Genomic DNA, 55,622 nt, shown 5'->3' on the forward strand with positions numbered 1-55,622 from the left:
GGGCGGCGATGCGTTCCGACGGCCGGGGGCGCGAGGGGCGGGGGGCAGGGTGGCGGCGCGGGGGCGGGGGGGCAAAGCGGTCTTGCAGGGCAACGCGGCGCGCGGGGTCCAGCGGGGCCTTGCGCAGCGCGGCCAGCAGGGCACGCTCGCCCTCGCGGTCGGCGGCCAGCGCCACGGCCTCGGCCCAGCCTTCCCAGATCGCGGGTTCGCCGGGGTTCAGGCGGGCGGCGGCGGCGAAATGGGCGGCGGCGCGGCTGGGGCGCCAGCCCGCAAGGTTCAGCTGCCCCGCCTTGAACTGCACCTCGGGCAGGTCGGGGCGCGCGGCCAGAATCGCCTCCAGCCCTGCCAGCGCCTCTGCGGGGCGGCCTGCGGCGGCCTCGGCCATGGCGGCGGCGTAGCGGCGTTTCAGTTGGGCGGCATCCATCGGCATATCCTGTGCGGCATCGGCGCCAGACCTTAGCGCCCGCCCCGGCGGATGTCGAGTTGACCCCGGACATGGAAAGAGCGGGCCAGTGGCCCGCTCTTCCATCGTCTTGCTGATCGGGTGATCAGAACGACATCGCCACACCGAGCGACCAGGTTTCGAAGCTGCGGTCCACACCGTCGGCGTCCGAGTCAGCGTAGCCAGCGTGCACTTTGGCACCGCCGCCCAGATCGTAGGACGCCGCAATGCCCCAGCCTTCGATTTCGGGGCCGTTGTCGATGTCATAGATGCCGTAGTTGGCGCCGATGGCATACGGGCCGGTTTCGTAGCCAGCCGAAATCTGGGTTTGGGTAAAGTCGAGCAGGGTCACGCCGCCAACTTCGCTCTGCCAGTCAGAGTAAGCGATGCCCGCTTTGAAGCCGTTGTTGAAATCAGCGGTGGCGCTGACGGCGACGACGTCAACATCGGCGATGCCATCAAGGGTGTAGGAAGTGTCCGAGGTGACACCGGCGAAGTCAGCGATATTGCCCGGCAGCCACGAGGATACGATAGCGGTGGCACCATCCTTGCTGTTGCCCAGTTCAAACGACTGGTAGGCCAAGCCCAGACCCAGACCGATGCCGCCCATGTCGGTGTTGTATTTCACACCGACGGCATAGCCGGCGTCACGCTCGCCGGTGTCGTCCATTTCGGCCGACACGGCAAAGGCGAAATCGCCCATGGCATAGTCGTAGCGCAGGATCTGGTTGTCATAGGCGCCGTCACCAAAGGCACCCAGGTAACCGGCGTGCATGGTTTCGTCATCGCCGATGGTGCCGGGGTTGCCGGTGGTTTCGGTGATCGCCCAGTCCATCGCGCCGTCGATTTCGCCCAGCGTCAGGGTGCCGTAGGCGCCCGAGATGAAGGCGGCTTCGTTGTCGAGAACAATGTTGCCGTTCTCGTTGCCCTCGTCTTCTTTCGAGAAGTCGAAGCTGACGCCGAACGACAGGCCGGTGTCGGTTTCGCCGGTGGCCTCGACCGACAGGGTCAGGTCGTTGTGGAACTGGGTTTCGCCATCGGTGGCGAAGTTGATGTTGTCGTTGCCGCCGCCGACGATGCCCATTTCGGCCGAGCCGGACAGTTTGATTTCAGCAGCCGCGATGCCCGCGGTCATGACCAGAGCGGTCGAAGCAAGAAGAATCTTTTTCATCGTTTTCCCTCGTTGTCTTAGGGTTGGCCCCAACTCGGGGAACTCCGATTTGGGTATGGGTCTATTTCACCCCACAGGCCGGGCATTGCAACCGCGTCGCGGCCCGCAGGCGGCAAAGACGGCAGGCATGGTGCAGCTTTGCCACAGTCGCGCGCCGGGTGCGCCGGCCGCAGCGCCCGCGCAACCTGCGCAAGACCGGGGGAAACACCTTGCCCTGCCGGGCGCGCCTGCGCTAGACATTCGCAAACCAAATACGGGGGCCAACCGCATGACTGTCAAACGCCTGTCGCGCGCCGCGCTGCTATTGGCCCTTGCGGCCACGACGTCGGCCTGTGGTGGCGGCTGGTTCGGCGGGGGCGACCCGGCCAGCGACGCCGCCAAGCGCGAGGCCGCCCGCGACCAGCGCGCCGCCCAGGCCAAGTTTGAACCGCAGGGCAAACGCGGATCGTCGTTCTTTGACCTGTTCAACAATTCGTCCGACCCCAACATCACGGTCGAGGTGAACAAATACCTCTGGCAGGCCTCGCTTGAGGTGCTGAATTTCCTGCCGGTGCAATCGGTTGACCCGTTCTCGGGCGTCATCATCACGGGCTATGGCACGCCGCCGGGCGGGGGCCGGGCCTATCGCGCCATCGTGCATGTGACCGACCCGGCGCTGGATGCGCGCAGCCTGAAGGTCGCGCTGGAAAGCCGCGGCGGGGCGGTATCGCCCGACACCGTGCGCGCCGTCGAAGACGCGATCCTGACCCGCGCGCGGCAATTGCGCATCCGCGATTCGAAGCTGTAGGGCCTAGCCCCGCGCCGCGGCCCGGCCTGCATGAAGGCCGGTGGCAAGGCAGGCGGTCAGCAGGTAGCCGCCCGTCGGCGCCTCCCAATCCAGCATTTCGCCGGCGGCAAACACGCCGGGCAGCGCGCGCAACGCCAGATCATCGGTCAGGGCGGCGCGGGCAATGCCGCCCGCCGATGAAATCGCCTCGGCAATCGGGCGCGGGCCAAGGTGGCGCACCGGCAGCGCCTTGATCAGCCGCGCCAGACGGTCGGGCGCGGTGGGCAGCGGGCGGCCCCATTCCTGCACCAGCGCCAGGCGGACCGGGTCAAGATGCAGGGATTTGCGCAGCCAGTTGGCCAGCGTCTCCTTGCCGCGGGGGCGGGTCAGGCGGCCCGACACCTCGGTCAGGCTGCGGTCGGGGCACAGGTCCAGCGTCAGCGCGGCCCCGTCGCGCACCGCGGCCGCGACGGCATAGACCCCGCCCCCCTCGACCCCGCGCGCGGTCAAGGCAAACTCTCCCCGGCTGACCTGATCGCCCGCGTGCAGCGCGCAGCCCTTGACCGGCTGGCCCAGATACGGCGCCATATGCGCCGACCAGGCGACGGTCAGCCCCATGTTGGCCGGGCGGAACGGGGCGATTTCAACCCCGCGCGCGGCCAGCCACGGCACCCATGCGGCATCAGACCCAAGCCGCGGCCAGCTTGCGCCCCCCAGCGCCAGAACGGTGACGGCCGGGGTCAGGCTGCGCGGCCCCTGAGGCGTGTCAAAGGCAAAGGCCGCGCCCTGAAACCCGGCCCAGCGCCAGCGGGTGTTGAGCGTGACGCCAAGCCCCGCCAGCCGCACCAGCCAGGCGCGCAACAGCGGCGATGCCTTCATCTCGACCGGAAACACCCGCCCGGTGGTGCCTGTGAACAGATCGACCCCCAGCCCCGCCGCCCAGTCGCGCACCTGATCGGGGCCGAAACCCGCCAGAATCGGTGCCAGCCAGTCGCAACGATAGGCCGCGGCAAAGGCGGGCAGCGGCTCATCCTTGGTCAGGTTCAGCCCCGACCGGCCCGCCATCAGAAACTTGCGCGCGGGGCTGGGCTTGGCCTCGGCGACCGTCACGCGCCGACCGGCGCGGGCCAGCGCCTCGGCGGCCATCAGGCCGGCGGGGCCTGCGCCAATCACCAAGGCGTCGATTTCGGGCTGCGCGGTCATGGCCCTCTCCGGTCTTTGTGGTGGCGATTCTGTGCCACGTCGGGGCCGGGCTGGCAAGCGGGGCTATTTGCGCGTCATCATCGCCAGCCGGATCAGCGCACGTTCCATCACCGCCATCGCGGGCGCCCGCGAGGAGGACCGCAGCGCCAGATCGGTTTCCACCAACTGGCGCAACGCATCCTCCAGGCGGTGCATTCCCCAGCCCTGCGCCTGCCGCAGCATCCGGTCGCGCCGCGGGCCAAAGATCGGCGGGCGCATCCGGGCGATGCCCTCGGCGGGGCCACCGGGCGCAGAGGCGGCGGCATGCAGCGCGCGGAAATGGCGCAGCGCGGAAATGGCCAGCGTGACCGGGTTGACCCCCTGCCCCTCCAGCCGCCGCATCATCGGGCCCAGTTCGGCCGCGCGGCCCTCGGCCACGATATTCAGCACATCGTCTACCTCGGCCTCGATCGTGGCGGGGGCGCAGGCCAGCACATCGACAGGCGTCAGCGGCGTGGGATCTCCCCATTTGTAGAGCGCGATCTTTTCGACCGTCTGGCGAAAATCGCCGGGGTCAAGGTCACGGCCCAGCGCCAACAGGTCGGCCATCGCAGCGCGGTCGATGGTGGCCAGCCCCGCGCGTTTCAGCTCTGCCTCGATCTCGTCGGGGGTGGGCGGGTCGTCATAAATCCCGGCGGCATAGGCGTTGGGGTGATCCTCGAACGCCTTGCGCAGCGCCGATTTGGCAGTCAGGCTTCCGGCGGTGACCACCACCACCGCATCGCCTGCCCGCCAATCGGCCAGAGCAGCCTTGACGGCGGGCGCGGCGGTGTCGGTGGCATCTTCCACAAAGGCCACGCGCAGGCCGGGGAAAAACCCCTGCGCCTTCATCGCATCCATCAGCGCCGCCGGCTCCTTGCGCAGATCAGTGGCCGCAAGCCGGGTCAGCCGCATTTCCGCCTCGCCCTCGGGGCCGATCAGCGCCGCGATCACCTCTTGCCGCTTCAACGCCACCCGCATCGCATCGGCGCCAAAGATCAACAGGCCCGCGCGGTCAGGATCGGGGCGCGCAAAATACCGGCTGGCAGCAGCGCCAGTCAGCTTCATCGCGGCAGCGAGCCTGCGCCCGCCAAAAGCCGCGTCACGATCTGATCGGCCAGAACCCGCATAAGGCGCGCATGCGCGTCTTCCTCGGCGGCGCGGGTGGCCACGCTTGATCCGCTGGCCGACCACGAGGTGAAGCTGGTCACCTCGCCGGTCAGCAACACCGCATCAGTGCCCGCGTCCTGCAACCGATAGCTGACATCTCCGGTCAGCGCATAGCGGGTGGTGGTATTGTCGGGCGTGATGGCCTGCCCGGTGGCATTCGTGGTGATGTCGTAGGCCAGCCGATAGGCCGCGGCCTGCGGTGGGCCCAGCCGTTCCGACAGCCGCCGCGTCAGGGCAAAGTCATCGCGCGTGGCGGGCGCGTCGGGGGCAACCCGGCCCAACAGGACCGAGGCACCGCCCCCCGGCCCGTAGGCCGGGGTAAAACCGCAACCCGCAAGGGCGGCAGCGGCAATCAGGAAGGTGCGACGGTCAGACAACCACATTGACGATGCGCCCCGGCACGACGATCAGCTTTTTCGGCGCCTGCCCGGCAAGCACCTTGGCCACAGTCTCGTCTGCCAGAACGATCTTTTCAACCTCGCTCGCAGGCATGTCTTTCGGCACCGTCACCTCGGACCGGCGCTTGCCGTTGATCTGGATCGGCAGCGTCACGCTGTCTTCGACCAGCAGGGCGGGGTCAGCCTTGGGCCAGGCGGCCTGCACCACAAAACCCGCCCCCCCCATCAGCGCCCAGACATCCTCGGCCAGATGCGGCACCATCGGGCCCATCAGTTGTGCAAGGGTCCGCATCGCCTCGCGCCGGGCCGCATTCGAGGCGGCCGATTTCGACAGCGTATTGGTCAGCTCGTAAATCTTCGCAACGGCCTTGTTGAAGGCAAAGCTGTCGATCGACCGGGTGATCTCGTCCACCGCCTTGTGCGTGGCCTTGATCAGCGCCAGATCATCGGCGCCGCCAGCCTCGCCCCCGGCGCCCTCGGCGATCTCGGTGGCTATCCGCCAGACGCGGGCCAGAAACTTGTTCGCGGCCTCGGCGCCCGACGCCGTCCATTCCACGTCACGTTCCGGTGGGCTGTCCGACATCACGAACCAGCGCGCGGTATCGGCGCCGAAATCGCGGATGATGTTCATCGGATCGACGACGTTCTTTTTCGATTTCGACATCTTGGCCGAAGGTATGATCTCGACCGCTTCGCCTGTAGCCCTGAGCGTGCCGTTCTCCACGTCTTCGGGCAGGTGATAGACGGGCCGCCCCTGCGCATCGCGCGTCATGTAAATCTCGTGCGTCACCATCCCTTGCGTGAACAGCGCATTGAACGGCTCGGCGGCCTTGGCGGGCAGGTGGCCGGTCTTCACCATCGCGCGGGCGAAGAAACGGGAATAGAGCAGGTGCAAAATCGCATGTTCGATGCCGCCGATATACTGATCGACGTTCATCCAGTAATCCGCATCCTCGGCCACAGTCGGCGTGGTGGCGCGCGGCGCTGTAAAGCGGGCGTAATACCAGCTTGAATCGACAAAAGTATCCATCGTGTCGGTTTCACGCCGGGCCGCGCCGCCGCATTGCGGGCAGGCGCAATTGCGCCATGTCGGGTGCCGGTCCAGCGGGTTGCCCGCTTGCTCAAAGGTCACATCCTCGGGCAGGCGAACGGGCAGATTTTCCTTGCGCTCGGGCACCACGCCGCAATCGGGGCAATGCACCACCGGAATCGGGCAGCCCCAATACCGCTGACGGCTCAGCCCCCAGTCGCGCAGGCGATAGTTGGTGACGCCGCGCCCGATGCCGTTGGCCTCGCACAAGGTGATGGCAGCAGCCACCGCCGCCTCACCCGTCTGCACCGCCTCGCCCGCAAACCCGCGGACATAGCGCACGCGTTCCGATTTCATCGGCACAAAGGCTTCGCTCAGCGGCTGCGGGTCGGTCTCTGCCTCAAAGACGGCGTTGATCGGCAAGCCATATTTCGTCGCGAATTCAAAGTCGCGCGCGTCATGCGCCGGGCAACCGAAAATCGCGCCGGTGCCGTAATCCATCAGAATGAAATTGGCGATGTAAACCGGCAGATCCCAGCCTTCGTCCAGCGGGTGCCGCACCCGGATGCCAGTGTCCATGCCGCGTTTTTCGGCTTTTTCCAGCGCCTCTTCGGTGGTGCCGATGCGGCGGCATTCGGCCACAAACTCGGCCACCTTCGGGTCATGCCGTTCCAGATGACGGGCAAGCGGATGATCGGGGCTGATCGCGGCAAAGCTGGCGCCCAGCAATGTGTCGGGGCGCGTGGTATACACCTCCAGCCGGTCAAAGCCCTCCGGGGCGCCAATGGTGCCAAATGCGAATTGCAGCCCGCGGCTCTGGCCGATCCAGTTGGCCTGCATCGTGCGCACCTTCTCGGGCCAGTCCTGCAACCCGTCCAGCGCCGCCAGCAACTCGCCCGCGTAATCCGAGATGCGGAAGAACCACTGCACCAGTTCGCGCCGTTCCACCACCGCGCCCGACCGCCAGCCCTTGCCGTCGATCACCTGCTCGTTGGCCAGAACGGTCATGTCTACCGGGTCCCAGTTGACCATGGCCGATTTGCGATAGACCAGCCCGGCTTCCAGCATATCCAGGAACATTGCCTGCTGCTGACCGTAATATTCCGGGTCGCAGGTGGCAAACTCGCGGCTCCAGTCGATCGACAGGCCCAAGGGCTTCATCTGGCCGCGCATGTCGGCGATGTTGCCATAGGTCCAGTCTTTCGGATGACCGCCACGCTCCATCGCAGCGTTTTCGGCGGGCATCCCGAAGGCGTCCCAGCCCATAGGGTGCAGCACCGAATAGCCGCAGCTCATCTTGTAGCGCGCGACCACGTCGCCCATCGTGTAGTTGCGCACATGGCCCATGTGGATGCGCCCCGAAGGATAGGGAAACATCTCCAGCACATAATATTTCGGCTTTGCCGGGTCGCGCCGCGCGGTGAACACGCCCGCCGCGTCCCAGGCCTGTTGCCATTTCGCTTCGCTCTGGCTGGGTTCGTAACGCGACATGTCGGGCCCTCATGCGGAATTCTGCGCCTGTTGACTACACCGCCCAGCCCGCCAAGGTCCAGAGATCAGCCCGCGCGCCCCTTCATCTTGGCAAAAATATCCCCGCCGGAGGCTTCCGCAGCCAGCCGCCGCGCGGGCCTCAGGCGGTGCGCGCCATCAGCGGGCGTTCGCGCACCGGCAGATGGACAATGGCCGAAAACGCGCCAACCCCCACGCCGACCCACCACACCAGCGTGTAGTCGCCGTAAATGTCATACAGCTTGCCACCCAGCCAAACCCCCAGAAACGACCCGATCTGATGGCTGAGAAACACAAATCCATACAGCGTGCCCATGTAGCGCAGCCCATAGATATGCGCCACCAGCCCCGAGGTCAGCGGCACCGTAGCCAACCACAAGGCCCCCATGGCAAGCGAGAACAGCATCACCGACAGCGGCGTGATCGGCAGCAGGATGAACACCGCCGCAACCACCGTGCGCGCGGCATAGATCCAGGCCAGCAGATATTTTTTCGACCAGCGGTTACCCAGCCAGCCCGCGGTGATGGTGCCCGCGATATTGGCCAGCCCAATCAGTGAAATGGCGATGGCCCCCAACGCCGAGGTGCTGGAAATGCCCAGAGCGGCCAAAGGCCCGGTCGGGTCGATGGCGCCGCACATTTCGGTCACCATCGCGGGGAAGTGCGCGGTGATGAAGGCCAGTTGATAACCGCAGGAAAAGAAGCCCAGAAAGATCAGCGTGTAGGACGGGTCTTTGAACGCGCGGATCAGCACGGTTCCCATGCTTTCTTCCAGCTCGGCCCGGCTGGCGCGGGCGGGCGCGCGCAGCATCGGCAGCGCGAACAGGCTGGCCAGAACAACCCCCGCAAAGATCAGGAACACCGTCTGCCAGGGAAAGACGGCCAGCAGCGCCTCGGCCACCGGTGCGCCAAAGACCTGCCCGGCCGATCCCGCGGCGGTGGCGATCCCCAGGGCGAGCGAGCGGTTCTTGTCGGATGCCGCGCGCCCCACCACCGCCAGAATCACCCCGAACCCGGTGCCCGCGATGCCGAACCCCACGAGGACTTCCAAAAGCTGATGCTGCAAGGGCGAGGTCGCATAGGCCGACAGGATCAGCCCGGCGGCATACATCAGCGCGCCCGCCACGATGGCGCGGCGGTCGCCAAACCGTTCGGCGAGCGCGCCAAAGATCGGCTGACCGATACCCCAGGCCAGGTTCTGAATCGCGATGGCCAGCGAAAACTCGGCCCGCGGCCAGCCGAATTCGGTGGCGATGGGGATCTGGAACACGCCAAAGCTGGCCCGCACGGCAAAGCCCAGCATCAGGATGATGGCGCCCCCGATCAGCACGGGGGTAAACAGCGTGGTGCGGGTCATCGGGCCTCCGGATCTTCGGCGGTCAGAGTTGCGGCGAAACGCCGCGGCGTCAATGACTCAGGCGAAACCCGGCGCCAGCCGCAACTCTCCGGTCACGATGCCGCGCCAGTTTTTCTGCGGCCCGGTCAGGTAACGGGCCACCACCGGGTGCCCGGCCTCCAGCGCGCCCAACTTCACCAGCAGAGCCGTGATCGCCGCCTCGGACGCGCGGGTGGCGCCATCGACGATCTTCAACGCGATGCCGCGGCGGGTTTCGGGCAGGATCGCGACAAACACCGCTTCGGCCCCGGTCTTGACCGCAACGCGCCCGCCCATGGCGCGCATCAGGTCGGTGCAGGCCCGGCCCTCGCCCGCGACCAGTTCGGGAAAGGCCGCCATCGCCCGCGTCAGTCGCGCGGCAGCACGGGCGCGGGCATCGCCCCCCGCGTCGGCGCCGGCAAAAAACGCCATCGCCCGCGCCAGCCCCGCCACCGTGGTGGCAAAGTTCGGGGCCGAACAGCCGTCGATCCCGAAACCGGGGCTGGCCTCGTCGGTCACCTCCTCAAAGGCGGCCTTGACCGCGCGCTGCACCGGGTGGGCAAGGTCCACATATTCCGGCCCGGCCTTCAGATGCCGGGTCAGCGTCAGAAAGCCTGCATGCTTGCCCGAACAGTTGTTGTGAATCTGGCAGGGCGCGGTATCGGAACAGATCAGCCCTTTGCGCGCCTCGGGGTCGTTGGGCATATGCGCGCCGCAGCGCAGATCAGGCTCGGCCAGCCCCAGATCGTCCAGCCAGGCCGCCACCGCCTGCGTATGGATCGCAGCCCCCTGATGGCTGGCGCAGGCCAGCGCCAGTTGCGCCTGCGTCAGCCCGGCGGCATCAGCGGCGCCGCTTTCCACCAGCGGCAGCGCCTGGATCATCTTGCACGACGAACGCGGAAAGATCACCGCCGCCGGGTCGCCCCAGGCGGCCTCGATCCCGCCGGGGCCGCAGATCACCGCATGACCCAGATGCGCGCTTTCCAGAAGGCCGCCCCGCCACAGTTCCACCATCGGCACCGCTGTCATGCCCGCCTCCCATGTGCGATTTCCCGCCGACAGGGGTTTTACCGATCGGCAATTTTACGTTATCTGTGGGATATCGAGTTGAATTGCCATACGCCAATGGAAAAGGTGCGCCACAAGCACCGCCACGGCGGGGCAGAGGCAAAGGGCAGCTTGGAGGCTGTGGAACAATGAAAAATGTGACGCTGCGCGGCATCGCCGCCGCCATGATCTCCCTTGGCATTGTAGCGGGTAGCCCGATGGCCGCGCAGGAAAGCAGCAACCGGGTCGCCGCCAAAACCGATTGGAGCGTGTTCGTCGAAGAACAGCCCAAGAAGGAATGCTGGGGCGTGTCACAGCCGAAAGAGACGGTGAACACCCGCGACGGCAAGCCGGTGGCGGTGAAGCGGGGCCAGATCCTGCTGTTCATCACCTATCGCCCCGGTCAGGCGGGCGAGGTGTCGTTTGCCGGCGGTTACCCGTTTGCAGAAGGCTCTACCGTTGATCTGGATGTGAACGGCGCCAAGTTCAGCCTGTTCACCAACGGCGAAAACGCCTGGGCAGGCTCGCCCGAGGAAGATGCCAAGATCATCGCCGCGCTGAAGGCCGGCTCGGCGGCCATCGTCTCGGCCCGATCGGGGCGCGGGACGCAGACCAAGGACACCTTCTCGCTGCTGGGCTTTACCGCCGCGATGGAAGAAGCCGCGGCGCGCTGCAAGTGATTACCGCTGCGCGGTCCAAAGGCCCCGGCCCCCGCCGGGGCCTTTGGCGTTGGCCTGTTTCGTTTTCGGCCGCGATGCCCTATATCGACGCTTTGCCCCGTTCGAGATGATGATGACCCAAGCGACCGCCCCGATCACGCAAGACGTGCTGACCCTGCCCCGCAAGCTGCCCGAGGGCGGGCGCCAGAATATCATCGGCCTGACGCGTGACCAGTTGCGCGCGGCCCTGATCGCGGCGGGCACGCCAGAGCGGCAGGTCAAGATGCGGGTGGGGCAGATCTGGCAATGGGTCTATCACTTTGGCCTGCGCGATTTCGCGGCGATGACCAATCTGGCCAAGGACTATCGTGCCTTTCTGGCCGAGCATTTCACCATCGAACTGCCCGAGATCGTGACGCGGCAGGTTTCGGCCGATGGCACGCGCAAATACCTCCTGCGGATCGCGGGCGGGCATGAGGTGGAAACCGTCTACATCCCCGAGGAAAACCGCGGCACGCTGTGCATTTCCAGCCAGGTGGGCTGCACACTGACCTGTTCGTTCTGCCACACTGGCACGCAAAAGCTGGTGCGCAACCTGACCGCGGGCGAAATCGTGGGGCAGGTGATGGTGGCGCGCGACGATCTGGGCGAATGGCCGGTGCCGGGTGCCCCCAAGGACGAAACGCGACTGGTTTCGAATGTCGTGCTGATGGGCATGGGCGAGCCGCTGTATAATTTCGAAAATGTCCGCGATGCGATGCAGGTGGTGATGGATGGCGAGGGGCTGAGCCTGTCGCGCCGCCGCATCACCCTGTCTACCAGCGGCATCGTGCCGGAAATCGCGCGCACGGCCGAAGAGATCGGCTGCCTGCTGGCGGTGTCGTTCCATGCCACCACCGACGCGGTGCGCGACCGTCTGGTGCCGGTGAACAAGAAATGGAACATCGCCACGTTGCTGGAAACGCTGCGAGACTATCCGCGGCTGTCGAATTCCGAACGGATCACGTTTGAGTATGTGATGCTGAAGGGTGTGAACGACAGTGACGAAGACGCCAAGCGTCTGGTCAAGCTGATCCGCGGGATTCCGGCCAAGATCAACCTCATTCCCTTCAACGAATGGCCCGGCGCGCCCTATCAACGGTCGGACTGGGAGCGGATCGAGGCGTTTGCCGACATCATCTACAAGGCGGGCTATGCCAGCCCGATCCGCACCCCGCGCGGCGAGGATATCATGGCCGCCTGCGGGCAGTTGAAATCGGCCACCGAACGCGCCCGCAAAAGCCGGGCCGAGATTGCCGCCGACAGCGGCCTGCCCGGCTGACCGCCTACCGCCGGAGCGGACCGCCTAGCACCCCGGCTTCCAGCCTTCGATGATCGCCATCGCCTCCTCGGCGGTTTCGACAAAGCTGATCAGGTCCAGATCCTTGGGGTCGATGGTGCCGGCCTCGGCCAGCGCCTGCCAGTTGATGAGGTTATCCCAGAAGGCGCGACCGAACAGGATGAAGGGCACCCGCTTCATCCGCCCGGTCTGGATCAGGGTCAGGCTTTCAAACATCTCGTCCAGCGTGCCAAAACCGCCGGGAAAGATGCAGATCGCCCGTGCGCGCATCAAGAAGTGCATCTTGCGGATAGCGAAATAGTGGAAGTTGAAGCACAGGTCCGGCGTCACCCAGGGGTTCGGCGCCTGTTCATGCGGCAGCACGATATTCAGCCCGACCGAGTGCCCCCCCACCTCATGCGCGCCGCGGTTGCCCGCCTCCATGATGCCGGGGCCACCGCCGGTGACCACCACCATCTCGCGGCCATAGGTTTCAAGGCTTTTTACGGTGATCATCCGAGCCAGCTTGCGCGCCTCTTCATACCACGGCGCCAGGGCCTCGGCCCCGCCCGCAGCCCCCGGCGCCGGAATCCGGGCCGAGCCCATCAGCACGACGGTCGAATTCACCCCGCGTTCGTCCAGCACCATCTGCGGCTTCAACAACTCCAGTTGCAGCCGCACCGCGCGCAGTTCGGGCCGCATCAGGAAATCTGTATCGGTGAACGCCAGCCGGTAAGCGGGCGCGCGGGTCTGCGCGGTGTCGGGAATGCTGCGCGCGGCGGCAGCATCCTGAACACTGTCGCGGAACGGGTGGCTGCGAGCCTCGTCTTTCATGGGGTTCCTCGGGCGGATTGCGTGACCTTTGGCTTCCCACTATAGGCTGAAGCCGTCAACCAAAGATCAATCCGCGTTAACCCCACGAGGTCCACATGACGAACGCCGCCCTGGAATCAGCCATCGAAGCCGCGTGGGATACGCGCGACACGATCACCCCCGCGACCAAGGGCGAGGCGCGCGATGCGATCGAGGCAACGCTGGCCGCACTGGACAGTGGCACGCTGCGGGTGGCCGAACGGCAGGCCGATGGCCGCTGGCATGTGAACCAATGGGCGAAAAAGGCGGTTTTGCTGGGCTTTCGCCTGAAAGACATGGAGATGCACGCGGGCGGCCCGCAGGGCGGCGGCTGGTGGGACAAGGTTGACAGCAAGTTTGCCGGTTGGGGCGAGGCCGATTGGCGCGCCGCAGGCTTTCGTGCAGTGCCCAACTGCATCGTGCGCAAATCGGCCTATATCGCCAAGGGCGCGGTTTTGATGCCCAGCTTTGTCAACCTTGGCGCCTATGTCGATGAAGGCACCATGGTCGATACCTGGGTGACGGTCGGCTCTTGCGCCCAGATCGGCAAGAACGTGCACCTGTCGGGTGGTGTGGGCATCGGTGGTGTGCTGGAGCCGATGCAGGCAGGCCCTACGATCATCGAGGACAACTGCTTCATCGGTGCCCGCTCCGAGGTGGTCGAGGGCTGCATCATCCGCGAAGGCTCGGTTCTGGGGATGGGCGTGTTCATCGGCCAGTCCACCAAGATCGTGGACCGGGAAACCGGCGCGGTGATGTATGGCGAGGTGCCAGCCGGGTCGGTCGTGGTCGCAGGCTCGATGCCGTCGAAAAACGGCATCAACCTGTATTGCGCCGTGATCGTGAAAAAGGTCGATGCCAAGACCCGCAGCAAGACCAGCATCAACGAATTGCTGCGGGATTGAGGCGACGGTGCGCCCAGGGGCGCACCCCACCCACCCCGGACCAGAGGGCAAAGGCGCATGACCGACGAAAAACCCAAACGCCCGCAGCAGGTGTTCACCCTTGTGGTCGAGGTTGGTCGCAAGGCCGGCGACGGGCTGCCCAAGGGGGCCACCGGCGCCGGGCTGTTGATCTATGCCTCGGGCGTGGATGAAGACGAGGCCGTGCGCGAGACCGTGGCGATCCTCAAACAGGCCGATCTGGCCCCGCTGGACGTTACCGGCTACGGCACCCTGACCGAACGGCAGGCACAGGGGCACCAGATCGCCCCCGAAGAACGCGCGCTGATGGACAGGGCGCTGGCCGAAAATTCGGTCGTCGTCGCGCAGATGGAGCCGTTCTTCGGCGAAGACCGGCCCGAATTGCTGCCGCCCCTGCAAGAATGATTGGCCAGCCGCACAGCCCGCGCTAAGCTGGACAAAAAGCACAAGAGGCGGGCAAAGGCATGAAACACACGATCAGAACACTTGTCATTTCGGCGCTTGTCCTGCCGGGGCTGGCGGCCTGCGCCGGCCCTGCCGGGCAACGCACACCCATGGTTGATACCGGCATGAGCATTGACCCGATCCCCGCCGCCACCCCCGAGGCGCAGCGCAGCCTTGACCTTTGGATCACGGGTTTTCGCCCTCGCGCACTGACCGCAGGCATAACGCCCACCACCTTTGATCGCGCCATGACCGGCATCCGCTATAACCCCAAGGTGATCGAGCGCGACCGGAACCAGAGCGAATTCACCAAGGCGATCTGGGAATATCTGGATACCGCCGTGTCGGACACGCGGATCGACAATGGCCGCCGCGCGCTGGCCGAACATGGCGCGGTGCTGCGCCAGATCGAGGCGCGCTATGGAGTCGAAAAAGAGGTGGTGGCAGCCGTATGGGGCATGGAAAGCTCCTACGGCAGTTTCCGCGGCAAGACGCAGGTGCTGCCCGCACTGGCAACGCTGGCCCATGACGGGCGGCGCGGGGCGTTCTTTGAACAGCAATTGATCGCGGCGCTGAAGATCGTGCAGGCAGGAGACGTGGCGCCCGAGGCAATGACCGGAAGCTGGGCCGGGGCGATGGGGCACACCCAGTTCATCCCGACCTCGTATCTCAGCTTTGCGGTCGATTTCACCGGCGACGGGCGGCGCGATATCTGGTCAGACAACCCCGCCGATGCGCTGGCCTCGACCGCGGCCTATCTGGCGCGCTCGGGCTGGGTAAAAGGCCAGCCCTGGGGGGTGGAGGTGCAGCTTCCCCAAGGCTTCGATTTCACTGAGGCGGGCAAGAAGGTAAAGAAATCGGCGGCCGACTGGGCAGCACTCGGAGTGCGCGGCGTGGATGGCGGGCGGGTGCCCGATCATGGCACAGCCTCGATCCTGCTGCCGGCGGGCGCGCGCGGCCCGGCCTTCATGATCTTCGGCAATTTCACCGCAATCTCGCGCTATAATTCGGCCGATTCCTATGTGATCGGCGTGGGCCACCTGTCGGACCGGCTGGCGGGCCGGGGACCGATCCGCAGCCCTTGGCCGCGTGGCGACCGGGCGCTGAATTTGGCCGAGCGTCAGGAATTGCAACAGCGCCTGACCGGGGCGGGGTTCGACACGCAGGGCACCGATGGCAAGATCGGCCCCAACACCGTGGCAGCCATCGAGGCGTTCCAGCGCGCGCGCGGGCTGACCGCCGATGGCTACCCCTCGGCCGCGCTGCTGGCGATGCTGCGCTGACCACCGGGCCGCCCGCAGGTTGCGCCTGCGGAAGCCTCCGGCGGGGATATTTACACCAAGCTGAAAGACAGCGATCACGACTTGGGCACACCTATCCCCCGCGGGGCGTTCCGAAGGTTCCGGCGGGCGCGCAGTCAGGCCAGATGGCTGCGGAAGGCGCCCACGACCTGTTCATAGACCGCGCGCTTGAACGGCACGATCGCGGCGACCATCTCGTCGGCGCCGATCCAGCGCCAGCGCGAAAATTCGGGGTGGGGCGTGGCGATGTTCACCTGATCATCGCGGCCCAGATAGCGCATCAGGAACCACATCTGGCGCTGGCCGCGATAGCGCCCCTTCCAGACCTTGCCCAGAAGTTCGGGTGGCAGGTCATAGGTCAGCCAGTCGGGCGTCTGGGCCACCGGGGCCACCAGATCGGCGGTGATCCCGGTTTCCTCCCATAATTCGCGCAGGGCGGCGGTATCGGGGGTTTCACCCGCGTCGATACCGCCCTGGGGCATCTGCCAGGCGGGGCTGTCGCTGTCCAGTCGCTGCCCGGCAAAGATCAGGCCCGCAGGGTTCATCAGAACCACCCCGACACAGGGGCGGTAGGGCAGAGCGGCAAGCTGTTCGGGGGTCATGGTCGGCCTGTGCTGGAGCCGGGGGCCATGCCCCCGGTCGGTTCACTTGTCGGAGGCGATGGCCGTCAGGCCTTTGAGAATGTCGATGGCATAGGCCAGTTGATAATCCTCTTCGCGCAGCTTCGCGGCCTCTTCGGCGCGGGCCTGTTCTTCCTGGAACAGCCGCTTTTCATCCTCGGTCATCGAATCGTTGCCCAGCGCACCGCGCAGATCGGCCTCGGACCGGTCCATCGTTGCCGCAGAGGCAGCCTTGTCGGTGTCTTCGGCGGGTTCAGGCTTGCGCGGCGGTTGCTGCACCACGATGTCGGGCGCAATTCCCAGCGCCTGAATCGAGCGGCCCGAGGGCGTGTAGTAGCGCGCCGTGGTCAGGCGCATGGCGCCGTCGCCCTTGACCGGGATCACGGTTTGGACCGAGCCCTTGCCGAACGACTTGGTGCCCACCACGATGGCGCGGCGATGGTCCTGCAAGGCCCCCGTCACGATTTCCGAGGCCGAAGCGGAGCCGCCGTTGATCAGCACCACGATCGGCTTGCCCTGTGCCAGATCACCGGGAGTGGCGTTGAACCGCTCGCTCTCCTCGGCAGAGCGGCCGCGGGTCGAGACGATCTCGCCCGCGTCCAAGAAGGCGTCCGATACTTCGATCGCCTGGTTCAACAACCCGCCGGGGTTGTTGCGCAGGTCAATGACAAAGCCGTTGACCTTGTCCATCCCGCCCGCCTCCGCCACGGCGGTCTTAAGGCTTTCATCAAGATTGGCATAGGTCTGGTCGTTGAAGGTGGTGACGCGCAGCACCACGGTCTGGCCTTCGGTGCGCCCCTTCACCGCTGTCAGCTTGATCGTGTCGCGGATGATCGACACGTCGAAGGGTTCAGGAGTGCCCTCGCGGACCACGGTGATGATGATCTCGGAGCCGACCGGCCCGCGCATCTTTTCCACCGCCTGATCCAGCGTCAGGCCCAGCACCGATTCACCATCGACATGGGTGATGAAATCGCCCGCCTCGATGCCCGCCAGATCAGCCGGTGTGCCATCCATCGGAGAGACGACTTTCACAAAGCCTTCTTCCTGCGTGACCTCGATACCGAGACCGCCAAAACTGCCGCGGGTCTGCACCCGCATGTCGTCGTAATCTTCGGGCGGCAGGTAGCTGGAATGCGGATCCAGCGAGGTCAGCATCCCGTTGATCGCGGCCTCGATCAACTCGGCGTCGTCGACCTGTTCGACATAGTCGGCGCGGATGCGTTCAAAAATGTCACCAAACAGGTCAAGCTGTTCATAGACCGAGGCGGTTTTGCGCACCTCTTGCGCAATCAGGGGACCAGCGATCTGCGTTGACAACAGCAGCCCTGCAAGGGTGCCACCCAGCGCGGCGAATACGAATTTTCTCATCGTCTATCCCTGATTGTCCTGCGTCTCGGCGAACCACTCGGCCGGGTCCACGGGATCCTTGTCCACTCGAAGCTCAATATAAAGCGTTTCCGTTCGCCCCGCGCCACCACCTTGTTGTGCCGCAGTGACAAAACCCGCGCCAAATTCCTGCGCCGCAGGTTCGGTTCCGCCCATCAACCCCAACGGCGCGCCTGCGGTCAGCACATCGCCGGTTTCACCATAAACCGTGCCAAGCCCGGCCAGAACCAGAAGATAGCCCTTGGCAGGCTCGACGATCATCACATTGTCGTAGTCCAGCAGCGGGCCGCGATAGCGGATCGTCGCGGGCCAGGGCGTGGTGACAAGGGCCGCGGGTGCGGTGGCAATCACCAGGCCGGGGCGGCGAATGCCAGCCGCATCGGCCTCATTCATGCGCCGCAGGATCGTGCCCGACACCGGCAAGGGCAGCCTGCCCTTGCCGCCCGCAAAATCCTCCATTGGCGGGCCGATGTCGCTATCCAGATCGGCAAGGCCGGTGGCAAAGCCCTCCAGCGTATCGGCACTTTGCAGCAGTGCGCGCAGTTCCTCGGGGTCTTCCAGATAGCGGCGCGGCAGGCCCACACGTTCGGCCACCGCCTCGCTCAGCGCGGTGCGGGCGGCCTGAACCGAAGTCAGCCCGGCCTCCAGCGTATCGGCGGCGGCGGTTTGCAAGGCGCGCAAATCGGCCACCTCTTGCAGATCGGTGCGCATCTTTTCGGCCTCGGCCTGAAGCGCGGGCGTGACCGAAGACAAGATCATCCCCGACCGGGCCGAGCCTTCGGCGCCCGACGGATGCAGCAGCAAAAGCGGCCCGTCAGAGCGTTCCATGGTGGACATCACGGCCAGCAGCCGCCCGATCTGGTCGCGGCGAGCATCGTAGGCGGCGGCGATTTCGTCTTCGCGGATGGCGGCGCGGCGCAGCCCGTCACGCAGCGCCGACAGGCCCGTTTCATAGGCGCGAATTGTCTGCGTCAGGGCGGCCACCCGGTCACGGGACTTTGTGGCCCCTTCCAGCGCGGCCACGGCGGCGCGCAGATCATCAGCCGCGGCCAGCGCGGTTTCGGCCGCACCTTGCGCCACGACCGGCCCGGCCAGCGCCAGCGTCAGCAGGGCGGCGCGCAGGATCATCGTTCGATCAGCGTGGTGCCGGTCATCTCGGGCGGCACCGGCAGGCCCATCAGGTCCAGCAGCGTGGGCGCCAGATCGGCGAGCCGCCCCTTGCGCAGCCGAACCCCTGCGGGGCCACCGATCAGCGCCACGGGCACCGGGTTCGTGGTATGCGCGGTGTGCGGGCCGCCGGTGACCGGATCGATCATGGTTTCGCAATTGCCATGATCGGCGGTCAGGATCATGGCGCCGCCCGCCCGCTCCAGCACCGGAAGAACGCGGGCCAGATCGCGGTCGATTTCCTCGCAGGCGGCAATGGCGGCGGCCAGATCCCCGGTGTGGCCCACCATGTCGGGGTTGGCATAGTTTACCACGATCAGGTCATAGCCATGTTCGATCGCGGCTATGAAGCGTTCGGTCACCTCGGGCGCCGACATTTCGGGTTGCAGGTCATAGGTCGCAACCTTGGGCGATTTGGGCATGAAGCGGTCTTCGCCCGGCTCGGGGGCCTCTTTGCCGCCGTTCAGGAAGAAAGTCACATGGGGGTATTTCTCGGTCTCGGCCAGCCGGTATTGCGTCAGCCCCTGCTTGGCCACCCATTCACCCAAGGTATTCACGATGGTTTGCTTGGGGTAGGCCGCGGTCATGAAGGCATCATGCGCCTTTGAGTAATCGACCATGCCCAGCATCGCGGCCCAGACCGGGCGTGCGCTGACATCAAAGCCCGTAAAGGCCGGGTCGCCCAGCGCCGACAGTATCTCGCGTGCCCGGTCGGCGCGGAAGTTCAGGCAAAAGAACCCGTCGCCATCTTGCGCACCCTTGTAGCCGTCGATCACGGTCGGGGCGATGAATTCATCCGTCTCACCGCGCGCATAGGCGGCGGCGACGGCGGCGGCGGCATCGGGGGCCTGTTCGCCCTCGGCCGCGACCATGGCGGCAAAGGCGCGCGCGACACGGTCCCAGCGGGTGTCGCGGTCCATCGCCCAATAGCGACCGATCACGGTTGCCACCCGCACCCCCTGCGGCAGGCCCGCCATGAGATCGGCCACAAAGCCCGCCGAAGACGACGGCGGCACATCGCGCCCGTCGGTGATCACATGCAGCGCGACCGGCACCCCGGCGCCCGCGATCAGGCGGCAGGCGGCCACCACATGGCTGATGTGGCCATGCACGCCGCCATCCGACACCACGCCCATCAGATGCGCGGTCCCACCTGTTGCCCTGAGTTTTTCCACAAAGGCCAGAATCGCCGCATTGTGGCCAAAGCTGCCATCCTCGATCGCCAGATCAATCGCACCCAGATCCATCGCCACCACGCGGCCCGCGCCGATATTGGTGTGGCCCACCTCGGAATTGCCCATCTGCCCGGTGGGCAGGCCCACATCGCGGCCATGGGTCAGCAGGGTGGCATGGGGGCAGGTCGCCATGATCCGGTCGAAGGTCGGGGTATTGGCCAACCGGGGGGCGTTGCCTTCCGGCTCGGCGCGTTCGCCCCAACCGTCGAGAATGCACAGGACAACAGGTTTCGGGCGGGTCATCGGGGCCTCCGGTGTGCTTTGGCCCCTATCTACGCTGCGGGGCAGCGCGGGGCAACCGGGACCGCGGCGGCGGCTGGGCGCAAATCTGCGCTCAGCCGCGGTGGTAGGGAGTTCCCGCCACGATCTGCGCGGCGCGATACAACTGTTCTGCCAACATTACCCGCACCAGCATGTGCGGCCAGACCATCTTGCCGAACGACAGCGAAAAATCGGCGCGCTCGCGCAAGCCGGGCGCGATACCGTCGGCGCCGCCGATCACGAAGGCCAGATCCTGCCGCCCCGCATCGCGCCAGCCCGCCAGCCGCGCGGCAAAGTCAGGCGAAGACACCACCGCGCCGCGTTCATCCAGACAGCACAGCACCGCACCGGCAGGCACCGCGCGGGTCAGCAGCGCGGCCTCGGCCTCCATCCCGGCGTTTTTCTTGTCTTCCACTTCGACCACGGAGGCCGGGCCAAGGCCATGCGCCCGCCCGGTCTTGCCGAATCGATCCAGATAATCCGACACCAGCGCCGCCTCGGGCCCGGCGCGCAGCCGACCCACGGCGCAGATCGCCACCCGCATCAGGCCCGACCGGCCCCAAACCCCGCGGCGCCCGGCATCCACATCTTTTCAAGCTGATAGAACTCGCGCACCTCGGGGCGGAAGATATGCACGATCACGTCGGCAGTATCGACCAGAACCCAGTCGCCCTGATCCTTGCCCTCGACCTTGCAGACGCGGCCAAACTCTTCCTTCAGCCGATCCATCAACTTTTCAGCAATGGCACCCACTTGCCGCGATGACCGCCCCGAGCAGACGACCATGTAATCGGCCACAGACGACCGCCCGCGCAGGTCGATCGTGACCACATCTTCGGCCTTGTCATCGTCAAGCGAGGCGAGAATCCGGGCAAGCAGGGTTTCGCTTGTCACATCGGTTTCGGCGGCCGGACCCTGGGGAGTCATCGGCGCCACCTTGGCAGCTGCGGATGCGGCTGCGGGAATAGTCTGAGACAGGACATTGTCCTCCGGTGTTGCGCGCCGCAAGGCCCCGGCGCGGGGCATGACGCGAACATAACATCGGCGCCGCGAAATCTCAAGAAACCTGCCCGACAGGCGTGGCGGGCCACAAGACACCGCTCAGGGCAGCGCAAACAGCACCTCGTTGCGCCGGTTCCAGGGCAACGTCAACGGCGGATCGTAGAACTGATATTCCGGCGCACCCTGAGGCTTCAGCCCGGCCGCGGCGGCGATTCCGCGCAACCTGTCGGCGGCCTCGACCAGCACCTTGTCGCCGGGCATGCCCGAAAATTGCAAGACCAGAACGCGCCGCTCGGGCAGGTCCAGAAACCGGATATGCGGATCGCGCGCCTTGGGCAGGGTATCGCGGGTATAGGTTGCGGGCATGGTAAAGCGGATCGTCCACAACCCCTCGGCCCCGGCCTGGGCAACCGGCGTGGTCATCGCGATTTTCTCGCCGCGCGCCTGCCCCACCGGGGTTGTCATGTCGATCCTGGCAGAGCCGTCGTTCTTGCCAAAGATATAGCCCGCCAGAATCCGAAAGCCGCGGTTGGCGGCGCCCTGCCGGGTGCCGCGCACCGTCACCTCGGCGACCAGCGCGGGGGCATAGACACGCACCTCGGCGGTGCCGATCCGCCGCTCGACCTTATAGGCGGGGGTTTCATAGCCACGATAGGTTTCTGCCCCCGCAGCCGGTGCCAGCAGAAAAGCCGTTGCCAGTATCGTCATCAGCTTGCGCATCGCATCCTCCGGGAAAGCCACCCGCTCTATATTGTGATGCCCGTATTGCCAGACCAGAGATTCGCGCTTATTTACCGCGCCATGATGCGCTTTTTCGACATGGCCGACCATGCCCGCCTGCCTTGGCGGTTCGCCTGCGAAAGCCGGTCAATCCTCGCGCGACTGTGACGCGGCACGGGCGCGGTTTGCGCCCCCGCTCGCCTGCCCCATTCAGCCATCTGTGAGAGAGAGCCATGACCGCTCCGAAGACCCTCTATGACAAGATCTGGGATGCCCATGTCGTCGATACGTCCGACGATGGCACCTGCCTGCTGTATATCGACCGACATCTGGTCCACGAAGTCACCAGCCCACAGGCGTTCGAGGGGCTGCGCTTGGCCGGTCGCAAAGTGCGCGCCCCGGAAAAGACCATCGCCGTGCCCGACCACAACGTGCCCACGACATGGGACCGCGAAAAGGGCATCGACAACGAGGAAAGCCGGATCCAGGTCGATGCGCTGGACCGCAACGCCCGTGACTTCGGCATCAACTATTATCCGGTGTCCGACATCCGTCAGGGCATCGTGCATATCGTCGGCCCCGAACAGGGCTGGACGCTGCCGGGCATGACGGTGGTCTGCGGCGATAGCCACACCGCCACCCACGGCGCCTTTGGCGCGCTGGCGCACGGGATCGGCACATCAGAGGTGGAACATGTTCTGGCCACCCAGACGCTGATCCAGAAGAAATCCAAAAACATGAAGGTGGAGATCACCGGTCATCTGCGCCCCGGTGTCACCGCCAAGGATATCACGCTGTCGATCATCGGCGAAACCGGCACCGCGGGCGGCACCGGCTATGTCATCGAATACTGCGGTCAGGCGATCCGCGATCTGTCGATGGAAGGCCGCATGACGGTCTGCAACATGGCGATCGAAGGCGGCGCGCGGGCCGGAATCATCGCGCCCGACGAAAAGACCTTCGACTATTGCATGGGCCGCCCCCACGCCCCCAAAGGCGCCGCATGGGAGGCCGCTGTGGCCTGGTGGAAGACGCTTTACACCGATGAGGGCGCACATTTCGACAAGGTCATCACGATCCGCGGCGAGGATATCGCCCCCGTCGTGACCTGGGGCACCTCGCCCGAGGATGTACTGCCGATCACCGCCACCGTGCCTGCCCCCGAAGATTTCACCGGCGGCAAGGTCGAGGCGGCGCGGCGCAGCCTGGATTACATGGGCCTGACGCCGGGCCAGAAGCTGACCGACATCAAGATTGATGCCGTGTTCATCGGGTCATGCACCAACGGCCGGATCGAAGACCTGCGCGCCGCCGCCGAAATCCTGAAAGGCAAGCATCTGGCGCCGGGTGTGCGCGGCATGGTCGTGCCGGGATCAGGCCTTGTGCGGCTGCAAGCCGAGGAAGAAGGGCTGGCCGATATCTTCAAACAGGCTGGTTTCGAATGGCGCCTTGCAGGCTGTTCGATGTGTCTGGGCATGAACCCAGACCAGTTGGCGCCGGGCGAACGCTGCGCGGCCACCTCGAATCGCAATTTCGAAGGCCGCATGGGCCGTGGCGGGCGCACCCACCTGATGAGCCCTGTCATGGCCGCCGCCGCAGGCATCGCCGGGCATCTGGTGGATGTGCGCACGATCTTGGCTGAGACAGTGTAAGGAGCCGGAAAGATGGATAAATTTACCACCCTGACCGGAATTGCAGCGCCGATGCCGCTGGTCAATATCGACACCGACATGATCATCCCCAAGCAGTTCCTCAAGACGATCAAGAGGACCGGGCTGGGCGTCAGCCTGTTCGACGAGATGCGCCATACCCCCGATGGCAAGGAAATCGCTGACTTCGTGCTGAACCAGCCCGCCTATCGCAAGGCGCAGATTCTGGTGGCGGGCGACAACTTTGGTTGCGGGTCGTCGCGCGAACACGCGCCTTGGGCGCTGCTGGATTTCGGCATCCGGGCGGTGATTTCCACCAGTTTTGCCGACATCTTCTTCAACAACTGCTTCAAGAACGGCATCCTGCCCATCGTGCTGCCGCAAGAGGCGGTCGATCACCTGATGGAAGATGCGCGCAAAGGCGAAAATGCCCGTATGACCGTCGATCTGGAAGCGCAGACCGTTACAGCCTCGGATGGCCGCGTATTCCCGTTCGACGTGGACCCGTTCAAGAAACATTGTCTGCTGAACGGTCTGGATGATATCGGTCTGACGCTGGAAAAAGCAGCCGCCATTGACACATTCGAGACGCAGGCCGCGCAAAGCCGCCCCTGGGTTTGACGAACGGCCTTTCTATCTGGGGCCGCTTCGGGGCATGGCCCCGAGGCGGCCATGTTTTGGACCAAATTGATGCAAAGCCGCATCAGTTGCGTCTTGAAATTGCCCGAAACGGACCCGAAACCTTGGCTGTTCATTGCCAGTTGGCGGAACGCCCTGCACACATATGTCAGGGCAGTGTTGGCCGTCGCAACGGCGCGCCATGACGAAACAAGAGTCCGGCATTGTATCGGGTTCGAACGAGGCAAAGGGACGAAGCCATGGCTTCTCGGCTCTCTGGTGCTTTTTTGCGTGCTGTGTTGGTGGTTCTTGTCATTGCCACGCCTTCGCTGATGTTGCCGGGCATTGGCGCAGATACCCGGCAGATCGTGGCGCTGGCCGCATTGTGCGCAGGGGTTCTGACCTTTGTCGAATATGCGTCCACTTATCCGGGCCTGGTCGAGTTTCGGGACGCCGCGCCATTCAACCGAATCCGGTTTGTCTCGCTGTTCCTGACGCTGTTCCTGCTGAGCGCCTTGATGGCAAGCGGCAGCACACCCAGCACGCTGTCGCTGTTTGTGCGGGTCACCGGGATGGCTGTTGCGCAGTCGATCGACCTGCCCTACAGCCCGGTTCGGTTGCTGACCATGATGCTGGCCGCCGACACGCCCCCCGCACAGGTCGAGCTTGTGCGCACGGCGGGCGGGCTGGCCTATATCATCTCTCTGATAACTCTGGCGTATTTCGTTCTGATCCTGCGCACCCTGGGCTGGCCCAACCGCGCCACCAGCTTTAACGTCTGGGTCAACCTGCCCACATTTGACCCGACCGCAGGGGGTGATATAGTCAGCCGTCTGCGCCGCGACGCGCGGTTCAACATCGGGCTGGGCTGCCTGTTGCCCTTCGTGATTCCGGCAATGGTTTATTCGGCATCCTCGCTGTTCGACCCGGTAACGCTGACCTCGCCCCACACCTTGATCTGGACGGTGACAGCATGGGCCTTTCTTCCGGTAAGCCTGTTCATGCGCGGCATCGCGATGGGCCGGATCGCAACGATGATCGAACAGACCCGCCAATCAAACCAGCGCATGGCCACGGCGCAATTGGCGGCAGCCTGATCATTTGGTTGGCGACGGCCTGTTCGGTCGGGGCCGAAAATCTGCGCATCGCCACCTTTCACACCGATCTGACCCGCGACGGGCCGGGGCTGGTGTATCGTGATATCAGATCGGGCACCGACCTGCAGGCCGAGGCTGTGGCAGATGTGATAACCGCTGCCGGACCTGATGTGATCTTGCTGACCGGGATCGACTGGGACCATGGGCTTATGGCGCTGGCTGCTCTTGAAACGCGGCTGGCAGCACGGGGGGCGGGCTATGCGCATCTGTTAGCCCTGCGCCCCAATTCCGGCATGGCCACGGGGGTTGATCTGGATGGCGACGGCCGCCTGGGCGACGCGCGCGATGCGCAGGGCTATGGCCGGTTTGCGGGGCAGGATGGCATGGCGATCCTGTCGCGGCTGCCGGTGGCGGGCGATGCCCTGCGCGATTTCAGCCCCCTGCTCTGGCGCGATCTGCCCGGCGCCCTGATCGGCGCTGCGGGCCTGTCGCCCGAGGCCGCAGCGACGCAGCGGCTGTCCACCACCGGCCACTGGGATGTGCCGCTGCGCCTGCCGGGGGGCGGGTGGTTGCATCTGTGGGCTTTTGCCGCAACCCCGCCGGTGTTTGACGGCCCCGAAGACCGCAACGGACGTCGCAACCACGACGAGGTCGCATTCTGGCTGCGGTATCTGGATGGCGCGCTGCCGCAGGCCCCCGCCACGGCCCCGTTCGTCATTATGGGCAACGCCAACCTTGACCCGGCCGATGGCGAGGGGCGGCATGAGGCGTTGCGCGCACTGCTGGCAGACCCGCGACTGCAAGACCCGGCCCCGCAAAGCATGGGCGCGGTTCTGGCAGCCGCCGCGCAGGGCGGGGCAAATGCCAGGCAGGCGGGCGACCCCGCGCGCGATACGGCAGACTGGCCCGACACCGACAATCTGGGCAACCGCCGGGTCGATTATGTGCTGCCCTCTGCCGGGCTGCGGGTGACCGCTGCCGGGGTGGTCTGGCCTGAACCGGGCACCGCGCTGTCAGCGACTGTGGCGCGCGCCTCGCGCCACCGGTTGGTGTGGGTCGATCTTGCCCTGCCCTGATGCGGCCACCTGCCCCACGGCCCGCACGCGCCGCGCCGCCGCTTGACCCGACCTTTGCCAGCCGCTACGCCGCAAACAACCCTTCTGGCGCTGGAGAACCCCATGGCGAACCCTTCCCTGCTTATCCTTGCCGGTGACGGCATCGGCCCCGAGGTGATGGCCGAAGTGAAAAAGATCATCGGCTGGTATGGCGAAAAGCGCGCAATCCGGTTCGACGTGTCCGAAGACCTGGTGGGCGGCGCCGCCTATGATGTGCATGGCGTGCCGCTGGCCGATGAAACCATGGCCCGCGCGCAGGCGGTCGATGCGGTGCTGCTGGGCGCCGTGGGCGGCCCCAACTATGATGTGCTCGACTTCAGCGTGAAACCCGAACGCGGCCTGCTGCGGCTGCGCAAGGAGATGGACCTTTACGCCAACCTGCGCCCCGCACAGTGCTTTGACGCGCTGGCCGATTTTTCGTCGCTGAAACCGGAAATCGTTGCCGGGCTGGATATCATGATCGTGCGCGAACTGACCTCGGGCGTCTATTTCGGCGAGCCGCGCGGCATCTTCCCCGATAACGAGGGCGGGCGTGTGGGCATCAACACCCAGCGTTACACAACCGAGGAAATCCGTCGTGTTGCCCGCTCGGCCTTTGAACTGGCGCGGCGGCGCAACAACAAGGTCTGCTCGATGGAAAAGGCCAATGTGATGGAATCGGGCATCCTGTGGCGCGAAGAGGTGCAGTGGGTGCATGACAACGAATACCCCGATGTCGCGCTGTCGCACATGTATGCCGACAACGGCGCGATGCAGCTTGTCCGCTGGCCCAAGCAGTTCGACGTGATCGTGACCGACAACCTGTTTGGTGACGTGCTGTCGGATTGTGCCGCGATGCTGACCGGCTCGCTCGGGATGCTGCCCTCGGCCAGCCTTGGCGCACCGATGGCGAACGGCCGGCCCAAGGCGCTGTATGAGCCGGTGCACGGCTCGGCCCCCGATATCGCGGGTCAGGGCAAGGCCAACCCGATCGCCTGCATCCTCAGCTTTGCAATGGCGCTGCGCTACAGCTTCGATCTTGGCGACGAGGCGGCGCGGCTGGAAAAAGCGGTTGAGAAGGTGCTGGCCGACGGTGTGCGCACCGCCGATCTGATGGGCCCCGAGGGCGGCACACCCGTGACCACCGCCGAAATGGGCGATGCGATCGTGGCCGCGCTGGACGCAAGCCTCTGACCCTGCGCAGGCTCAGTCGCCATTGGGCGGCTGACCCGCCCGCAGCGCCTCGGGGGTCGCCTCGGCGGCGAGGGCGCCGTAATGCACGATGCGCTCGGCGTGATGCACCGCCCGGTCCAGCCAGCGCAGCGCATCGGTCAGCGCAAAAACCTCTGCCGGGCTGACCAGCCCCACATGTTCGCGCAGCAGCGCCGAGCGGCGCAGCCGCTGCATCCGCCCGGCGATCAGCGGGCGCAGCCGCGCCAGCCGCCGCGCCTGCGCCGGATCGGATGGCGCCGCACCCGCCCGCCGCAGCGCAGCCCCCAGCGCCACAGCCGGGCGGAGCAGCGCCGGGTCCGACAACAGCAGGTCGATGCGGTCGCCCTGTTCGGCGCGATGGGCAAGCCGGTGCAGATGGTCGAACTGATGCAGCAGCGCAGAATGGCGCAGCATCGCCCCGCGCTGCCCCTCGGGGATCTGGATGCGGGTCAGAAAATCTTCGATGTCGTCGATGGCCGCGGGCAGTTGCGGCGTGATCCCGGCCAGCGCCGCGGGCGTGCCGCCCAGCCGCAACCGCTCTCCCAGCGCGCACAGCAGCGCGCTCGCCAGCCCGCCCGAGGCCCCGCGTGCCGCATCCAGCGCCGCATCGGCATCGGCCAGCAGCGCGCGGTCCAGCGGTCGCGGGCTCAGCGCATCGCCGCCGGGCACCAGCCGCTCGATCAGCCGGGTGAAGGGGCCGGTGAATGGCAGCATCAGGGCCACGCCCATCACGTTGAACAGGGTGTGAAATGCCACCAGCGCAGGCAGCGGATCGCCACCAAAGGCCGCCTGCAACAACGCTGTGGCAGGCCCCAGCGCCAGAAAGGCCGCGGTGCCGGTCACAACATTGTAGGCCACATGCGCCACCGCCGTGCGCCGCATGTCGCGTGATCCGCCGATGGTGGCCAGCAATGATTTAAAGGTGGTGCCGATATCCATGCCCACGACCATCGCCGCCGCCTGCGGCAGGCTGATCGCGCCACTTCCCAGCAGCACCAGCGCCGTCGCCACACCCGCGCTGGAGGACTGCACGACGATTGTGAAAGCCATCCCGATGCCCATCAGCAGCGCACGCCCCACCAGCCCGTCACCCGGCAGGATGTCGGGCGTCAGCCAGCCCTCGAACCCGCGTGTGCCCGCCTGCATCAGGTCGAAGCCCAGAAACACAAGGCAAAAACCAGCCAACGCCTGTGCCGTCGCCTGCCACGGCCCCTTGGCAAAGGCCTGCATCAGCGCCGCTACGAACAACAGCGGCAGTGCCGCCAGCCCCAGTTGCAGCTTCAGCCCCAGCGCCATCACCATCCAGCCGGTGATCGTGGTGCCGATATTGGCGCCGTAAATAATGCCCACCGCCTGCGGAAAGCTGAGCATTCCCGCCCCCACAAAACCAATGGTCGTGATCAGCACCGCGCTGGAGGATTGCAGCACCGCGGTGATCACCGCCCCCGACAGCGCGCCGGTAAAGGGCGTTGTGGCAAACCGCGCCAGCATCGCCCGCGCCTGTCGGCTGGCCATCCGCCGCAGCGCCTCGGTCATGATCTGCATCCCGAACAGATAAAGCCCGATCCCGCCCAGAACATTGAGAATGTCGTTGGTCATACCACCTCCGCCCCTGATCATCCGGGATCGCCGCAGGTGGCGCAAGCAGAGCCGCACGGCGCAGATGCAGAAGGCTGAAACGTCGCGGCGCAATCCCCCTTGCAAATGCTGCGCAGAGCCTGTAACCCCCGCCCACACGGTCGGAGCGTAGCGCAGCCTGGTAGCGCACCTGCTTCGGGAGCAGGGGGTCGGAGGTTCGAATCCTCTCGCTCCGACCAATTATCCCCCTGAAATATAAAGAATATCCTGCCCCAACTGGTGGCAAAGACGGCTCGTGCCGGGGTTAAACCTTGCCGCGATACGCCCCAGGATCAGACCGGGTGCGGTGCGGGCAGACAGCGTTGTTTGGGCTGGCTGCACCGCGACTGGTTTGCCCTGTTGCAAAAGCCTTGCGTGAAAAGGCCGACGCCGGGCCGCATGCGACGGTTTAACACCCTCTGGCCCGGCATGATCGCATCATTGTCATTTCCCTCTGCGCGGCAGGGTTTTAAGAGCGTGTCATATATCGGGGGGACATGATGACCTTTGACAGGATGCGCGCCGATCTGGCGAAGGCCTATGATCTGCAACCTTCGCCGCAGGCAACGAAGGCCACCGCTGATCGGTATGCCCATGTCGCCCGCGTGATCCCGCCCGAGGTCTGGGCGCAGCACGCGCCCTATATCGTGGCGATCGACCAGCTCAAGCGCGACCGCAATGCGGTGATCCTTGGTCATAACTATATGCCACCGCACATTTTTCACGGGGTTTCGGATGTGGTGGGCGACAGCCTTCAACTGGCGATCAAGGCAACCGAGGTGCGCGCCGACGTTATCGTGCAGGCGGGCGTGCATTTCATGGCCGAAACGTCAAAAATTCTGAACCCCGCCAAGACGGTGCTGATCCCTGACCTTGGCGCGGGCTGTTCGCTGGCCGAATCGATCACTCCCGCGGGGGTGGAACAGATGCGCGCGCGCTACCCCGGCGCTCAGGTTGTCAGCTATGTCAACACCAGCGCGGCGGTAAAGGCGGCCTCGGATGTCTGCTGCACCTCGGCCAATGCTGCGCAGATCGTGGCGGCGATGCCGGGCGATACCGTTATCATGACGCCCGACAAGTATCTGGCGCAGAACGTGGCGCGGCAGGTGCCCGGCAAGCGCGTGGTGTGGTGGGACGGCGCCTGCATGGTGCATGAACAGTTCACCGCCGAACAGGTGCGCGAGGCGCGCGATTGCCTGCCCGGTGTGATGGTCATCGCCCATCCCGAATGCCCGCCCGAGGTTCTGGCCGAGGCCGACTTCTCCGGCTCGACCAGCGCGATGATGGAGATCGTGCGCAGCCGCCGCCCCGAACGGGTGATGCTGGTCACCGAGTGTTCGATGGCGGCCAACATGGCCAGCGACCTGCCCGAGGTGGAGTTTGCGGGTTCCTGCATCCTCTGCCCGCACATGCAGAAGATCACGCTGGAAAACATCCTCTGGGCGCTGCACACCATGACGCATGAGGTGACGGTCGCCCCCGATGTGGCCGAACCCGCGCGCCGCGCGGTGCAACGCATGATCGACCTGTCGCGTCAGGCCGCGCGATGACCGGGCCAGTCGAAACGGGCCGGGTGGTGATCATCGGCGCGGGGCTGGCGGGGCTGTCGGCCGCGCTGGATCTGGCGCCGCATCCAGTTCTGGTGATCACGCCCGAGGTGCTGGGCGAGGGCGCATCGTCGGCCTGGGCGCAGGGTGGGGTGGCCGCCGCGATGGGGCCGGGCGACAGCCCCGCCGACCATGCCGCCGACACGCTGCGCGCGGGTGCGGGCACGGTTGATGCGGCTGTGGCCCGGCAGATCACCGCGGCGGCGCCCGAACAGATTGCGGCGCTGGCCGATCTGGGCGTGCCGTTCGACCGCAACGCCGCCGGCGCGTTCGTGCTGTCGCGCGAGGCGGCGCATGGCCGCGCGCGGGTTGTGCGCGTCAAGGGCGATCAGGCCGGGCACGAGATCATGCAGACCCTGATCCGCACGGTGCGCGCCGCAGCCTCGGTTCAGGTGTTGGAAGGGGTCATTGCCTCGGGGCTGGAAACCTCTGCTGGCCGGGTCACGGGGGTCTGGGTGGAACGCGCCGATATGCCCTCGGGCCGGGTGCTGATCCGTGGTGCGGCGGTGCTGATGGCGGGCGGCGGGTCGGCCGGGCTTTATGCGGTGACCACCAACCCGCCGCGTGTGCGCGGGCAGGGCATCGGCATGGCCGCGCGCGCCGGCGCCATCATCGCCGATGCCGAGTTTGTGCAGTTCCACCCCACCGCGATCGACACCGGCCAAGACCCCGCACCCCTGGCGACCGAGGCGCTGCGCGGCGAAGGCGCGGTGCTGGTCAACCGCTTGGGCGAGCGGTTCATGCAGGCGGTGCACCCCGATGCAGAACTGGCGCCCCGCGATATCGTGGCGCGCGCGATCTTTGCCCAGGGGCAAGCAGGGCTGCGGCCGATGCTGGATACCCGTGCCGCAATTGGCGCCGAACTGACCGAGCGATTCCCCGCGGTGGCCGCGGCCTGCGCGCAGGCCGGGATCGACCCGGCGACGCAGGCCATTCCGGTCACGGCAGCCGCGCATTACCACATGGGCGGGGTGGAAACCGGCCCCGAGGGGCGGGCCTCGCTGCCCGGTCTGTGGGTCTGCGGCGAGGCGGCCTCGACGGGGCTGCACGGCGCCAACCGTCTGGCCTCTAACGGGCTGTTGGAGGCGCGGGTGATGGCGCAGGCCTGCGCCGAGGATATCGCCCGCGGCCTTGGCACGCCCGCCCCCGCCGCGCCGGTCGTGCTGACCTTTTCGCCGGGCGGCGAGACGCCCGATCCTGCGCTGATCGCCCGCCTGCGCCGTGTGATGACCGATCACGTCGGCGTGCTGCGCAACGAGGATGGCCTTGCCCTTGCCCTGGCCGAGATAGCGGCGATCGAGGTGCAGGCAGGCGCCTGCGAATGTCTGCGCAACATGACAGCGACCGCCACCCTGATCGCTGCCGCCGCAGTCCTGCGCCGCGAAAGCCGGGGCGGCCATTTCCGCACCGATTTCCCCCGAACCGACCCCGCGCAGGCCCACCGCAGCCGCCTGACGCTCGCCCAGGCGGTTGCCCTGCGACCCCAAACCCTGGAGACCGCTCGATGACCCCGCTGCCCGATCTGCTGCTGGAACCCGTCGTCCGCGCCGCTCTGGTAGAAGACCTGTCGCCGATGGGCGACGCCACGACACGCGCCGTCACCCCCGCCGGGCTGACCTGCACCGCCGCGCTGAACGCGCGCGAGGCCGGCGTGGTTTCAGGGATGCAGGTCGCCGCGATGGCCTTTCGGCTGGTCGACCCCGCTCTACAGGTTCAGAGGCGCGTGGCCGATGGCGCGTCCTGCGCAGCGGGCGACACGCTGATGACCATCACCGGCGCCGCCGCATCGGTTCTGATGGCCGAGCGGGTGGCGCTGAACTTTGCCGGCCGGCTTAGCGGCATCGCCACCCAGACCGCGGCCTTCGTGGCCGAAACCCGCGGCACCGGCGCCCGCATCACCTGCACACGCAAGACAACCCCGGGCCTGCGGATGCTGGAAAAGGCGGCCGTTGCCCATGGCGGCGGGTCGAACCACCGCTATGGCCTGTCGGATGCGATCCTGATCAAGGACAACCACATCGCCGCCGCGGGCGGCATCGCGCCGGTGCTGGCCGCGGTGCGGGCCGCGCGCTCGCATATGATGCGGGTCGAGATCGAGGTGGACCGGCTGGATCAGTTGGCCGAGGTGCTGGCGCTGGGCGGCGCTGATGTGGTGCTGCTGGACAACATGGATACGGCCACGCTTCGGCAGGCCGTGGCGCTGGTTGCGGGGCAGATGGTCACCGAAGCATCGGGCAACATGCGGCGTGACCGCATCGCCGAGGTGGCGGCGACCGGGGTCGATTACATTTCCTGCGGGGCGCTGACGCATTCGGCGCGCACGCTTGACCTTGGGCTTGATTTCTAGGCCCGCAGAACGGGTGGCGGCGCCCGCCGCAGCAGATAGATATCCATGATCCAGCCATGCCGCGCCCGCGCCTCGGCCCGCGCGGTCAGGATCAGGGGCGCGGTTTCGGAAAGCGGGCCGGAAAGCGTGATCTCTTCGGCCATGCCCGCATAGGCGGCCCACCAGATCGTCACGCCCTCGGGGTCTATCGCCTGAAAGGCGCCGCCCGCATCCAGCATCACCACCAGCGTATCGACGCCCGCCGGCCAGCCCTCATCGCGCAGCCGTCGGCCAGTGGTAACGGCAAAGGGCGCGCCGATGTCGTTCAGCGCGATGGCATGGGCTGCCGTCAGCGCCTGCATCGAGGTGATGCCGGGGATCACCCGCAGCCGCGGCGCAGGCCGCAACCGTGCCGCAATGCGCAGGGTGCTGTCATACAGCGACGGGTCGCCCCAGACCAGCAGCGCCACTTTTTGCGCCACCGGATGCGCGGCGATGATCTGCGCCCAGATGGCGGCGATGTCGTCGTGCCAGTCTTCGACCCGCTGGCGGTAATCGGGCGTCGCCTCGTCGCGCAGGGGCAGATCGAATTCGGCCAGCCGCGTGGCGGGGTTGGTGATGACCTCGGCGCAGATCGCACGGCGCAGATCGGCCAGATCGGCCTTGGCCGCGCCCTTGCGCGGGATCAGCACCAGATCGGCCGCATTCAGCGCGCGGATCGCCTGTAGCGTCAGATGCTCGGGGTTGCCGGTGCCGATGCCCACCAGTGTCAGGTCAATCATGGAAAATTCCGGGCGACGCGGCCCCCGCGACCGGGGGCCGCAAGAGGGATCAGGCCGCGTGGTGCAGCCGGTGGGTGAACAGACCCGACCGGGCCAGCCCGCGCAGCGATTTCGCGCCCGCCAGCACCGCCAGATCGGCCAGCGGCTCGATCAGCACCACCAGCATGTAGGCCCCGCCGAAGGTCAGGATAGAGGCCAGATTCTCGGCCCCCGCGCCCGCGCCATACAGCGCCCAGAACCCGACCCAGGCCACCACGCCGCCCTGATAGGCCGTCGAAAGCGCCAGCGCCTGGGTATATTTCAGGTCCACATAAGGCGTATGCGGCGCAATGATCCGATGCGCCAGCGCCTGCACCGCAAACAGCGGCACCAGAAGCGTGGTCAGGTTCATGCCGTATTGCGGCAGATCGAAGGGCGCGAAGAAAAGCCCCTGCACCAGCAGCCCCAACGCCAACCCAAAGGCCGCAGGCGCCGCCCCCAGAATCAGAAACAGCGTGGAGCCAAGGATGAAATGCACCTCGGACACGCCCACCGGGTAATGCGGCAAGACTTCGAAAAAGATAAAGACCGCCGCCGTGGCGATCGCGCTGCGCAGGACCAGCGAAACCGCGCCAGTTTCGCGCAGCGCCTGCCAGGCAAGTTTCAGCGTGTAGGCGCCAGCAGCGGCGGCGGTGCCATAGCTGAGAAACAGCTTGGCGCCGGTCACAAGACCGGGTTCGATATGCATCATATCCTCCTTGCCGTCATCCCCGACGGCGGTTTGGGGTTTTGCCGGTGTCCCCGGCGGGGCGGGCCGAATGGCCCTGACGGCAGGTCTCCTGACTTGCGGGTCGTCGCTTCCCCGGACCTTCCCGGCCATTGGCCAGTGGCATTTCCGGGGCGGCTCGCCGCTCACAGTTGCGGGGGCAGTCGCGGATTTGGCGCCTGATGGCTCCTCCTCACCGCGTTCCCTTTTCATCCCCTGGCCTTTGGCCTTGGGGAACCGTCACGAAACGTCTGTCAGCTCTCTCCTTTCGCGTCAATCGGCCAAGGGGCCATAAAGGATCAGGGCCGGCGCGGGGCCGGTTCCGGCCAGGCGTCCTGCCAAATTGGCAATGCTGGCCCGCGTCAGCCGCTGGTCGGCGTGGCCCACTGCCTCGGCCAGCAGCGCGGGCGTGTCGGGCGGCAGACCGTGGCCGATCAGCCCCGCGGCCAACGCCGGAAAGCTGCCCTTGCCCATGAAGACCACCGTCGTCGCCTGCGGATCGGCCAGCGCGGCCCAGTTCAGGCCTTCGGGCAGGCGGCCGGTCACGTCGGCGCCGGTCACGAACTGCACGCGTCGCGCGGTCAGCCGCCGGGTTAGCGGTATGCCCGCCGCGGCGGCAGCGGCGCAGGCCGAGGGCACGCCGGGAATGATCTCGTATCCGATACCCGCATCACGCAGCGCGGCGATTTCCTCTTCCAGTCGTCCAAAGATGCCGCTGTCACCCGATTTCAGCCGCACGACCCGCGCGCCGGTCGCGGCATAGTCCACCAGCAACCGGCTGACATGGTCCTGCTTTGGCGAGGGGCGGCCTGCGCGCTTGCCCACGCCCACCAGATCGGCGCCGGGGCTGGCATGGGCCAGGATCGGCCCCGCCGAAAGATCGTCGAACAGCACCGCATCGGCCGCACCCAGCCGCGCCACGGCCTTCAGCGTCAAAAGCTCGGGGTCGCCGGGGCCTGACGAGACGAAAGAGACAAAGCCGGTCATCGGGCCTCCGCGATCAGGTGAAGGATGCTGTCGGTCGCATGGCCAAGGCACGATCATGGCTGCACCGGAAAGCGCGGATCGCTGCCCACCGGGCGATAGCGGCGGTCGTAATCGCCTGCGTAGAGGCGGCTTTCGTCGAATCCTTCGGCAGCCAGCGTGCGCCCCACCAGGATCAGCGCCGTCCGCTCCATCTCGGCGCCCACGGCGGTTTCCAACGTGCCCAGCGTGGCGCGCACGATGCGCTGATCGGGCCAGCTTGCGCGCCAGACCACCGCAACCGGGCAATCGGCGCCATAGGGTTGGGCCAGCTCGGCCACCACCTGCGGCAGGACGTGAACCGACAGATGAATGGCCAGCGTCGCCCCGGTGGCGGCAAAGGCCGCAAGGCTTTCGCCCGCAGGCATTGCCGTGGCCCGACCCGAGGTGCGCGTCAGCACCACCGATTGCGCCAGCCCCGGCAGCGTCAGTTCCGCCCCGACCGCGGCAGCAGCGGCGGCAAAGGCGGGCACACCAGGCGTCATGTCATAGGGAATGCCCAGGTCGCGCAGGCGGCGCAATTGTTCGCCCATCGCCGACCAGATCGACAGATCGCCCGACTGCAACCGCGCCACATCAAGGCCCTGCGCATGGGCGGCCGCGATTTCGGCAATGATCTGATCAAGGCTCAGGGGCGCGGTGTTCACGATCCGGCAGCCCGGCGGGCAATGCGCCAGCACCCCTTCGGGGATCAGCGACCCGGCATAAAGGCAGACCGGGCAAGCCGCGATCAGGTCGCGCCCTCGCAGCGTGATCAGGTCAGCCGCCCCCGGCCCCGCGCCGATGAAATGCACCGTCATGTGGTTCGTCCTTCCGCAATTGCCGCCGTGGCCATGCCATCGGCTGAAATTTTCCGCGGCCCCACCAGCCGCGCGCTCGGCCCCGCCGCGGCCAGTGCCGCCGCCTCAGCCAGGCTGCCAGTGCCAAGGCGCACCATGATCCGGGCCGAGGCACTGACCGTGGGCTGGCCTGACAGCGCGGCCTTGGGCAGGGCCAGCACCGGCAGCCCCAATTCGCGCGCCAGCGCCACCAGTGCGGGCGCCTCGGCCTTGCCCGCCAGCGTGGCCAGCGCCGCAAGCCCGTCTGCACCACCCGCCGCGGCCAGCGCCTCGCGCAGCGCGGCGACCGAGGCGGCGCCGCGAAAGCCAAGCCCTGCAACCCTCATGCCACCACGCTCCACTGCACCACCGGGCGCGCCGCCTGCCAGCCGCGCAGCCCGCCAAGCGGTGCCGCGCGGGCAAGCTCGATCCGCATCAGAGCGCCGCCATGGCTGGCATGCAGCGCGGCCAGCAGCGCCTCGGTCTCCAGCGTCACGGCATTGGCGACAAGCCGGGTGCCTGGCCGCAGACGAGGCCAGAGCGCAGCGAAAACCGCCTCTGTCAGACCGCCTCCAATGAACACCGCATCCGCCACAGGCAGGCCCGTCAGCGCAGCCGGTACGCGGCCCTCGATCACGCTCAGACGGCCCTGCTGCCCAAAGGTTTCGGCATTGACGCGGATGTTTGCGGCGCGATCAGGTCGAGCCTCGATGGCCAGTGCCCGGCCCCCGGCCAGGCACCATTCGACCGAGACCGACCCCGACCCCGCGCCCAGATCCCACAGCAATTCCCCCCGGCGCGGGGCCAGCGCCGCCAGCGTCAGCGCGCGGACCGGGGCCTTGGTGATCTGCCCGTCATGGGCATAGCTGGTATCGGGCAGGCCTGGGCTGCACGGCAGGGCGCGCCCGCCCGCGGCGATCAGCGCAACGGTAACGGGCGCGGCGACGCAATCCGACGCAAAGGCATCGGCGGTGGCTTGCCGCACCCTTTCGCGCGGGCCGCCCAGCGCCTCCATCACCCAAAGTCGGGTTTGCCCCCAGCCCCGCGCGGCCAGCCAGCGGGCGAGGTCGGCCACCGCGGCCCCGTCGCGCATCAGACACAGGATGCGGGCGCCCGGCGCCAGATGCGCGATCAACCGCCCAAAGGGGGCGGCATGCAGGCCAAGGCAGGCGGTCTCTTCGATCCGCCAGCCCAGCCGCGCGGCAGCGAGCGAAAACGTCCCTGCCACCGGAAAAGCACGCCAGTCGCCCGGCGCCAGATGCGCGGCAAGGCTGCCCCCCGCCCCGTGCCAGAACGGATCGCCCGAGGCCAGCACCGCCACCCGTCGCCCGCGGCAGGCCAGCACCGGGGCAGGGTCAAACGGCACCGGCCAGGCCCGCCCGCGTGCGCCCACCCCTGCCAGTGCCAGATGCCGCGGCCCGCCAAAGACGATTTCGGCATCGCCCAGCGCGGCACGGCTTGCAGGCGTCAGACCATCCGGTCCATCTTCGCCGATGCCGATGATCGACAGCCAGGGGTCAGCCATGCCGCGCATCCTTCTTTTGGGGGGCACAACCGAAGCCAGCCAAATGGCCGCCGCCCTGGCCGCAGCCGGTCTGCCAGCCGTCTTTTCCTACGCGGGCCGCACCGTGGCACCCGTGGGCCAGCCGCTGCCGGTGCGCGCGGGCGGATTTGGCGGGGCCGAGGGGCTGGCCGCCTATCTGCGCGCCGAAGGGGTCAGCCATGTAATCGACGCCACCCACCCCTTTGCCGCCCAGATCAGCCGCAATGCGGTGGCCGCCTGCGCTGCGACCGGCACTGCGCTGATTGCACTGGAACGCGCGCCATGGCAGGCGACCCCTGGCGACCACTGGATCCATGTTCCCGATATTGCCGGCGCCGCAGCCGCCCTGCCAACGGCGCCTGCACGGGTGTTTCTGGCGATTGGCCGCCAGCATCTGGGCGATTTCGCAAGCCAGCCCCAGCACCATTACCTGCTGCGGCTTGTCGATGCGCCCGACGGCACCCTGCCCCTGCCGCGCACCGAAACCCTGATCGCCCGCGGCCCCTTCCGCACCGAAGATGACCTTGCGCTGATGCAGGCTCATGGCACCGAAATCGTGGTTGCCAAGAACGCGGGCGGCAGCGGCGCGCGGGCCAAGCTGGAGGCCGCGCGGGTGCTGGGCCTGCCGGTGATCCTGATCGACCGGCCCACCATGCCGCCGCGCCCGCGCGCCGAAAAGGTGGTCGAGGTGATGGGCTGGCTGTCTCATGCCGACCTCGGGGTGTAGACCCAGCGACCGACGCGACGGGTGGCGGAATTGCCGACCAGAACAACGGTGCGCATGTCAGCCATGTCGGGCCGCGCCTCGGACAGCGGAAGGGTGATGATCCGCTCCTCGGGCGTGGTGACGGCGCGGGCGAAGGTGATCAGCCGGTCTGGCCCGCAGTCGGCGCGCAACAGGTCCAGCACGCGGGCGAACCCCTCGGGGCGGCTGGCCGAGCGGGGGTTGTAGAAGGCCATTGCAAAATCGGCCCGCACCGCGGCGCGCAGACGCGTTTCGATCAGCACCCAGGGCTTGAGATTGTCGCTGAGGTTGATCGCGCAGAAATCGTGCCCCAGCGGCGCCCCGGCACGCGCAGCCGCGGCCAGCATCGCGGTGATGCCGGGCAGGATACGGATATCAAGGTCGTGGGGGGCCGGCACCCCTTCCAGCGCCTCGAACAGCGCCGAGGCCATGGCAAACACCCCCGGATCGCCCGACGATACCACGACGACCCGCCCGCCCGCGGCGGCCAGGGCAAGCGCATGGCGCGCGCGGTCAATCTCGACCCGGTTGTCCGATGCGTGCAGTCGCAGCCCCGGTCGGGGCGCGACGCGCGCGACATAGGGGATATAGCCCACTACGTCGGTCGCATCGGCCAGTGCCGCCGTCACCTCGGGCGTGATCAGCGCCGCATCGCCCGGCCCCAGCCCCGCCACAGCAACCCAGCCGGTCATGCCGCACGCCCCGGACGCCGACCATGGCCATGCACCAGCACCAGCGCGAAATAGGGGCAATCGACTGGCTCTAACTCGGCCAGGGGCGCAATACGCTGGCCTGGCATGGTGCCGCGTTCGACAAGCCACGCCGCATCAAGCCGCCCGGCAGCAGCCAGCGCGCGGCGGATCTTGGGCAGGTTGCGGCCGGTCTTCATGACCACCAGCGCATCGGCGCGGCGCATATGGTCGGCCAGCGCATCCTCCGGCAGGGTGCCGGGCAACACCGTCAGAACATCGTCGCCCCAGGTGATCGGCTGGCCCGTCGCAGTCCAGCAGCCCGACATGCCGGTGATGCCGGGGATCACCTCGATCTCAACCCGCCCGCGCAGGCGGATATAGAGGTGCATGAAGCTGCCGTAGAAGAATGGATCACCCTCGCACAGCACGACCACCTCACCAGACAGGGCGGCCAGACGGTCGGCCCAGTCATCGTAAAAGGTCGAAAGGGCGGCGTCATAAGCGGGGCTTCCCGCGGGCAGTTCGGTGGTGACGGGGTATTCCATCGCAAATTCGGCAACGTGCGCCGGCAGCAGTCCCTGCACACTACTTCTGGCTTGTCCGGAATTTCCAGCCTTACGGAAATATGCGACTTGCGTTGCCGCGCCGATCATACGGGCGGCGCGAAGGCTGATCAGATCGGGGTCGCCGGGGCCAAGCCCCGCACAGATGATCTTTGCCATTGCTATTCCTTCCGGGAGGCCAGAGCGTTCACCGCAGCGACAGCAATCGCTGACCCGCCCAGCCGCCCCGCAACCACCAGCGCAGGTGCGGGCGGGGCGACAATCAGTGCATCCTTAGATTCGGCTGCGCCGACAAAGCCCACCGGGCAGCCGATAATCGCGGCAGGGCGCGGGCAGGCCGGGTCGTCCAGCATGTTCAGCAGATGAAAGAGCGCGGTCGGCGCATTGCCGATGGCGACCACCGCACCCGCCAGATGGGGCCGCCACAACTCCAGCGCAGCGGCGCTGCGGGTGGTGCCGAGGCGCGCAGCGAGGTCGGGCACCGCCGCGTCATGCAGCGTGCAGATCACCGCGTTCCCGGCGGGCAGGCGGGGCCGGGTGATGCCCTCCGATACCATCCGCGCATCGCACAGGATCGGTGCGCCCGCCTCCAGCGCCGCGCGCGCCGCAATCGCCATGCCAGGGGTAAAGCGGATATGGGCCTCCAGCCCCACAAGCCCTGCGGCGTGGATCATCCGCACCACGACGGATTCTTCATCGGGGGTGAAGCGAACCAGATCGGCCTCGGCCCGGATCGTGGCGAAGGACTGGCGATAGATCGCCGCGCCATCGGTTTCATAAAAATGCAGCATCGGGTTCCCCGTTCAGGCTGGCGGCGATCGAATTGCGCCGGGTGATCCACAGGCCCGCATCGTGCAGGCGGCGGAAGGTGTCTTGCATTGCGATCAGCGCCGCAGGGTTTTCGGCGGCCATGAAGGTGCGCAGATCAGGCCGACCCAGCGTCGCCTCATGGTAGAGGTCGAACAGATGGCCGGGCACCACGCCTGCCAGATGCGCAAAGGCCGCCATATGGTCGAGCGTCGCCGCAACCTCGGCGGCACCGCGAAAGCCATGCGCCATCATGCCGGTGGCCCAGTCGGGGTTGGCGGCGCGGGCACGCACGGTGCGGGCGATTTCCTCGGTCAGCGCGCGGGCGCGCGGTGCCTCGGGGCGGGTCGTATCAAGATGATACAGCGCGGGGGCCGCGCCAAGGCTCGCGGCGGCAGCCGCAAAGCCTGCCTCATGCGCGGCATAATCAGCGGCCATCAGCAGGTCGGTTTCGGGCAGGTCTTGCGCATGCACAAAGGCATCGGCGGCGCGCAACCGATCCTCCAGCGCCGCGCGGTCGGGGCGGGTCGTGCCATCAGCGGCGATGCTGTGCGCCGAGGCGGCAAGCCACGCCTCGCCCGCTGCGGCACGGGCGGCGGGGGTGAAATCGCCCAGCGTGGCACCCATACCCTGCCCGTATTGGCCGGGTCGGGGGCCAAAGACGCGGGGCGCGCGCGTGGCAAGGTAGGGGTTGTCCTCGGGGGCCTCGTCGCGGGCGGCCAGCGCCGCGACCCCGGCCTGAAACATCTGCGCAAGGCCCGGAAAGATGTCACGGAACAGGCCCGAGACGCGCAGCGTCACGTCGATGCGCGGTCGGCTCAGCAGCGCCAGCGCGATCACCTCGAACCCCGCCACGCGGCCTGTGCCCTCGTCCCAGCGCGGGGCAAGGCCCGCGAGATGCAGCGCCATGGCGAAATCCTCGCCCGCCGTGCGCATCGTGGCTGACCCCCACAGATCGACCACCAGCCCCCGCGGCCAGTCGCCCTGATCCTGAAGGTGACGGCGCAGCAGTTCCTCGGCCAGCTTCACGCCCTGCGCATGGGCGGCGCGGCTGGGCACCGCGCGCGGATCGACGGCGAAAAGATTGCGCCCCGTGGGCAGCACATCGGCCCGGCCCCGGTTGGGCGAACCCGCGGGCCCCGGCTCCACCCGCCGCCCGGCAAGAGCCGCGCGCAGACCCTCGGCCTCGCCCGGCGCCTGCCCATAGATGTGCAGGCCCGCGCCAAAACGGCTTTCCTTCAGGTCGCAGACAAAACGGTCGATCCGGGTGATCGCCTCGGCGGGGCTGGCCGTTTCGGGCAGGCCCAGATCGGTCTCGACCCCGGCGCCGCGCGCCTCGGCCCGGATCGCCGCGATCAGCCGGTCGCGCCGCGCCGGGTCAAGCCCGTCAGCGGTGGAGTATTCATCCAGCAGCTGTTCCAGCCGCGTCAACCCCTCCGGCACCGCAGAGGCGACCAGAGGCGGCGGCAGATGGCCCAGCGTGACGGCCCCGATCCGTCGTTTTGCCTGCGCGGCCTCGCCGGGGTCGTTGACGATGAAGGGATAGATCACTGGCAGGGGGCCGATCAGCGCCTCGGGCCAGCAGGCCGATGACAGCGCCACCGCCTTGCCCGGCAGCCATTCCAGCGTGCCATGCGCGCCCATATGGATCAACGCGTGCACCCCCTGCGCCCGTAGCCAAAGGTAGAAGGCCACATAGGCATGGCGTGGGATGCGCGAGAGGTCGTGATAGTCGCCCGCGCGTGCCACCGGGTCGCCGCGTTCGGGTTGCAGCGCGATCAGGGCCGCGCCGCACCGCAGGGCGGCAAAGCGGAAGGCCGCGCCATCGCAGTCGGGGTCATCCTCGGGGGCACCCCAGGCGGCGTGAAGGGCGGCGCGCAGCGAGACAGGCAGCGTGTCCAGCGCGGCGCGGTAGGCCGCCAGCGGCCAGCTTTCGCGCGCTTCTCGCAGCCCCAGCCCCAGCCCCAGCCCCAGCCCCGCGACCGGGGTAACGGCATAGCCCGCGGTGGCAAGATCGGCCAGCACCGCCTCGGCCGAAGCCAGCGCGTCCAGCCCGACGGCATGGGCCAGTTGATGCGCCTTGCCGGGATAGGTGGACAGCACCATCGCCAGCCGCCGCCCTGCCGCCGGGGCGTGCCCCAGCCGGTGCCAGGCGGCCACCCGTGACACCACGGCGGCGATCCGGTCGGGCAGCGGCTGATGCGTGGTGCGGGCGAATTGCAGGTGGGCATCGCGCTCGCCCGCGGTTTTGAAACTGATCGCCCCGGCAAACAGCCGCCCGTCCACTTCGGGCAGAACGACATGCATCGCCAGATCGCCAGGCGACAGGCCACGATCCGACGCCGCCCATTCCTCCCCGGTTGCGGTAGAAAGCGCCACCTGAAACACCGGGCAGCCGGGGCCGTCAAGCGGCGAGCCAGCCGTGCCACGCGCCGAAAAAGCCGTGGCGTTCACGATGGCCACAGGGGCAAGCACGCCCAATGCCTGCGCCAGCCATGCCCCCGCTCCGGGAGCCTTGAGCGAGGGCGCAAACAGCCCCCATGCGGCAAAGCCGGCCGCGCGCAGGTCGCGGATCAACGCGTCAATCGGTGCGGTATCGGCCGCAGTCAGATAGGCGCGGTAGAAGGTGAGGGCGACGGCCGGGCAATCGGCCTGCGGGGCCTCGGCCAGAATTCCAAGATCGGGGTCATACCAGCCGCAATCGGGCACGGTTTTCACTCCTCGCACCGGCCCCGCATACAGCCCCGCCGCCAGCGCCAGTTGCGCCAGCGCCGCCTGTGCCGCCACCGCGCCGCCCGCATCGCAAAGCGCCGCCAGCCGCCGCAAGGTGGATAGCGGCAGTGTCGAGGCGGCATCCAGCCGGTCGTCGGGCCGCCCGTCGGCAGGCAGCACCGCCAGCGCGATCCCGCGCCGGCGTGCCAGATCCTGAACCGCGGCCAGTCCGTAGGGCCAATAGCTCTCGCCCCCGATCAGCCGGATCAGGATGCCCTTTGCCCCCGCCAGCGTGCGGTCAACATAGGTATCGACAGACAGCGGGTGACGCAGCGCCGACAGGTTCGCCAGCCGCAAGCCGGGCAACCCGCCCACCGGCCCTCCGCCCCGATGCCAGCCCGCCGCAAAGGCACCCAGATCGCTGTCGGAAAACGACAGCACCACCAGATCGGCCGGGCTTTGCCCCAGATCGACCGGGGCACCCGTCTCTTCCAGCCCGTGGCTTTCGCGGAAGATCACATGCACCGGATCAGGCCCCCACAGCAGCCAGCAGCGCCGCGCGGATTGTGGCTTCGTCGATGTCTTTATGCTCGGCGATGACCACCAGCCGGCCCTGCCGCGGGGCGGCGCCCCAGGCCCGGTCGAACTGATGGCGCACCCGTTCGCCCACCGCCTGAATCAGCAGCCGCAGCGGCTTGCCCGTCACCGCCACATGGCCTTTTACCCGAAGGATGCGGTTTTCATGCGCCAGCCGTCGCACCGCCTGAGCCAGCGCCTCGGGGTCGGCGATCTCGGGCAGGTCGATCACGACGCTGGCGAAATCATCATGTTCATGATCGCCCGACCCGTCGTGATGCGAGGGGCGCGCGGCCAGATCGTCCTCGGCGGCAGCGCCCAGCCCCAGGATCAGCCGCGGGTCGATGACGCCTTCGGTCAGCGCCAGCATCGGCAGCGGGCGCGGCGCCTCGGCCGCGATCAGCGCGCGGGCAGCGACAAGGCCCGCGTCGCCCGCCAGATCGGCCTTGGTCAGCAACACCAGATCGGCGCAGGCGATCTGATCCTCGAACACCTCGGACAGCGGCGTGTCATGCTCAAGGCTGTCATCGGCCGCGCGCTGCGCCGCGACCGCTGCCGGGTCAGGAGCAAAGCGACCCGCGGCCACCGCCTCGGCATCGGCCAGCGCGATGACGCCATCAACCGTGATGCGCGACCGGATCGCGGGCCAGTCAAAGGCCTTCAGCAAGGGCTTGGGCAGAGCCAGCCCCGAGGTTTCGATCAGGATGTGATCGGGCGGCGCGGGCCGGGCCAGCAGCGCCTCGATGGTGGGAATGAAATCTTCGGCCACCGTGCAGCAGATACAGCCGTTGGCCAGTTCCACGATATTCTCGGCCGGGCAGGCACTATCGGCGCAAGCGCGCAGCAGGTCGCCATCAACCCCCACCGTGCCGAATTCGTTGACGAGAACGGCCAGCCGTCGGCCCTGCGGATTGGCCAGCAGATGACGGATCAGCGTCGTCTTGCCCGCGCCCAGAAAGCCGGTGATGATGGTTACCGGGGTCTTGGTCAGGTCGGTCATGGTCACTCCTGCGGGGGGATGCGGGCGATGGATTGCTTGCGAAAGACCTCGGGGCGGTCGCGCCAAGGAACGAGGCCATCGGCGGTCGCCGCATAGCGGGCCGCGCCAGACAGGATGTCGGGGGCGTGGGCCTCGGTGAGGCCGCCGTAGACATAAGACCACCGGCCCGCGCCCGACAGCGCCACCGCGCAGCCCTGCGAACAGGCCGAGAGACATTCGACAGGCATAACCCGCACGCCTTCGGGCGCGGCGGCGGTCAGGGCCGCGTGCAAGCGCGCGCCGGGCACAGGACGGCCCTCTTCGGGCGGCTCGCCCGCGCGGCAGGTGGTGCAGACATGTAGCGTGGTGGCCATGGCCCGTCCTTTGCGCAAAGGCATGGGGGGATGGGCCAGAGCAAACGCAGGCGGGGCGACCCGGCATGCGATTGGCACCGGTCGCGGAACACCCCGTCCGCCCGTTTCTGTCAACGCTGGCAGGTCTCCCGGCTTGCGGATTCTGGGTTTCCCCAACGGTTGCCCAGCCTTCCCAGCCTTTGGGGCCAGTGGCATCGGGCGACCTTTCCGGTCACGGTCGCGGGGGCGGCTGCGCTTGGGGTTTCCCCCTGTCGCATTCCCTCTTCGCCTGTCATAGACAGGAACCAACGTGCGGCTACCTGACCCAAGCCGCCCGAGGTTGTCAAGCAGGGGAATGGACGATGCCCGACGATCTTCAGACAGAAGCTGAAACCCGCCACGCCGCCAAGATGGCCAAGAAGAAGGCCGCGCGCGACCGGATCATGGCCGGAAAGACCGGCGAAAAGGGGCTGGTGATCGTGCATACCGGGGCAGGCAAGGGCAAATCCTCGGCCGGGTTCGGGATGATCCTGCGCTGCATCGCACATGAAATGCCCTGCGCGGTGGTGCAGTTCATCAAGGGCGCGTGGGAGACCGGCGAACGCCGCATCCTGACCGAACGCTTCCCCGACCTGTGCCAGTTTCACGCGATGGGTGAGGGCTTCACCTGGGAAACCCAGGACCGCGCCCGCGACATTGCCGCGGCGCAGGCCGGATGGGACAAGGCAAAAGAGGTGATCCGCGACCCCGCCATCCGCATGGTTCTGCTGGATGAGGTCAACATCGCCCTGCGCTACGGCTATCTGGACGCGGCCGAGGTGCTGGCCTTTCTGTCGGCCGAAAAGCCACCGCTGACCCATGTGGTTCTGACAGGGCGCGGCGCCCCCGAGACGCTGATCGAGGCGGCCGATCTGGTCACCGAAATGTCGCTGGTCAAACACCCGTTCCGGGCCGGGATCAAGGGCCAGCCGGGGGTTGAATACTGACCGGCGCGGCGCGCGCGCCCGAAAACACCGGGCGCAGCACCGGGCCAAAGATGCGCGGCACAAAGGCCACGAGAAACAACGCCCAGGCGGCGCACCAGATCGTGGCAGCGGCGGCCACAAGCGCCGCATAGCTGTCAGCAAAGAGCGGCGACGCGACGCGCACCCAGGCCGCAGACCACAGCACCGCAAAGGCCAGGGGCAACAATCGCCCCGCGATCAGCGCCCCGCCCTCGCGCCGGGCGGCGGCGCGCGCGGCAACCGACATCACCATGCCCGACATCGCCCCCATCGTCAGGGCATGCACCGCGTCTGCCTCGGGCCAGAGGCCAGGGAGCAGCCGCGCAACGCCAACAAGGATCAGCCCGATCACCAGCCACAGGAAGGTCAACTGCATCATCGCCAGCAGCGGGTTGCGCAGCGCGGCCCGCATCCGCCAGCCCGACAGGCGCCAGCCCTGCACCAGCCCCGCGATGATCAGCGCAAGGCCGCTGGTCACCTCGGCCCCCGCCAGTGTCAGGGCCAGAGCGGCAAACAGCGTGGCCAGCCCCAGACGATTCGCCAGCCTATTTTCGCGCGGGGGCGGCACCATTGCGCCCACCTGGCGCAGCCAGTTGCCGGTGAAGGCCGGGATCATGCCCCCCGCGATCACCGCAACCTTGATGGCAAAGAACATGACGCCCGCGCGCACCAGTGCCACCGTGTCAAACAGCGCCCAGCCCTGCCGCGCGGCGATGATGAACAGCACATCGACCAGCCCCAGCGCCGCCACCGCCGCCGGAAAGCCCAGCTTGCCCCAGACCCGCGCCGCAGCGATATCGCGCGCCAGCACCCCGGCCAGCAGCGCGAAATAGCCCAGCCCCGGCGCGATCAGCACCGGCAGCGGCAAGCTGTCGGCGCCCAGCATGGCAGCCCGCGCCGCAACCCAAAGCGCCACCAGCGCCTGCAGCCCCGGCCCGGTCAGCGCCGGACGGCCCGTCCAGCTTGTCACTGCGGTCAGAAAATAGGCCGCCATCGAGGCCGCGCCGAAACCAAACACCATTTCATGCACATGCCAGAGTGTCGGCGTGCCAAGACTGGGCGGAGCCAGCCCAAGCCCGGCGCCCCATTGCCACCACAGCACCGCCAGAAACGCCCAGCACCCCGCCGCCAGAAACAGCGGCCGGTGCGGTGCAAGCCAGAGGTCGGAAAGCTGTGCGGGCGTGGGGGTCATGGCAACACCAGAGATGGGCGGAAGGACAGGGCCTGCGCAGGCGCGCATCCGCCCTAGGCGTCAGACAGGATGGTCAGAAAGACATCGGCGAAACGGTCCAGCTTGGCCTCGCCCATGCCCGAGACCCGCGCCAGCGCAGCGCGGTTGCGGGGCCGGGTTTCGGCGATCTGGCGCAGGGTGGTCTGGGTGCAGGTCAGATAGCGGTCCTGCCCGTCGGGGCCACGGGCCAGCGCCAGTTGCGCCTCGGCCAGCCGGTCGAACAGGTTGCCCGCAGCGCGCCCCGCCAGTTTCATCCGTGCCGGGTGAACCGGCGCCCCGGCCCCGGCACCCGCGATCACCTCAAGGAAAGCGCGGCCATAGCTTTCCAGCTTTTTGGCCCCCACTCCGTTCACGCGTGCCAGCGCATCAAGGCTGGCGGGCCGCGTCTCGGCCATCTCGATCAGGGTGCGGTCGGGAAAGATGACATAGGCCGGCACAGCTGCCGCCTCGGCCAGCGCGCGGCGCTTGGCCTTGAGCGCGGACAGAAGCGGCGCGTCCTCTTCGGCCACCAGCGCGCGCACCACCGGCCCGGCCACCGCACGGCGCACCAGATCGCGGCGCAGCGTGATCTGCGCCTCGCCGCGCAGGATCGGGCGGGCGGCCTCGGTCATCACCAGCGCGCCGTGGCGGTCGGCATCGGGGCGGATCAGGTCATGGCCCTGCATCTGGCGAAACACCGCCTGCCACTGCGCGCGCGTCAGATCGCGCCCGACGCCAAAGGTGGGCAGGCTGTCATGGCCCCGTTCACGCACCTTGTCTGTGGTGGTGCCTGTCAGAATGTCGATCAGATGCCCCGCACCAAACGACTCGCCCGTGCGCAGCGCCGCCGACAGCGCCTTGCGCACCGCCTCGGTGGCGTCGAACAGATCGGGCGGCGTGTCGCACAGATCGCAGTTGCCGCAAGGCCCGGCGGTTTCGCCGAAATAACCCAGCAATCGCTGTCGGCGGCACCCGGTGGCCTCGGCCAGCCCCAGAAGCGCGTTCAGCCGGGCATGGTCGGCCGCCTTGCGTTCGGGGGGCGCGGGGCTTTCGTCCACCTGCGCGCGGCGCAGGCGGATGTCGTCGGGCCCATAAAGCGTCAGCGTTTCGGCGGCTGCCCCGTCGCGGCCTGCACGGCCGATTTCCTGATAATAGCCCTCGATCGACTTGGGCAGATCGGCATGAGCCACCCAGCGGATGTCAGGCTTGTCGATGCCCATGCCGAAGGCGATGGTCGCCACCACGATCAGCCCGTCTTCGCGCTGAAACCGCGCCTCGGTGTCGCGCCGGGCCCCGGCCTCCATCCCGCCGTGATAGGCGGCTGCCGAATGTCCCGCCTCGCGCAGGGCCTGCGCCAGCGTTTCGGTCTTGGCCCGCGTCGCGCAATAGACAATGCCCGATTGCCCCCGCCGCGCGGCCGCAAAGGCCAATATCTGCGCGCGCGGCTGATCCTTGGGTTGAAACGCCAGATGGATGTTGGGCCGGTCGAACCCGCGCAGGAACGTCTCGGGCGCCTGCCCGTCGAACAGGCGGGTGACGATCTCGGCCCGCGTCTCTTCATCCGCCGTGGCGGTAAAGGCGGCCAGCGGCACGCCCAGCGCGCGGCGCAATTCGCCGATGCGCAGATAATCGGGGCGGAAATCGTGGCCCCACTGGCTGACGCAATGCGCCTCGTCCACCGCAATCAGGGTCACGCCCATGCGCCGCAGCAGCGCCACCGCCCCGCCCGAGGCCAGCCGTTCGGGCGCCATGTAAAGCAGTTTCAGCCGCCCCGCATCCAGCGCCTGAAACACCTCTTCGGTTTCCTCGTCGGTATTGCCCGAGGTCAGCGCCCCCGCCTCGACCCCCGCGGCCCGCAACGCCCGCACCTGATCGCGCATCAGCGCGATCAGCGGCGAGATGACCACCGTCACGCCATCGCGGCACAAGGCGGGGAGTTGAAAGCACAGCGACTTGCCGCCGCCCGTGGGCATGATCGCCAGCGTGTTGCGCCCTGCCGTCACGGCGCGCACGATGTCTTCCTGGCCGGGGCGGAAGGCCGAAAAGCCAAAGACAGAGGCCAGCAGCGCCTCGGGGCAAGGCGCCTGCATCGGTCAGTAGCCGTAGAAAAAGCCGGCGTTGTTGATCAGCGCGCGTTGCAGGATGATCACCCCGATGAACACCACCAGTGGCGCCAGATCAAGGCCGCCCATCTGCGGCAGTATCCGGCGGATCGGGCCATAAATCGGTTCCAGAAGGCGGTTCAGGCCATACCAGATCTGCGCCACCATCGGCTGGCGGGTATTGAGCACCTGAAAGCTGATCAGCCAGCTTAGAATGATATGCGCGATCATGATGAACCAGACCACGTCCAGGATCAGCATCAGCGCATAATGCAGCGTGCCCATGAAAACCTCCGCCTGTTGCGATGCAACAGGTATGTCAGACGCCCCGCGCTTGCAACCATGTGCCGCAACGTGCCGGGTTGACGGTGGCCCCGCAGCAGACAGGATGCCCGCAAAGGGAGACCCGCATGTATCCGTTCCTGCGACTGGCCAAGGAGGCCGTGAAGTTCCGCTCTGCCGATCCGCTGCCGCTGACCGGCACCCATGTGTCGCATCACATCTGCTGGCCCTGGGATCTTGACCCCTGGGTCGAGTTGAACAACGGGCGCACACTGACGCTGTATGACCTGGGGCGCATTCCGCTCGCGGCGCGCACCGGCCTGCTGGCGGTGCTGAAGGCCAATCGCTGGGGCATCACGGTGGCAGGCAATTCGGTGCGCTATCGGCGCCGGGTGCGCGCCTTTGACCGGCTGGAGATGCGCAGCCGCTGCATCGGCTGGGATGCGCGATTTTTCTACATGGAGCAAAGCATGTGGAAGGCGGGCGCGTGCACCAGCCACATGCTGATCCGCTCGGCGGTGACCTCGGCGCAGGGCATCGTGGTGCCGCCACAGGTTCTGGCGGCGATGGGGCGGCCCGATCTGGCCAGCCCCGCCCTGCCCGACTGGGTGCAGGGCTGGATCACCGCCGATGGCTTGCGGCCCTGGCCGCCGCAGGGCTGAGATCGGCCAGCCAAGGACAGGCCGCAACGGCGCGGCCTTCAGCGTGCTTGCGCGGCGGGCGGGATTCGGGCTTGATCTGCGCAACCAAGGGGGCGGTCATGGCACGCGCAAATCGCAGGATCTGGGGCTGGTATTTTTTCGACTGGGCCAGCCAGCCTTACAACACCCTGCTGCTGACCTTCATCTTTGCCCCCTATATGAAGGAATTGCTGGGCAGCGGCACCGCAGCGCAAACGGTCTGGGGTTACGGCGTCGGCGCGGCGGGGTTGATCATCGCGCTTTGCGCGCCGCTGTTGGGTGCGGTGGCCGACAAGACCGGCGGGCGGATCGGCTTCATCGCGCTGTTCTCGGTGTTCTATGTGGCCGGGGCCTTGGGCCTGTGGTGGGCGATCCCCGGCGATTTCAACCTGTGGTTTGTGATGGCCGCCTTTGCCCTCGGGCTGATCGGCATGGAATTTGCCACGATCTTCACCAATGCCATGCTGCCGGGCCTTGGCTCGCGCAAGGAAATCGGGCGCATATCGGGGTCGGGCTGGGGATTTGGCTATCTGGGCGGCATGGTGGCGCTGATCGTCATGGTCACGCTCTTTGCCGAAAACGCCAGCGGCCGCACCCTGATCGGGATTGCGCCGGTTCTGGGGCTTGACCCGGCGCTCCGCGAGGGCACGCGGGCCGTCGGCCCCTTCACCGCGCTGTGGTATGCGGTGTTCATGATCCCGTTTTTCCTGTTCGTGCGCGATGTGCGGCCCGCGGTTCCGGTTCCGGTGGGCACAGCCCTGCGCGGAGCCTGGCCCGAGCTGAAATCGACACTGGCGGGGCTGCCAGCCAACCGCAGCCTGCTGGCCTATCTGCTGTCGTCGATGTTTTATCGCGATGCGCTGAACGGCATCTATGTGTTTGGCGGCCTCTATGCGGCGGGGGTGCTGGGCTGGTCGATCATCGACGTGGCGATCTTTGGCATTCTGGGCACCATCACCGGGGCGACCTTTGCCTGGGCAGGCGGCAAGGCCGATGACCGCTTTGGTCCAAAGCCGGTGATCGTGCTGTGCGTGATCGCGCTGGCGCTGGTGACGCTGGGCGTTATCTACATTTCGCGCGACGCGGTCTTTGGCATGCCGGTCATGGCGGAAAGCCGCCTGCCGGACATTGCCTTTTATGTCATGGGCGGGCTGATCGGCGCCGCCGGGGGCGCGCTGCAATCGGCCAGCCGAACGATGATGGTGCGGCAGTCAGACCCCGAAAAAATAACGGAAAGTTTCGGGCTTTATGCGCTGGCGGGCAAGGCCACCTCGTTCATCGCGCCGCTGTCGATCGGGGTGGTCACGCAGATCACGGGCAGCCAACAGGCCGGGATCGTGCCTCTGATCGGGCTGTTCGGTCTTGGCCTTGTGCTGCTAGTCTGGGTCAAACCGAACGGAGGCCCTGCCCAATGATCCGCGCCCTTGGCCTTGCCCTGCTGCTGACCGCGACCCCTGCCGGGGCCGAACCATTGGCACGGCAATTGTTCGGCGCTGCCCGCGCGCCCTCGGCGCAGGCGCCGCAGGCGATTGGCAGCTATTCGCGCGGCTGCGCCGCGGGTCTGGTGGCACTGCCCGAAACCGGGCCGACATGGCAGGCGATGCGCCTGTCGCGCAATCGCAACTGGGGCCACCCCGAACTGGTGCGCTTTCTGATCGACCTGTCGGGCACCGCGCGCCAGATCGGCTGGCCGGGGCTATACATCGGCGACATGGCCCAGCCCCGCGGCGGACCGATGACCGGGGGCCATGCCAGCCACCAGACCGGGTTGGATGCCGATATCTGGATGCTGCCGCCCCGGCGGCTGAACCTCAGCCGGGCCGAGCGTGAAAGCATCTCGTCGATTTCGGTGCGATCCGATGACCAGACGCGGGTCACCGGCAACTGGACGGCATCACACCACGCCCTTCTGCGCGCCGCAGCGTCCGACCCGCGGGTGGACCGCATCTTTGTGGCCGCCGCGGTGAAAATCGCCATGTGCAATGCCAGCGGTCGCCGCGACCGGGCTTGGCTGCAAAAGATCCGCCCGATCTATGGCCACAACACCCATTTCCATGTGCGGCTGAAATGCCCCCAAGGCTCGCCGGGGTGCGAGCGGCAAAAGCCCTCGGTAGCCGACCTGTCAAACGGCGGCGATGGTTGTGACGAGACGCTGAACTGGTGGGTCACAACTTACCTTGAAGAGCTGCGCAACCCGCCCCGGCGCCCAAAGCCCGAAGGCCCGCCGCCCAAGACCGCCCGCACCTATACGATGTCCGATCTGCCCGCCCAATGCGCCAACGTCCTCGCCTCGCGCTGATCGCGGCGGCGCTGGCGCTGTTGGGAAGCAATGGCGGCGCCGTGCCCGACCGCCGCGCCGAATATCTGGGCAGCGTCACTTGGGCCTCGGCCCAGCCCGGCTTTGGCGGGCTTTCGGGGTTGGAACTGGACGCCAGCGGCACCCGGCTTGCAGCGGTGTCAGACCGCGGCACGTTCTGGACAGCCCGGCTTGCCCGCGATGCAGGCGGCGCGATCACCGCTGTCAGTACTGCGGCCCCGGTGGTGCTGCGCGACAGCAAGGGAGCGCCGCTGACCGGCCACAAGACCGATGCCGAGGGGCTGGCAATCGCGCCCGACGGCACGATCTACATTTCGTTCGAGGGGCTGCACCGCGTGGTGCGCCACCCGCGCCCCGAGGCCCCCGCCCAACCGCTGCCCCGGCCGCAGGCGGTTCGTGACTTGCAGACCAACTCGGGGCTGGAGGCACTGGCGATCAGCCCCGATGGCGCGCTTTACACCCTGCCGGAACGGTCGGGCGCCACGACCCGGCCCTTTCCTGTCTACCGCTTTCGTAACGGCAGTTGGGACCAGCCCTTTGCCATCCCGCGCGATGGGCGCTGGCTGCCGGTGGGCGCCGATTTCGGCCCCGACGGACGGCTTTACCTGCTGGAGCGCGACTTTTGGGGCCTGCTGGGGTTTCTCAGCCGTGTGCGGGTGTTCGACCTTGGCCCCCAAGGCCCGCGCGGCGAAGAGGTTTTGCTGCAAACCCGCGCCCGGCGGCATGACAACCTGGAGGGAATCGCCCTCTGGCGCGACGCGGCCGGGGCGATCCGGCTGACGATGGTATCAGATGACAATTTTCAGCCGTTTCAGCGAACCGAACTCGTGGAATATCGCCTGCGCGATTGACAGGGACGGCGCCTTGGGCGTAGGGGGCAACTGCCCAAAGGGGCCAAGTCTCCGCAACCTTGTAAAAACGGATCACAGATGACCCGCTATCTTCCCGGCATTCTTGCCATGGCCGCCGTCGTTGTGGCCTCCAACATCCTTGTGCAGTTTCTGTATGGCGACTGGCTGACCTGGGGTGCCTTTACCTACCCCCTCGCCTTCCTTGTGACCGATGTCACCAACCGCCTCTATGGGGCCGCTGCCGCGCGGCGCGTGGTGCTGGCAGGCTTTGTCACCGGCATCGGCTGTTCGGCTATTGCCGCGGGATTCGACAAGACCACGTTCCGCATCGCGCTGGGCTCTGGTCTGGCCTTTTTGCTGGCGCAGCTTCTGGATATCGCGGTGTTCGACCGTCTGCGCGCGGGCGCGTGGTGGCGCGCGCCTGTGGTTTCGACCCTGATCGCCTCGTCGCTGGATACTGCGGTGTTCTTTACCATCGCCTTTTCCGCCGCGCTGGTGATGCTGGAGCCCGGCAATGACGTGTCCTGGGCCACCGGCCCGGTGCCGCTGCTGGGGCTTGGCCCCGAGACGCCGCTTTGGGTGTCGCTGGCTGTCGCGGACTGGTCTGTCAAACTTCTGCTTGCTTTGGTGGCACTGGTGCCGTTTCGCATGATCGTGAGCCGACTTGCCACAAGGGTTGCGTAAAAGATTTTGACAAACACAAAATCTGTGGCAGCCTGTGAATAACGGCAACACATGAAAGGAGGTGGTCCAGTGTCTAGAGTGATAGTGGAGAGAGGTGTCGGGACAGTCAGGGGGGCCGTGGCCTGAGGGCAGCCCCGAGGGTTCAAACCCCTGACTGGGACCAGATCCCTAACTGGCCCATCTCCGTAGATCTCGGGGGCCGCCTTTCGGGGCGGCCCTTTCAATTGGGCCGCGCGGCAGGGCGTGCTGACGCTGCCGCTACCCCCTGAACGGATCGGCCGGATACCCCACCCCGCACAGATATAGCCCTTGCGGCGGGCAGACCGGGCCGCAGGCGGCGCGGTTACGGGCGGCCAGCGCGCGGGCCACATCGCCCGGCGCCCATGCCCCCGCTCCGACACGTTCCAGCGTGCCGACGATGGACCGCACCTGATTGTGCAGGAAACTGCGCGCGCGCAGGTGAAACCGGTATTCGCGCCCGTGCGGCAATGCGATATCCTCGATGCGGATTTCATCGAGCGTCTTGATCGGTGAGGCCGACTGGCACAAAGAGGAGCGGAAGGTGGTGAAATCGTGATGGCCCAGCAGATGCGCGGCGCCGGCGCGCATCGCGTCCGCGTCCAGCGGGTTCAGCACCTGCCAGACCAGTCCCGCGTCATGCGTGGCGGGCGCACGGCGGGCCAGCAGGCGGAAGGTATAGCGCCGCTCGATCGCTGAAAACCGGGCGTGAAAGCCCTCATCCACCCGCGCCGCGGCCAGAATTGCGACCGGGGCGGGCTTCAGGTGCCAGTTCAGCGCCTCGGCAAGCCGGAACGGCTCCCAGTTTTTGGTCAGATCGGCATGGGCCACCTGTGCGGTGGCATGCACGCCCGCATCGGTGCGGCCTGCCGCGGCGATGGTATGGGGGCCGGGTT

Annotated in this window: 54 protein-coding genes, 1 tRNA gene and 2 riboswitches (1 of these 57 running past the window's edge); of the genes, 22 read left to right on the forward strand and 33 right to left on the reverse strand. The window is 67.3% G+C overall.

The annotated features are described in order from the left end of the window. Together C5F46_RS08790 and C5F46_RS08795 are read right to left on the reverse strand one after the other, a co-directional pair. A partial coding sequence (locus tag C5F46_RS08790) for a hypothetical protein (RefSeq protein WP_210202996.1) occupies positions 1–424 on the reverse strand: 424 nt, incomplete at its 3' end. A gap of 124 nt (positions 425–548) precedes the next feature. Further along, on the reverse strand, positions 549–1,613 hold the full coding sequence (locus tag C5F46_RS08795; RefSeq protein ID WP_107324987.1) for a porin: 1,065 nt from the start codon (positions 1,611–1,613) through the stop codon (positions 549–551). A gap of 268 nt (positions 1,614–1,881) precedes the next feature. Between C5F46_RS08795 and C5F46_RS08800 the strand changes: the two genes are divergently transcribed. Beyond that, positions 1,882–2,400, forward strand: coding sequence for a DUF3576 domain-containing protein (locus C5F46_RS08800; protein WP_107324988.1), 519 nt, complete (start codon positions 1,882–1,884; stop codon positions 2,398–2,400). 3 nt (positions 2,401–2,403) lie between these two features. On the opposite strand, the gene C5F46_RS08805 is transcribed toward C5F46_RS08800, so the two are convergent. From C5F46_RS08805 to C5F46_RS08830, 6 genes are all read right to left on the reverse strand, one after another. Next, positions 2,404–3,564 (reverse strand): TIGR03862 family flavoprotein, encoded by a 1,161-nt coding sequence (locus C5F46_RS08805; RefSeq protein WP_107325047.1) that lies wholly within the window; start codon positions 3,562–3,564, stop codon positions 2,404–2,406. A gap of 81 nt (positions 3,565–3,645) precedes the next feature. Then, positions 3,646–4,668, reverse strand: a complete 1,023-nt coding sequence (gene holA, locus C5F46_RS08810; RefSeq protein WP_107324989.1) for a DNA polymerase III subunit delta — start codon at positions 4,666–4,668, stop codon at positions 3,646–3,648. Further along, positions 4,665–5,153, reverse strand: a complete 489-nt coding sequence (lptE, locus tag C5F46_RS08815; protein ID WP_107324990.1) for an LPS assembly lipoprotein LptE — start codon at positions 5,151–5,153, stop codon at positions 4,665–4,667. The genes holA and lptE overlap by 4 nt, the downstream gene beginning before the upstream one ends. Continuing rightward, on the reverse strand, positions 5,140–7,689 hold the full coding sequence (gene leuS, locus C5F46_RS08820) for a leucine--tRNA ligase (RefSeq protein ID WP_107324991.1): 2,550 nt from the start codon (positions 7,687–7,689) through the stop codon (positions 5,140–5,142). Before leuS ends, lptE begins: the two co-directional genes overlap by 14 nt. A gap of 139 nt (positions 7,690–7,828) precedes the next feature. Continuing rightward, positions 7,829–9,064: an MFS transporter gene (locus tag C5F46_RS08825; protein ID WP_107324992.1), complete on the reverse strand. Its 1,236-nt coding sequence runs from the start codon at positions 9,062–9,064 to the stop codon at positions 7,829–7,831. A gap of 57 nt (positions 9,065–9,121) precedes the next feature. Next, the gene (locus C5F46_RS08830; protein WP_107324993.1) at positions 9,122–10,111 is read right to left on the reverse strand and encodes an asparaginase; all 990 of its coding nucleotides are present in this window, start codon (positions 10,109–10,111) and stop codon (positions 9,122–9,124) included. Positions 10,112–10,278: 167 nt separating this feature from the next. On the opposite strand from C5F46_RS08830, the gene C5F46_RS08835 reads away from it, so the two are divergent. Next, entirely contained in the window at positions 10,279–10,809 is a 531-nt protein-coding gene (locus C5F46_RS08835) for an invasion associated locus B family protein (protein WP_107324994.1), read from the forward strand. A 112-nt stretch (positions 10,810–10,921) separates the two neighbouring features. Beyond that, a complete protein-coding gene (gene rlmN / locus C5F46_RS08840) occupies positions 10,922–12,109 on the forward strand; it encodes a dual-specificity RNA methyltransferase RlmN (RefSeq protein WP_107325048.1) in 1,188 nt (395 codons plus the stop codon). 24 nt (positions 12,110–12,133) lie between these two features. Here the strand turns inward: rlmN and C5F46_RS08845 are convergent, their stop codons facing one another. After that, complete coding sequence (locus C5F46_RS08845) at positions 12,134–12,940, reverse strand: LOG family protein (protein WP_107324995.1); 807 nt, start codon at positions 12,938–12,940, stop codon at positions 12,134–12,136. 95 nt (positions 12,941–13,035) lie between these two features. On the opposite strand from C5F46_RS08845, the gene dapD reads away from it, so the two are divergent. Genes dapD through C5F46_RS08860 form a run of 3 tightly spaced genes read left to right on the forward strand, consistent with a single transcriptional unit; the run spans position 13,036 to position 15,608 of the window. After that, the gene (gene dapD / locus C5F46_RS08850; protein WP_107324996.1) at positions 13,036–13,863 is read left to right on the forward strand and encodes a 2,3,4,5-tetrahydropyridine-2,6-dicarboxylate N-succinyltransferase; all 828 of its coding nucleotides are present in this window, start codon (positions 13,036–13,038) and stop codon (positions 13,861–13,863) included. 57 nt (positions 13,864–13,920) lie between these two features. Further along, a complete protein-coding gene (locus tag C5F46_RS08855) occupies positions 13,921–14,286 on the forward strand; it encodes a hypothetical protein (RefSeq protein ID WP_107324997.1) in 366 nt (121 codons plus the stop codon). A 59-nt stretch (positions 14,287–14,345) separates the two neighbouring features. Next, positions 14,346–15,608 carry a lytic murein transglycosylase gene (locus tag C5F46_RS08860; protein ID WP_107324998.1) on the forward strand — a complete coding sequence of 421 codons (1,263 nt, stop codon included), beginning with the start codon at positions 14,346–14,348 and terminating at the stop codon, positions 15,606–15,608. Positions 15,609–15,742: 134 nt separating this feature from the next. On the opposite strand, the gene C5F46_RS08865 is transcribed toward C5F46_RS08860, so the two are convergent. The 7 genes from C5F46_RS08865 to C5F46_RS08895 form a co-directional block, all read right to left on the reverse strand. Continuing rightward, positions 15,743–16,228 (reverse strand): RNA pyrophosphohydrolase, encoded by a 486-nt coding sequence (locus C5F46_RS08865; protein WP_107324999.1) that lies wholly within the window; start codon positions 16,226–16,228, stop codon positions 15,743–15,745. Between the two features lie 42 nt (positions 16,229–16,270). Continuing rightward, complete coding sequence (locus C5F46_RS08870; RefSeq protein ID WP_107325000.1) at positions 16,271–17,617, reverse strand: S41 family peptidase; 1,347 nt, start codon at positions 17,615–17,617, stop codon at positions 16,271–16,273. Between the two features lie 3 nt (positions 17,618–17,620). Beyond that, a complete protein-coding gene (locus C5F46_RS08875; protein ID WP_168796809.1) occupies positions 17,621–18,760 on the reverse strand; it encodes a murein hydrolase activator EnvC family protein in 1,140 nt (379 codons plus the stop codon). Further along, complete coding sequence (gene gpmI / locus C5F46_RS08880; RefSeq protein ID WP_107325002.1) at positions 18,760–20,280, reverse strand: 2,3-bisphosphoglycerate-independent phosphoglycerate mutase; 1,521 nt, start codon at positions 20,278–20,280, stop codon at positions 18,760–18,762. The genes C5F46_RS08875 and gpmI overlap by 1 nt, the downstream gene beginning before the upstream one ends. Before the next feature lie 91 nt (positions 20,281–20,371). Beyond that, positions 20,372–20,842: a 23S rRNA (pseudouridine(1915)-N(3))-methyltransferase RlmH gene (gene rlmH, locus C5F46_RS08885; protein ID WP_107325049.1), complete on the reverse strand. Its 471-nt coding sequence runs from the start codon at positions 20,840–20,842 to the stop codon at positions 20,372–20,374. Next, a complete protein-coding gene (rsfS, locus tag C5F46_RS08890; protein WP_107325003.1) occupies positions 20,842–21,324 on the reverse strand; it encodes a ribosome silencing factor in 483 nt (160 codons plus the stop codon). The genes rlmH and rsfS overlap by 1 nt, the downstream gene beginning before the upstream one ends. Before the next feature lie 75 nt (positions 21,325–21,399). Beyond that, entirely contained in the window at positions 21,400–22,131 is a 732-nt protein-coding gene (locus C5F46_RS08895) for an SOUL family heme-binding protein (RefSeq protein WP_235820129.1), read from the reverse strand. 122 nt (positions 22,132–22,253) lie between these two features. Between C5F46_RS08895 and leuC the strand changes: the two genes are divergently transcribed. From leuC to leuB, 5 genes are all read left to right on the forward strand, one after another. Then, a complete protein-coding gene (leuC, locus tag C5F46_RS08900) occupies positions 22,254–23,672 on the forward strand; it encodes a 3-isopropylmalate dehydratase large subunit (protein WP_107325004.1) in 1,419 nt (472 codons plus the stop codon). A gap of 12 nt (positions 23,673–23,684) precedes the next feature. Further along, positions 23,685–24,290 carry a 3-isopropylmalate dehydratase small subunit gene (leuD, locus tag C5F46_RS08905; RefSeq protein WP_107325005.1) on the forward strand — a complete coding sequence of 202 codons (606 nt, stop codon included), beginning with the start codon at positions 23,685–23,687 and terminating at the stop codon, positions 24,288–24,290. A gap of 299 nt (positions 24,291–24,589) precedes the next feature. Further along, positions 24,590–25,384, forward strand: a complete 795-nt coding sequence (locus C5F46_RS08910; protein ID WP_328588562.1) for a hypothetical protein — start codon at positions 24,590–24,592, stop codon at positions 25,382–25,384. Between the two features lie 8 nt (positions 25,385–25,392). Continuing rightward, positions 25,393–26,460, forward strand: a complete 1,068-nt coding sequence (locus C5F46_RS08915) for an endonuclease/exonuclease/phosphatase family protein (RefSeq protein WP_235820131.1) — start codon at positions 25,393–25,395, stop codon at positions 26,458–26,460. 102 nt (positions 26,461–26,562) lie between these two features. After that, positions 26,563–27,672 carry a 3-isopropylmalate dehydrogenase gene (leuB, locus tag C5F46_RS08920; protein ID WP_107325007.1) on the forward strand — a complete coding sequence of 370 codons (1,110 nt, stop codon included), beginning with the start codon at positions 26,563–26,565 and terminating at the stop codon, positions 27,670–27,672. A gap of 12 nt (positions 27,673–27,684) precedes the next feature. On the opposite strand, the gene C5F46_RS08925 is transcribed toward leuB, so the two are convergent. Next, positions 27,685–29,289, reverse strand: a complete 1,605-nt coding sequence (locus C5F46_RS08925; RefSeq protein ID WP_168796807.1) for a Na/Pi cotransporter family protein — start codon at positions 29,287–29,289, stop codon at positions 27,685–27,687. Positions 29,290–29,430: 141 nt separating this feature from the next. Here C5F46_RS08925 and C5F46_RS08930 point away from each other — a divergent pair. From C5F46_RS08930 to nadC, 4 genes are all read left to right on the forward strand, one after another. Continuing rightward, positions 29,431–29,507, forward strand: a tRNA-Pro gene (locus tag C5F46_RS08930). Between the two features lie 297 nt (positions 29,508–29,804). Further along, positions 29,805–30,857: a quinolinate synthase NadA gene (gene nadA, locus C5F46_RS08935; RefSeq protein WP_107325009.1), complete on the forward strand. Its 1,053-nt coding sequence runs from the start codon at positions 29,805–29,807 to the stop codon at positions 30,855–30,857. After that, a complete protein-coding gene (locus C5F46_RS08940) occupies positions 30,854–32,422 on the forward strand; it encodes an L-aspartate oxidase (RefSeq protein ID WP_107325010.1) in 1,569 nt (522 codons plus the stop codon). Before nadA ends, C5F46_RS08940 begins: the two co-directional genes overlap by 4 nt. After that, entirely contained in the window at positions 32,419–33,261 is an 843-nt protein-coding gene (gene nadC / locus C5F46_RS08945) for a carboxylating nicotinate-nucleotide diphosphorylase (protein WP_107325011.1), read from the forward strand. The genes C5F46_RS08940 and nadC overlap by 4 nt, the downstream gene beginning before the upstream one ends. Here the strand turns inward: nadC and cobF are convergent. The 6 genes from cobF to cbiE form a co-directional block, all read right to left on the reverse strand. After that, positions 33,258–34,022 carry a precorrin-6A synthase (deacetylating) gene (cobF, locus tag C5F46_RS08950; protein ID WP_107325012.1) on the reverse strand — a complete coding sequence of 255 codons (765 nt, stop codon included), beginning with the start codon at positions 34,020–34,022 and terminating at the stop codon, positions 33,258–33,260. The genes nadC and cobF overlap by 4 nt on opposite strands. A gap of 49 nt (positions 34,023–34,071) precedes the next feature. Beyond that, positions 34,072–34,749 carry an energy-coupling factor ABC transporter permease gene (locus C5F46_RS08955; protein ID WP_107325051.1) on the reverse strand — a complete coding sequence of 226 codons (678 nt, stop codon included), beginning with the start codon at positions 34,747–34,749 and terminating at the stop codon, positions 34,072–34,074. A 64-nt stretch (positions 34,750–34,813) separates the two neighbouring features. Next, positions 34,814–35,024, reverse strand: a riboswitch (cobalamin riboswitch). A gap of 16 nt (positions 35,025–35,040) precedes the next feature. After that, complete coding sequence (gene cobA, locus C5F46_RS08960; protein ID WP_107325013.1) at positions 35,041–35,754, reverse strand: uroporphyrinogen-III C-methyltransferase; 714 nt, start codon at positions 35,752–35,754, stop codon at positions 35,041–35,043. Positions 35,755–35,807: 53 nt separating this feature from the next. Continuing rightward, the gene (gene cobM, locus C5F46_RS08965; RefSeq protein ID WP_107325014.1) at positions 35,808–36,590 is read right to left on the reverse strand and encodes a precorrin-4 C(11)-methyltransferase; all 783 of its coding nucleotides are present in this window, start codon (positions 36,588–36,590) and stop codon (positions 35,808–35,810) included. Further along, a complete protein-coding gene (locus C5F46_RS08970; protein WP_107325015.1) occupies positions 36,587–36,955 on the reverse strand; it encodes a cobalamin biosynthesis protein in 369 nt (122 codons plus the stop codon). Before C5F46_RS08970 ends, cobM begins: the two co-directional genes overlap by 4 nt. Continuing rightward, positions 36,952–38,133, reverse strand: coding sequence for a precorrin-6y C5,15-methyltransferase (decarboxylating) subunit CbiE (gene cbiE, locus C5F46_RS08975; protein ID WP_107325052.1), 1,182 nt, complete (start codon positions 38,131–38,133; stop codon positions 36,952–36,954). The genes C5F46_RS08970 and cbiE overlap by 4 nt, the downstream gene beginning before the upstream one ends. Between cbiE and C5F46_RS08980 the strand changes: the two genes are divergently transcribed. After that, positions 38,132–38,878, forward strand: coding sequence for a cobalt-precorrin-6A reductase (locus C5F46_RS08980; RefSeq protein WP_107325016.1), 747 nt, complete (start codon positions 38,132–38,134; stop codon positions 38,876–38,878). The two genes, cbiE and C5F46_RS08980, sit on opposite strands and share 2 nt — an antisense overlap. On the opposite strand, the gene cobJ is transcribed toward C5F46_RS08980, so the two are convergent. The 6 genes from cobJ to C5F46_RS09010 are packed head-to-tail and all read right to left on the reverse strand — an operon-like array spanning position 38,857 to position 45,599. Continuing rightward, positions 38,857–39,588, reverse strand: a complete 732-nt coding sequence (gene cobJ / locus C5F46_RS08985) for a precorrin-3B C(17)-methyltransferase (RefSeq protein WP_107325017.1) — start codon at positions 39,586–39,588, stop codon at positions 38,857–38,859. The two genes, C5F46_RS08980 and cobJ, sit on opposite strands and share 22 nt — an antisense overlap. Further along, a complete protein-coding gene (locus C5F46_RS08990; RefSeq protein WP_107325018.1) occupies positions 39,585–40,310 on the reverse strand; it encodes a precorrin-2 C(20)-methyltransferase in 726 nt (241 codons plus the stop codon). The genes cobJ and C5F46_RS08990 overlap by 4 nt, the downstream gene beginning before the upstream one ends. 2 nt (positions 40,311–40,312) lie before the next feature. Next, the gene (locus tag C5F46_RS08995) at positions 40,313–40,942 is read right to left on the reverse strand and encodes a precorrin-8X methylmutase (protein WP_107325019.1); all 630 of its coding nucleotides are present in this window, start codon (positions 40,940–40,942) and stop codon (positions 40,313–40,315) included. Further along, positions 40,926–44,195, reverse strand: a complete 3,270-nt coding sequence (cobN, locus tag C5F46_RS09000; protein ID WP_107325020.1) for a cobaltochelatase subunit CobN — start codon at positions 44,193–44,195, stop codon at positions 40,926–40,928. Before cobN ends, C5F46_RS08995 begins: the two co-directional genes overlap by 17 nt. A 4-nt stretch (positions 44,196–44,199) precedes the next feature. Beyond that, the gene (gene cobW / locus C5F46_RS09005; RefSeq protein ID WP_107325021.1) at positions 44,200–45,246 is read right to left on the reverse strand and encodes a cobalamin biosynthesis protein CobW; all 1,047 of its coding nucleotides are present in this window, start codon (positions 45,244–45,246) and stop codon (positions 44,200–44,202) included. Positions 45,247–45,248: 2 nt separating this feature from the next. Continuing rightward, positions 45,249–45,599 carry a DUF1636 family protein gene (locus C5F46_RS09010; RefSeq protein ID WP_107325022.1) on the reverse strand — a complete coding sequence of 117 codons (351 nt, stop codon included), beginning with the start codon at positions 45,597–45,599 and terminating at the stop codon, positions 45,249–45,251. Positions 45,600–45,700: 101 nt separating this feature from the next. Beyond that, positions 45,701–45,903: riboswitch (cobalamin riboswitch) on the reverse strand. Between the two features lie 37 nt (positions 45,904–45,940). Between C5F46_RS09010 and cobO the strand changes: the two genes are divergently transcribed. Next, positions 45,941–46,564, forward strand: a complete 624-nt coding sequence (gene cobO / locus C5F46_RS09015; protein ID WP_107325023.1) for a cob(I)yrinic acid a,c-diamide adenosyltransferase — start codon at positions 45,941–45,943, stop codon at positions 46,562–46,564. On the opposite strand, the gene C5F46_RS09020 is transcribed toward cobO, so the two are convergent. The 3 genes from C5F46_RS09020 to C5F46_RS09030 are packed head-to-tail and all read right to left on the reverse strand — an operon-like array spanning position 46,536 to position 50,179. Then, positions 46,536–47,774 (reverse strand): NnrS family protein, encoded by a 1,239-nt coding sequence (locus C5F46_RS09020; protein WP_107325024.1) that lies wholly within the window; start codon positions 47,772–47,774, stop codon positions 46,536–46,538. The two genes, cobO and C5F46_RS09020, sit on opposite strands and share 29 nt — an antisense overlap. A gap of 53 nt (positions 47,775–47,827) precedes the next feature. After that, positions 47,828–49,882, reverse strand: a complete 2,055-nt coding sequence (recQ, locus tag C5F46_RS09025) for a DNA helicase RecQ (RefSeq protein WP_107325025.1) — start codon at positions 49,880–49,882, stop codon at positions 47,828–47,830. Between the two features lie 3 nt (positions 49,883–49,885). Next, the gene (locus tag C5F46_RS09030) at positions 49,886–50,179 is read right to left on the reverse strand and encodes a YggT family protein (RefSeq protein WP_107325026.1); all 294 of its coding nucleotides are present in this window, start codon (positions 50,177–50,179) and stop codon (positions 49,886–49,888) included. Positions 50,180–50,304: 125 nt separating this feature from the next. Between C5F46_RS09030 and C5F46_RS09035 the strand changes: the two genes are divergently transcribed. From C5F46_RS09035 to C5F46_RS09055, 5 genes are all read left to right on the forward strand, one after another. Next, a complete protein-coding gene (locus tag C5F46_RS09035) occupies positions 50,305–50,838 on the forward strand; it encodes an acyl-CoA thioesterase (RefSeq protein WP_107325027.1) in 534 nt (177 codons plus the stop codon). Positions 50,839–50,936: 98 nt separating this feature from the next. Continuing rightward, the gene (locus C5F46_RS09040) at positions 50,937–52,271 is read left to right on the forward strand and encodes an MFS transporter (protein ID WP_107325028.1); all 1,335 of its coding nucleotides are present in this window, start codon (positions 50,937–50,939) and stop codon (positions 52,269–52,271) included. Further along, positions 52,268–53,155: a penicillin-insensitive murein endopeptidase gene (gene mepA, locus C5F46_RS09045; protein ID WP_107325029.1), complete on the forward strand. Its 888-nt coding sequence runs from the start codon at positions 52,268–52,270 to the stop codon at positions 53,153–53,155. Before C5F46_RS09040 ends, mepA begins: the two co-directional genes overlap by 4 nt. After that, positions 53,128–54,024 carry an esterase-like activity of phytase family protein gene (locus C5F46_RS09050; protein WP_107325030.1) on the forward strand — a complete coding sequence of 299 codons (897 nt, stop codon included), beginning with the start codon at positions 53,128–53,130 and terminating at the stop codon, positions 54,022–54,024. Before mepA ends, C5F46_RS09050 begins: the two co-directional genes overlap by 28 nt. A gap of 78 nt (positions 54,025–54,102) precedes the next feature. Then, positions 54,103–54,708, forward strand: a complete 606-nt coding sequence (locus C5F46_RS09055; RefSeq protein ID WP_107325031.1) for a VUT family protein — start codon at positions 54,103–54,105, stop codon at positions 54,706–54,708. Positions 54,709–54,966: 258 nt separating this feature from the next. Here C5F46_RS09055 and truA read toward each other — a convergent pair whose 3' ends face one another. Beyond that, positions 54,967–55,622, reverse strand: the 3' portion of a protein-coding gene (truA, locus tag C5F46_RS09060; protein WP_107325032.1) for a tRNA pseudouridine(38-40) synthase TruA. The gene runs 115 nt beyond the window's last position; 656 of the gene's 771 nt are visible here — the last part of the coding sequence; its start codon lies beyond the right edge, outside the window; its stop codon occupies positions 54,967–54,969.

This window comes from Phaeovulum veldkampii DSM 11550 (genome assembly GCF_003034995.1).
Lineage (GTDB): Bacteria > Pseudomonadota > Alphaproteobacteria > Rhodobacterales > Rhodobacteraceae > Phaeovulum > Phaeovulum veldkampii.

Bases quoted from the DNA above. Each gene is read 5' to 3' on its own strand.
- leuB (WP_107325007.1), top strand. From the start codon at position 26,563: ATGGCGAACCCTTCCCTGCTTATCCTTGCCGGTGACGGCATCGGCCCC.
- mepA (WP_107325029.1), top strand. From the start codon at position 52,268: ATGATCCGCGCCCTTGGCCTTGCCCTGCTGCTGACCGCGACCCCTGCC.
- nadC (WP_107325011.1), top strand. From the start codon at position 32,419: ATGACCCCGCTGCCCGATCTGCTGCTGGAACCCGTCGTCCGCGCCGCT.
- C5F46_RS08970 (WP_107325015.1), bottom strand. From the start codon at position 36,955: ATGAGGGTTGCAGGGCTTGGCTTTCGCGGCGCCGCCTCGGTCGCCGCG.
- cobJ (WP_107325017.1), bottom strand. From the start codon at position 39,588: ATGACCGGCTGGGTTGCTGTGGCGGGGCTGGGGCCGGGCGATGCGGCG.
- leuD (WP_107325005.1), top strand. From the start codon at position 23,685: ATGGATAAATTTACCACCCTGACCGGAATTGCAGCGCCGATGCCGCTG.
- C5F46_RS08990 (WP_107325018.1), bottom strand. From the start codon at position 40,310: ATGGCAAAGATCATCTGTGCGGGGCTTGGCCCCGGCGACCCCGATCTG.
- C5F46_RS08895 (WP_235820129.1), bottom strand. From the start codon at position 22,131: ATGGTCGGCCATGTCGAAAAAGCGCATCATGGCGCGGTAAATAAGCGC.
- leuC (WP_107325004.1), top strand. From the start codon at position 22,254: ATGACCGCTCCGAAGACCCTCTATGACAAGATCTGGGATGCCCATGTC.
- C5F46_RS08800 (WP_107324988.1), top strand. From the start codon at position 1,882: ATGACTGTCAAACGCCTGTCGCGCGCCGCGCTGCTATTGGCCCTTGCG.
- cobM (WP_107325014.1), bottom strand. From the start codon at position 36,590: ATGACGGTGCATTTCATCGGCGCGGGGCCGGGGGCGGCTGACCTGATC.
- C5F46_RS08825 (WP_107324992.1), bottom strand. From the start codon at position 9,064: ATGACCCGCACCACGCTGTTTACCCCCGTGCTGATCGGGGGCGCCATC.
- C5F46_RS09010 (WP_107325022.1), bottom strand. From the start codon at position 45,599: ATGGCCACCACGCTACATGTCTGCACCACCTGCCGCGCGGGCGAGCCG.
- C5F46_RS08845 (WP_107324995.1), bottom strand. From the start codon at position 12,940: ATGAAAGACGAGGCTCGCAGCCACCCGTTCCGCGACAGTGTTCAGGAT.
- lptE (WP_107324990.1), bottom strand. From the start codon at position 5,153: ATGTGGTTGTCTGACCGTCGCACCTTCCTGATTGCCGCTGCCGCCCTT.
- C5F46_RS08995 (WP_107325019.1), bottom strand. From the start codon at position 40,942: ATGCTGCATTTTTATGAAACCGATGGCGCGGCGATCTATCGCCAGTCC.
- C5F46_RS08955 (WP_107325051.1), bottom strand. From the start codon at position 34,749: ATGCATATCGAACCCGGTCTTGTGACCGGCGCCAAGCTGTTTCTCAGC.
- C5F46_RS08940 (WP_107325010.1), top strand. From the start codon at position 30,854: ATGACCGGGCCAGTCGAAACGGGCCGGGTGGTGATCATCGGCGCGGGG.
- rlmN (WP_107325048.1), top strand. From the start codon at position 10,922: ATGACCCAAGCGACCGCCCCGATCACGCAAGACGTGCTGACCCTGCCC.
- C5F46_RS09035 (WP_107325027.1), top strand. From the start codon at position 50,305: ATGTATCCGTTCCTGCGACTGGCCAAGGAGGCCGTGAAGTTCCGCTCT.
- dapD (WP_107324996.1), top strand. From the start codon at position 13,036: ATGACGAACGCCGCCCTGGAATCAGCCATCGAAGCCGCGTGGGATACG.
- recQ (WP_107325025.1), bottom strand. From the start codon at position 49,882: ATGCAGGCGCCTTGCCCCGAGGCGCTGCTGGCCTCTGTCTTTGGCTTT.
- cobA (WP_107325013.1), bottom strand. From the start codon at position 35,754: ATGACCGGCTTTGTCTCTTTCGTCTCGTCAGGCCCCGGCGACCCCGAG.
- C5F46_RS08870 (WP_107325000.1), bottom strand. From the start codon at position 17,617: ATGAGAAAATTCGTATTCGCCGCGCTGGGTGGCACCCTTGCAGGGCTG.
- C5F46_RS08980 (WP_107325016.1), top strand. From the start codon at position 38,132: ATGCCGCGCATCCTTCTTTTGGGGGGCACAACCGAAGCCAGCCAAATG.
- C5F46_RS09040 (WP_107325028.1), top strand. From the start codon at position 50,937: ATGGCACGCGCAAATCGCAGGATCTGGGGCTGGTATTTTTTCGACTGG.
- C5F46_RS08835 (WP_107324994.1), top strand. From the start codon at position 10,279: ATGAAAAATGTGACGCTGCGCGGCATCGCCGCCGCCATGATCTCCCTT.
- C5F46_RS09030 (WP_107325026.1), bottom strand. From the start codon at position 50,179: ATGGGCACGCTGCATTATGCGCTGATGCTGATCCTGGACGTGGTCTGG.
- cbiE (WP_107325052.1), bottom strand. From the start codon at position 38,133: ATGGCTGACCCCTGGCTGTCGATCATCGGCATCGGCGAAGATGGACCG.
- C5F46_RS08925 (WP_168796807.1), bottom strand. From the start codon at position 29,289: ATGACCAACGACATTCTCAATGTTCTGGGCGGGATCGGGCTTTATCTG.
- rsfS (WP_107325003.1), bottom strand. From the start codon at position 21,324: ATGCCCCGCGCCGGGGCCTTGCGGCGCGCAACACCGGAGGACAATGTC.
- C5F46_RS08830 (WP_107324993.1), bottom strand. From the start codon at position 10,111: ATGACAGCGGTGCCGATGGTGGAACTGTGGCGGGGCGGCCTTCTGGAA.
- C5F46_RS08860 (WP_107324998.1), top strand. From the start codon at position 14,346: ATGAAACACACGATCAGAACACTTGTCATTTCGGCGCTTGTCCTGCCG.
- cobW (WP_107325021.1), bottom strand. From the start codon at position 45,246: ATGACCGACCTGACCAAGACCCCGGTAACCATCATCACCGGCTTTCTG.
- C5F46_RS08855 (WP_107324997.1), top strand. From the start codon at position 13,921: ATGACCGACGAAAAACCCAAACGCCCGCAGCAGGTGTTCACCCTTGTG.
- leuS (WP_107324991.1), bottom strand. From the start codon at position 7,689: ATGTCGCGTTACGAACCCAGCCAGAGCGAAGCGAAATGGCAACAGGCC.
- cobO (WP_107325023.1), top strand. From the start codon at position 45,941: ATGCCCGACGATCTTCAGACAGAAGCTGAAACCCGCCACGCCGCCAAG.
- C5F46_RS09020 (WP_107325024.1), bottom strand. From the start codon at position 47,774: ATGACCCCCACGCCCGCACAGCTTTCCGACCTCTGGCTTGCACCGCAC.
- C5F46_RS08795 (WP_107324987.1), bottom strand. From the start codon at position 1,613: ATGAAAAAGATTCTTCTTGCTTCGACCGCTCTGGTCATGACCGCGGGC.
- holA (WP_107324989.1), bottom strand. From the start codon at position 4,668: ATGAAGCTGACTGGCGCTGCTGCCAGCCGGTATTTTGCGCGCCCCGAT.
- C5F46_RS09055 (WP_107325031.1), top strand. From the start codon at position 54,103: ATGACCCGCTATCTTCCCGGCATTCTTGCCATGGCCGCCGTCGTTGTG.
- rlmH (WP_107325049.1), bottom strand. From the start codon at position 20,842: ATGCGGGTGGCGATCTGCGCCGTGGGTCGGCTGCGCGCCGGGCCCGAG.
- nadA (WP_107325009.1), top strand. From the start codon at position 29,805: ATGATGACCTTTGACAGGATGCGCGCCGATCTGGCGAAGGCCTATGAT.
- cobF (WP_107325012.1), bottom strand. From the start codon at position 34,022: ATGATTGACCTGACACTGGTGGGCATCGGCACCGGCAACCCCGAGCAT.
- C5F46_RS08865 (WP_107324999.1), bottom strand. From the start codon at position 16,228: ATGACCCCCGAACAGCTTGCCGCTCTGCCCTACCGCCCCTGTGTCGGG.
- C5F46_RS09050 (WP_107325030.1), top strand. From the start codon at position 53,128: ATGCGCCAACGTCCTCGCCTCGCGCTGATCGCGGCGGCGCTGGCGCTG.
- gpmI (WP_107325002.1), bottom strand. From the start codon at position 20,280: ATGACCCGCCCGAAACCTGTTGTCCTGTGCATTCTCGACGGTTGGGGC.